52 protein-coding genes (2 of these 52 cut by a window edge) are annotated in these 57,671 nt (G+C 59.7%); 25 read left to right on the top strand and 27 right to left on the bottom strand.

Annotated features, from left to right (window positions below; all coding sequences use genetic code 11):
• The 3 genes from AC1RO5_RS06600 to AC1RO5_RS06590 form a co-directional block, all read left to right on the top strand.
• On the top strand, positions 1–1,108 hold the 3' portion of the coding sequence (locus AC1RO5_RS06600) for a GGDEF domain-containing protein (protein ID WP_493173726.1). 932 nt of this gene lie to the left of the window's left edge; only the last 1,108 of its 2,040 coding nucleotides appear in the window; its start codon lies beyond the left edge, outside the window; it ends in the stop codon at positions 1,106–1,108.
• Between the two features lie 102 nt (positions 1,109–1,210).
• The gene (locus AC1RO5_RS06595) at positions 1,211–1,990 is read left to right on the top strand and encodes an N-acetylmuramoyl-L-alanine amidase (RefSeq protein ID WP_493173723.1); all 780 of its coding nucleotides are present in this window, start codon (positions 1,211–1,213) and stop codon (positions 1,988–1,990) included.
• Positions 1,991–2,063: 73 nt separating this feature from the next.
• Complete coding sequence (locus AC1RO5_RS06590; protein ID WP_493173719.1) at positions 2,064–3,680, top strand: EAL domain-containing protein; 1,617 nt, start codon at positions 2,064–2,066, stop codon at positions 3,678–3,680.
• Between the two features lie 12 nt (positions 3,681–3,692).
• On the opposite strand, the gene AC1RO5_RS06585 is transcribed toward AC1RO5_RS06590, so the two are convergent.
• Both AC1RO5_RS06585 and algB read right to left on the bottom strand, forming a co-directional pair.
• Entirely contained in the window at positions 3,693–5,483 is a 1,791-nt protein-coding gene (locus AC1RO5_RS06585; protein WP_493173717.1) for an ATP-binding protein, read from the bottom strand.
• A 10-nt stretch (positions 5,484–5,493) separates the two neighbouring features.
• Positions 5,494–6,840, bottom strand: coding sequence for a sigma-54-dependent response regulator transcription factor AlgB (gene algB, locus AC1RO5_RS06580; RefSeq protein WP_493173715.1), 1,347 nt, complete (start codon positions 6,838–6,840; stop codon positions 5,494–5,496).
• A gap of 439 nt (positions 6,841–7,279) precedes the next feature.
• Here algB and AC1RO5_RS06575 point away from each other — a divergent pair, with 439 nt between their 5' ends.
• The 4 genes from AC1RO5_RS06575 (at position 7,280) to AC1RO5_RS06560 (ending at position 11,247) form a co-directional block, all read left to right on the top strand.
• Positions 7,280–7,567 (top strand): hypothetical protein, encoded by a 288-nt coding sequence (locus tag AC1RO5_RS06575; RefSeq protein WP_493173713.1) that lies wholly within the window; start codon positions 7,280–7,282, stop codon positions 7,565–7,567.
• 81 nt (positions 7,568–7,648) lie between these two features.
• Positions 7,649–7,813, top strand: coding sequence for a DUF1328 domain-containing protein (locus tag AC1RO5_RS06570; RefSeq protein WP_003177151.1), 165 nt, complete (start codon positions 7,649–7,651; stop codon positions 7,811–7,813).
• Between the two features lie 768 nt (positions 7,814–8,581).
• Positions 8,582–9,913, top strand: coding sequence for a glutamate/aspartate:proton symporter GltP (gltP, locus tag AC1RO5_RS06565; protein WP_493173711.1), 1,332 nt, complete (start codon positions 8,582–8,584; stop codon positions 9,911–9,913).
• Positions 9,914–10,017: 104 nt separating this feature from the next.
• A complete protein-coding gene (locus AC1RO5_RS06560) occupies positions 10,018–11,247 on the top strand; it encodes a nucleoside recognition domain-containing protein (RefSeq protein WP_007940696.1) in 1,230 nt (409 codons plus the stop codon).
• A 49-nt stretch (positions 11,248–11,296) separates the two neighbouring features.
• Here the strand turns inward: AC1RO5_RS06560 and AC1RO5_RS06555 are convergent, their stop codons facing one another.
• The 9 genes from AC1RO5_RS06555 to AC1RO5_RS06515 form a co-directional block, all read right to left on the bottom strand.
• Entirely contained in the window at positions 11,297–11,923 is a 627-nt protein-coding gene (locus AC1RO5_RS06555) for an ABC-type transport auxiliary lipoprotein family protein (protein ID WP_493173709.1), read from the bottom strand.
• On the bottom strand, positions 11,920–12,858 hold the full coding sequence (locus AC1RO5_RS06550; RefSeq protein WP_493173707.1) for an MlaD family protein: 939 nt from the start codon (positions 12,856–12,858) through the stop codon (positions 11,920–11,922). Before AC1RO5_RS06550 ends, AC1RO5_RS06555 begins: the two co-directional genes overlap by 4 nt.
• Before the next feature lies 1 nt (position 12,859).
• Positions 12,860–13,663, bottom strand: coding sequence for an ABC transporter ATP-binding protein (locus tag AC1RO5_RS06545; protein WP_007941535.1), 804 nt, complete (start codon positions 13,661–13,663; stop codon positions 12,860–12,862).
• Complete coding sequence (locus AC1RO5_RS06540) at positions 13,660–14,808, bottom strand: MlaE family ABC transporter permease (RefSeq protein ID WP_493173703.1); 1,149 nt, start codon at positions 14,806–14,808, stop codon at positions 13,660–13,662. The genes AC1RO5_RS06545 and AC1RO5_RS06540 overlap by 4 nt, the downstream gene beginning before the upstream one ends.
• A 53-nt stretch (positions 14,809–14,861) precedes the next feature.
• Entirely contained in the window at positions 14,862–15,890 is a 1,029-nt protein-coding gene (locus AC1RO5_RS06535) for a DUF5924 family protein (protein ID WP_018927290.1), read from the bottom strand.
• 230 nt (positions 15,891–16,120) lie between these two features.
• On the bottom strand, positions 16,121–17,497 hold the full coding sequence (locus AC1RO5_RS06530) for a M16 family metallopeptidase (RefSeq protein WP_493173699.1): 1,377 nt from the start codon (positions 17,495–17,497) through the stop codon (positions 16,121–16,123).
• A 56-nt stretch (positions 17,498–17,553) separates the two neighbouring features.
• Positions 17,554–19,212, bottom strand: a complete 1,659-nt coding sequence (locus tag AC1RO5_RS06525; RefSeq protein ID WP_493173695.1) for a Na/Pi cotransporter family protein — start codon at positions 19,210–19,212, stop codon at positions 17,554–17,556.
• Between the two features lie 211 nt (positions 19,213–19,423).
• A complete protein-coding gene (locus AC1RO5_RS06520; RefSeq protein WP_493173692.1) occupies positions 19,424–20,191 on the bottom strand; it encodes a TerC family protein in 768 nt (255 codons plus the stop codon).
• A gap of 85 nt (positions 20,192–20,276) precedes the next feature.
• Complete coding sequence (locus AC1RO5_RS06515) at positions 20,277–21,584, bottom strand: CitMHS family transporter (RefSeq protein ID WP_205888962.1); 1,308 nt, start codon at positions 21,582–21,584, stop codon at positions 20,277–20,279.
• Positions 21,585–21,903: 319 nt separating this feature from the next.
• Here AC1RO5_RS06515 and AC1RO5_RS06510 point away from each other — a divergent pair, with 319 nt between their 5' ends.
• The gene (locus tag AC1RO5_RS06510) at positions 21,904–22,305 is read left to right on the top strand and encodes a GFA family protein (RefSeq protein ID WP_493173689.1); all 402 of its coding nucleotides are present in this window, start codon (positions 21,904–21,906) and stop codon (positions 22,303–22,305) included.
• On the opposite strand, the gene AC1RO5_RS06505 is transcribed toward AC1RO5_RS06510, so the two are convergent.
• Positions 22,306–22,632, bottom strand: a complete 327-nt coding sequence (locus AC1RO5_RS06505) for a DOPA 4,5-dioxygenase family protein (protein ID WP_007941525.1) — start codon at positions 22,630–22,632, stop codon at positions 22,306–22,308.
• A gap of 83 nt (positions 22,633–22,715) precedes the next feature.
• Between AC1RO5_RS06505 and AC1RO5_RS06500 the strand changes: the two genes are divergently transcribed.
• Entirely contained in the window at positions 22,716–23,381 is a 666-nt protein-coding gene (locus AC1RO5_RS06500; RefSeq protein WP_493173686.1) for an NAD(P)-dependent oxidoreductase, read from the top strand.
• A 5-nt stretch (positions 23,382–23,386) separates the two neighbouring features.
• Here AC1RO5_RS06500 and AC1RO5_RS06495 read toward each other — a convergent pair whose 3' ends face one another.
• Entirely contained in the window at positions 23,387–24,337 is a 951-nt protein-coding gene (locus tag AC1RO5_RS06495; protein WP_096481545.1) for a choline sulfate utilization transcriptional regulator, read from the bottom strand.
• Between the two features lie 114 nt (positions 24,338–24,451).
• Here AC1RO5_RS06495 and betC point away from each other — a divergent pair, with 114 nt between their 5' ends.
• From betC to AC1RO5_RS06480, 3 genes are all read left to right on the top strand, one after another.
• Positions 24,452–25,966, top strand: coding sequence for a choline-sulfatase (gene betC / locus AC1RO5_RS06490; RefSeq protein WP_493173684.1), 1,515 nt, complete (start codon positions 24,452–24,454; stop codon positions 25,964–25,966).
• Positions 25,967–25,982: 16 nt separating this feature from the next.
• Entirely contained in the window at positions 25,983–26,915 is a 933-nt protein-coding gene (gene choX / locus AC1RO5_RS06485; RefSeq protein ID WP_493173682.1) for a choline ABC transporter substrate-binding protein, read from the top strand.
• Between the two features lie 202 nt (positions 26,916–27,117).
• Positions 27,118–28,686, top strand: coding sequence for a SulP family inorganic anion transporter (locus AC1RO5_RS06480; protein ID WP_493173678.1), 1,569 nt, complete (start codon positions 27,118–27,120; stop codon positions 28,684–28,686).
• Between the two features lie 126 nt (positions 28,687–28,812).
• On the opposite strand, the gene aroE is transcribed toward AC1RO5_RS06480, so the two are convergent.
• Together aroE and hemF are read right to left on the bottom strand one after the other, a co-directional pair.
• Positions 28,813–29,634 (bottom strand): shikimate dehydrogenase, encoded by an 822-nt coding sequence (aroE, locus tag AC1RO5_RS06475; RefSeq protein WP_493173676.1) that lies wholly within the window; start codon positions 29,632–29,634, stop codon positions 28,813–28,815.
• Between the two features lie 13 nt (positions 29,635–29,647).
• Complete coding sequence (hemF, locus tag AC1RO5_RS06470) at positions 29,648–30,562, bottom strand: oxygen-dependent coproporphyrinogen oxidase (RefSeq protein ID WP_493173674.1); 915 nt, start codon at positions 30,560–30,562, stop codon at positions 29,648–29,650.
• Between the two features lie 180 nt (positions 30,563–30,742).
• On the opposite strand from hemF, the gene AC1RO5_RS06465 reads away from it, so the two are divergent.
• Positions 30,743–31,720, top strand: coding sequence for an NADPH:quinone reductase (locus tag AC1RO5_RS06465; protein WP_493173672.1), 978 nt, complete (start codon positions 30,743–30,745; stop codon positions 31,718–31,720).
• A gap of 116 nt (positions 31,721–31,836) precedes the next feature.
• Here AC1RO5_RS06465 and tsaC read toward each other — a convergent pair whose 3' ends face one another.
• From tsaC to AC1RO5_RS06450, 3 genes are all read right to left on the bottom strand, one after another.
• Positions 31,837–32,394 (bottom strand): L-threonylcarbamoyladenylate synthase type 1 TsaC, encoded by a 558-nt coding sequence (gene tsaC / locus AC1RO5_RS06460; protein WP_493173670.1) that lies wholly within the window; start codon positions 32,392–32,394, stop codon positions 31,837–31,839.
• A gap of 55 nt (positions 32,395–32,449) precedes the next feature.
• Positions 32,450–33,556 (bottom strand): DNA-processing protein DprA, encoded by a 1,107-nt coding sequence (gene dprA, locus AC1RO5_RS06455; protein ID WP_493173668.1) that lies wholly within the window; start codon positions 33,554–33,556, stop codon positions 32,450–32,452.
• 81 nt (positions 33,557–33,637) lie between these two features.
• Positions 33,638–34,663, bottom strand: a complete 1,026-nt coding sequence (locus AC1RO5_RS06450) for a LysM peptidoglycan-binding domain-containing protein (RefSeq protein ID WP_493173666.1) — start codon at positions 34,661–34,663, stop codon at positions 33,638–33,640.
• A 169-nt stretch (positions 34,664–34,832) separates the two neighbouring features.
• Here AC1RO5_RS06450 and def point away from each other — a divergent pair, with 169 nt between their 5' ends.
• From def to AC1RO5_RS06425, 5 genes are all read left to right on the top strand, one after another.
• Entirely contained in the window at positions 34,833–35,339 is a 507-nt protein-coding gene (gene def / locus AC1RO5_RS06445; protein ID WP_007941507.1) for a peptide deformylase, read from the top strand.
• Between the two features lie 70 nt (positions 35,340–35,409).
• On the top strand, positions 35,410–36,369 hold the full coding sequence (fmt, locus tag AC1RO5_RS06440; protein ID WP_413695211.1) for a methionyl-tRNA formyltransferase: 960 nt from the start codon (positions 35,410–35,412) through the stop codon (positions 36,367–36,369).
• Complete coding sequence (gene rsmB, locus AC1RO5_RS06435; RefSeq protein ID WP_493173663.1) at positions 36,366–37,676, top strand: 16S rRNA (cytosine(967)-C(5))-methyltransferase RsmB; 1,311 nt, start codon at positions 36,366–36,368, stop codon at positions 37,674–37,676. The genes fmt and rsmB overlap by 4 nt, the downstream gene beginning before the upstream one ends.
• A gap of 21 nt (positions 37,677–37,697) precedes the next feature.
• Complete coding sequence (gene trkA, locus AC1RO5_RS06430) at positions 37,698–39,071, top strand: Trk system potassium transporter TrkA (protein ID WP_007941504.1); 1,374 nt, start codon at positions 37,698–37,700, stop codon at positions 39,069–39,071.
• Between the two features lie 131 nt (positions 39,072–39,202).
• The gene (locus tag AC1RO5_RS06425; protein WP_493173661.1) at positions 39,203–39,526 is read left to right on the top strand and encodes a tetratricopeptide repeat protein; all 324 of its coding nucleotides are present in this window, start codon (positions 39,203–39,205) and stop codon (positions 39,524–39,526) included.
• 94 nt (positions 39,527–39,620) lie between these two features.
• On the opposite strand, the gene AC1RO5_RS06420 is transcribed toward AC1RO5_RS06425, so the two are convergent.
• Entirely contained in the window at positions 39,621–40,508 is an 888-nt protein-coding gene (locus tag AC1RO5_RS06420) for a lysophospholipid acyltransferase (RefSeq protein ID WP_493173659.1), read from the bottom strand.
• A 40-nt stretch (positions 40,509–40,548) separates the two neighbouring features.
• Positions 40,549–41,106, bottom strand: coding sequence for a DNA-3-methyladenine glycosylase I (gene tag, locus AC1RO5_RS06415; protein ID WP_019651237.1), 558 nt, complete (start codon positions 41,104–41,106; stop codon positions 40,549–40,551).
• Between the two features lie 81 nt (positions 41,107–41,187).
• Here tag and glyQ point away from each other — a divergent pair, with 81 nt between their 5' ends.
• The 4 genes from glyQ (at position 41,188) to AC1RO5_RS06395 (ending at position 45,597) form a co-directional block, all read left to right on the top strand.
• A complete protein-coding gene (gene glyQ, locus AC1RO5_RS06410; RefSeq protein ID WP_003213601.1) occupies positions 41,188–42,141 on the top strand; it encodes a glycine--tRNA ligase subunit alpha in 954 nt (317 codons plus the stop codon).
• Positions 42,138–44,192: a glycine--tRNA ligase subunit beta gene (glyS, locus tag AC1RO5_RS06405; RefSeq protein WP_007934311.1), complete on the top strand. Its 2,055-nt coding sequence runs from the start codon at positions 42,138–42,140 to the stop codon at positions 44,190–44,192. Before glyQ ends, glyS begins: the two co-directional genes overlap by 4 nt.
• A 4-nt stretch (positions 44,193–44,196) precedes the next feature.
• On the top strand, positions 44,197–44,736 hold the full coding sequence (gene gmhB, locus AC1RO5_RS06400; RefSeq protein WP_493173848.1) for a D-glycero-beta-D-manno-heptose 1,7-bisphosphate 7-phosphatase: 540 nt from the start codon (positions 44,197–44,199) through the stop codon (positions 44,734–44,736).
• Between the two features lie 81 nt (positions 44,737–44,817).
• A complete protein-coding gene (locus AC1RO5_RS06395; RefSeq protein WP_493173656.1) occupies positions 44,818–45,597 on the top strand; it encodes a lysophospholipid acyltransferase family protein in 780 nt (259 codons plus the stop codon).
• A gap of 182 nt (positions 45,598–45,779) precedes the next feature.
• Here the strand turns inward: AC1RO5_RS06395 and AC1RO5_RS06390 are convergent, their stop codons facing one another.
• From AC1RO5_RS06390 to AC1RO5_RS06380, 3 genes are all read right to left on the bottom strand, one after another.
• Positions 45,780–48,092: a CHASE2 domain-containing protein gene (locus AC1RO5_RS06390; RefSeq protein WP_493173654.1), complete on the bottom strand. Its 2,313-nt coding sequence runs from the start codon at positions 48,090–48,092 to the stop codon at positions 45,780–45,782.
• 18 nt (positions 48,093–48,110) lie between these two features.
• Positions 48,111–49,106, bottom strand: coding sequence for a FecR family protein (locus tag AC1RO5_RS06385; RefSeq protein ID WP_493173652.1), 996 nt, complete (start codon positions 49,104–49,106; stop codon positions 48,111–48,113).
• Positions 49,107–49,438: 332 nt separating this feature from the next.
• Positions 49,439–49,690, bottom strand: a complete 252-nt coding sequence (locus AC1RO5_RS06380) for a hypothetical protein (protein WP_493173650.1) — start codon at positions 49,688–49,690, stop codon at positions 49,439–49,441.
• A gap of 187 nt (positions 49,691–49,877) precedes the next feature.
• Here AC1RO5_RS06380 and AC1RO5_RS06375 point away from each other — a divergent pair, with 187 nt between their 5' ends.
• Positions 49,878–50,597, top strand: a complete 720-nt coding sequence (locus AC1RO5_RS06375) for a response regulator transcription factor (protein WP_493173648.1) — start codon at positions 49,878–49,880, stop codon at positions 50,595–50,597.
• A 75-nt stretch (positions 50,598–50,672) separates the two neighbouring features.
• Here the strand turns inward: AC1RO5_RS06375 and gyrB are convergent, their stop codons facing one another.
• The 4 genes from gyrB to dnaA are packed head-to-tail and all read right to left on the bottom strand — an operon-like array spanning position 50,673 to position 56,885.
• A complete protein-coding gene (gene gyrB, locus AC1RO5_RS06370) occupies positions 50,673–53,090 on the bottom strand; it encodes a DNA topoisomerase (ATP-hydrolyzing) subunit B (protein WP_007934319.1) in 2,418 nt (805 codons plus the stop codon).
• 5 nt (positions 53,091–53,095) lie between these two features.
• The gene (gene recF, locus AC1RO5_RS06365) at positions 53,096–54,199 is read right to left on the bottom strand and encodes a DNA replication/repair protein RecF (RefSeq protein WP_018927321.1); all 1,104 of its coding nucleotides are present in this window, start codon (positions 54,197–54,199) and stop codon (positions 53,096–53,098) included.
• A gap of 20 nt (positions 54,200–54,219) precedes the next feature.
• Positions 54,220–55,323 carry a DNA polymerase III subunit beta gene (dnaN, locus tag AC1RO5_RS06360; protein ID WP_007903001.1) on the bottom strand — a complete coding sequence of 368 codons (1,104 nt, stop codon included), beginning with the start codon at positions 55,321–55,323 and terminating at the stop codon, positions 54,220–54,222.
• A 41-nt stretch (positions 55,324–55,364) separates the two neighbouring features.
• Entirely contained in the window at positions 55,365–56,885 is a 1,521-nt protein-coding gene (dnaA, locus tag AC1RO5_RS06355) for a chromosomal replication initiator protein DnaA (protein ID WP_007934322.1), read from the bottom strand.
• Between the two features lie 568 nt (positions 56,886–57,453).
• On the opposite strand from dnaA, the gene rpmH reads away from it, so the two are divergent.
• Both rpmH and rnpA read left to right on the top strand, forming a co-directional pair.
• Positions 57,454–57,588: a 50S ribosomal protein L34 gene (rpmH, locus tag AC1RO5_RS06350; RefSeq protein ID WP_003213577.1), complete on the top strand. Its 135-nt coding sequence runs from the start codon at positions 57,454–57,456 to the stop codon at positions 57,586–57,588.
• A 16-nt stretch (positions 57,589–57,604) separates the two neighbouring features.
• Positions 57,605–57,671, top strand: the 5' end (the start) of a protein-coding gene (gene rnpA, locus AC1RO5_RS06345; protein ID WP_026286513.1) for a ribonuclease P protein component. 335 nt of this gene lie beyond the right edge of the window; the window shows 67 of its 402 coding nt (coding positions 1–67); the start codon lies at positions 57,605–57,607; its stop codon lies beyond the right edge, outside the window.

Here is a 57,671-nt window from a genome sequence, read left to right as displayed (position 1 = left end):
CAGCGATCCGCAAACGCCAGAACACGACATTCTGTATGCCCTGCCGGACTCGCCGGAACCGTCCTACAGCTCTGTGGCCAAGCACATCGAAGACACCCTGCTGGGCCTTCTCGACGACCTGACACTGCCCGAGCGCCATCGACCGCAAGCCGAAGCGATGCGCAATCGTCTTCAAAACGGTTTGAACTGGTATGAACTGCTGCCAATCCTCGATGATCTGGCAACATTGATGCTGGCCATTACCGACAGCGGTCAGCACGAATTCGAAGCGTATCTGCAGCGACTCAACGAACGCCTTGAGTCATTTCAGAGCAACCTGCAAGCGGCCAGCGAAGGCCACGCCGACAACCGCTCTGCCGCGCGGGAGATGGATACGCAGATTCGCGAGCAAGTCGACGGCCTGCAAAGCAGCATGCATGAAGCGGCGGACCTCGATGACCTCAAGCACATGCTGGAAGACCATCTCGAAGGCCTGCTCGGCACCATGGACCAGCACCAGAGGCAACGCGACGAGCGCGAGCAGGAAGTCGCGGCCCGCCTGCAAAGCCTGGCCGAAAGGGTGGCCCACATGGAGCAGGAAGCGCTGGGCTACCGCGAGCATCTCGAAGAGCAGCGCCAGAAGGCCTTGATCGATCCGTTGACCGGCCTGCCGAATCGAGCGGCCTGGAGCGAACGGCTGGACCATGAAATCAGTCAATGGCAACAGCACGGCAACACCCTGCTGCTGGCGATGCTCGACCTCGACCATTTCAAACGCATCAACGACAACTACGGTCATCTGGCGGGCGACAAGGTGCTGAAAATCATCGCCAGTGTGCTGCGCAAGCGTCTGCGCGGGACGGACTTCATTGCCAGGTTTGGCGGTGAGGAGTTTGTGCTGTTGATGCCTGCCACGGCACCGATGGTCGGCGCGAAACTGCTGGAAACCTTGCGCGCATCGATCGAAGCTTGCCCGTTCCACTTCAAGGGCGAGCGAGTCACTATCACCATTTCCATGGGACTGACCGCCTTCAGGCCGGGCGAACATAGCGACCTGGTGCTTAAAAGAGCCGATCAGGCGTTATATCGTGCGAAAAATACCGGACGCAATCGAATAGAACTGGGCTGACGGTTAATTGTTCCATTTTGTTTAAAGGCGCGCTTTTGCGGTCGGCGCGCAAGGCAATACGTTACACTGTTGCATTATTGTCTCGTGTGTATTGCCTCCACCATGAAATTTCTTGCTCTTATTGCTTCGCTGCTTGTATTAGCCGGTTGCGCCAGCGGTCCCCGGATTGACACTAGCCACCCTTCAGTCAATCACGACAGCCGTATTCAGTTCGTGGTGATGCATTACACCTCCGCATCCCTGGAGGACTCGCTGCAATTGCTGACCCATGGCGAGGTCAGCAGCCATTACCTGATCGGCGACGACGAGCACGCCACCATCTATAAGCTGATGGATGAAAATCTTCGGGCCTGGCACGCTGGCGAAAGCCAATGGCAAGGCCGGACCTGGCTGAATTCCAGTTCCATTGGCATCGAAATCGTCAATCCGGGCTTCCAGGACACCCCGACCGGGCGCCTCTGGTATCCCTACAGCGAAGCCCAGGTTCAGTCGATGATCTTTCTGCTCAAGGACATCAGCAAGCGCCAGGGCATCAGCCCTCGCCATATCATCGGCCATAGCGACATCGCCCCCATGCGCAAGCTCGACCCCGGCCCGCTGTTCCCCTGGAAACGCCTGGCGGCCGAAGGCCTGGGAATCTGGCCGAACGAGCAGGCCGTGGCGCGTCAACAAGCGCAGTTCGCCGTGCAGCTGCCAAGCATCAGCTGGTTTCAGGCACAACTTGCCCGCCTGGGCTACGCCACGCCACAGACCGGCGAACTGGATGTAGCGACACGCAATGTGCTGGCGGCTTTTCAGCTGCATTTTCGCCCGTCCCGTTTCGACGGCACGCCGGACGCGCAAACCGCGGCGCTTCTCCAGGTGTTGAATCAGACAAAATAATGACGCCCGCCCGACGGTCAGGGCTTTTCCCCAATCAGCAGCTATAACTCATTGGTAATTCTTCGGATATTCCATGATGACGGCTGCTCGAGAGAGGCTGCGTAGCTGGTTCTATCGCCCTTGGTTTCTGGCGACGCTGGCGGCTGCCTTGAGTGCCACGCTGCTGATGACCGGCAGTCTGTTCATTGCGATGCATCAGGTCGAGGACAACGAAAGCCAGGAGATGAACGCCCAGGGGGAGCGCTTTCTGGTCCGTCTGGAGCAGCTGTTCGGGCAACTGCGCGAAAGCCTCGACGACCTGGAAGCTCAACCGCTGCGGGGCTGCGATGATGAAATGATCGCTACATTGCAGCAGGTCAGCTTCAATTACCGCTTCGTTTACGAAGCCGCTTACATGGATGCTTCAGGAATCTGCTCCAACCGCCCCCGCCAGGAAGGGCTGTCGCTGATCCGGCCACCGGACATCGAGGGCCCCACCTACAGCTATTGGTTGAACACCACCACCGAACCCGATGAGAACCGCGCCGCGCTGATGCTGGGGCGTGGCAATTTCCGGGTGGCTACGTCTCGCGGGCATTTGACCGACATGGTTGATCTGTCTCCGGGAAGCAGCCTGCTGGTGGTGCTCGACCACGACACCCGCGCGATTCCCGTGCTCGGTGCCGAGCAGGAGTGGCCCCCGACGCAACCCTGGCCCCCGAAAAATCACGATGCACTGCAAGTCACCCCTACCCGCCTGATTTACCGAATGCCGACCCACACTCCCGAATACCAACTGGTGCTGATCACCCCGCGTACCGGGATGCATGTGCCGGCCGTTTGGTGGTGGCTGCTTCCGGCCAGCCTCGCGCTAAGTGCCTGCGTAGGCATTCTGGTGTTTCTGCTGGTGCGCCAGCGTCAATCACTGGATGCCGAACTGCACGGTGCGATACAGCGAGGCGAATTGCAGGTGTTGTATCAACCGATCTTCGACCTCGACAGTCGCAACTGTGTCGGGGCCGAAGCCTTGCTGCGCTGGCGAAGGCCGGACGGCACCCTGACCAGCCCCGATCTGTTCATACCGATGGCAGAGAACACCGGACAGATCCGCCAGATGACTGACTTCGTATTGCAGCGCCTGCTGGAACAGCTTGGGCAACTGTTGCGCGCCAATCCGCAGCTGTACATCTCGGTCAACCTGGCCGCCTGCGACGTCATGGTGCCGCGTATCGGTCAGGTGATAGCGCGCCTGCTGGCCTTGCACCGGGTAGCTGCCAGACAGATTGCCTTTGAGGTGACCGAGCGCGGACTGGTCGATGTGGTGGTGGCCAGAGAAAACCTGCAAGCCTTGCGCGATGTCGGGCATCAGGTGCTGATCGATGACTTCGGTACCGGCTATTGCAGCCTCGCCTACCTGCAAACCCTGCCGGTGGACTGCCTGAAAATCGACAAGGCATTTATCGACGCGCTGGGCCATGACGCCGCCAGCAGCGGCGTGGCACCGCACATCATTCGCATGGCCCAGGCCCTGCAACTCAAGGTGATTGCAGAAGGTATCGAACATGAAGCCCAAGCGGTGTTTCTGAGCGGCGAAGGGGTGAAGTTCGGTCAGGGTTGGCTGTTCGCCCACGCATTGAGCGCTGTGCAATTCATCGAATTGATAACCCGTGGCCGCCGACAGGCAACGCGGCGTCTGGATGACGAAGCCTGAGAGGGTTCAGGCTTATACCGTCAGCGCCATGTAGAACTGCGTACCTTGCCCTGGCCGTGAATACACGCCCATCCGCCCGCCGTGCAATTGCACGATTTCCTTGCACAGCGCCAGACCGAGCCCGGCGCCGCCCTTCTTGCGGCCGACCTGAACAAAAGGCTCGAATATCCTCCCTTGCTGGCCGTAGGCAATGCCTTCGCCGTTGTCTTCGACACTGATAATCACCCGCTCCCCATGACGTCGAGCCTGCAAACGTATCAGCCCATCTCGGGAGGTATGGCGCAAGGCGTTGTCTATCAGGTTATCGAGCACCCGTTCCAGTTGCGCCTGATCGGCTTGTAGCCGCGGCAACGTTCCCTGCACTTCCACCAACAGCTCAATGCCCTTCTCCTGCGCCGGGCCGGCAAAGCGTGCCTGGGCCTGCTCCAGCAGATCCTCGATGGAGCACGGCGCCAGGGTGAGTTTTTGCAGGCCGTTCTGATAGCGGGAGAAATTCAGCAGGTCGTTGATCAACTGCATCAAGCGCTGCATTTCTTCATTCACGGTGTTCAGCAAGTCGGCCTCACGGGAGTCCTCGGCAAAATGCGCCCGCTCGCGGAACAGGCCGAATGCCATGTGCATCCCGGTGACTGGCGTGCGTAACTCATGGGAAGCACGCAAGACGAACTCGCTGCGCACCCGTTCGAAGGCACGCTGCTCGGTGACGTCATGCAACACCATCACGGCGCCGAGAATATGACCTTGGGTATGGCTGACCGGCGTCAGGCTATACGTCAGCAATCGCGACTCCCCGTCAACCTCGATGCTCAGGTCGTCCGGCACTCGTTCCAGGGTGCCACCGCGCAGCACCAGATGCAGCTGTTCATCCAGTTCGGGACGCTCAAGTGCCGTGCCCAGCCCTTGGCCGAGACGCTCGCCGTCCCAGCCTAACTGGCGCTGAGCCACCGGGTTGAGGTGCTCGAGATGACCTTGACGATCAATGATCAGCAAACCGTCGTCGATACTATCGAGCACCGCTTGCAAACGCTGCTGTCCGGCGAGCAGCTCGTCGATATTAGTGGCTTGGTGCTGTCGCAGGGCCTCGGCCATGATTCCGAAGCGTCGGGTCAACTGGTTCATTTCCACCGCGGAGGAAATCGGCAGAGTCACTTCGAAATTGCCTTGGCCGATGTTGTCAGCGGCCGCCGCCAGGGCCTCGATCGGAGCCCCGAAACGCTGGGCGATCGCATGGGCGGTAATGAACCCGATGAACAGCACCCCCACCCCGACCAACCCGAGCAGGCCGGCAACCAGCAATGCCCGCTCCCGGGCCTGGCGTTCGGTCTCGTTGATGTTATCCAGCGCACGCTTCTGTTCGGCAATCAAACCGTTGCGCAATGCGTTGAATTTTTCCGTCAGATCCGCGCTGTCACCGAGTACCTGTACCGGAACACGGGAAAGATCAAACGCCTGCAGCAAGCTCTGATAATCGGCTTTGGCTTTTTTGAAACCGTACTCGACACCCTCACTGGACGGCTCCAGAGCAATGCCTTCATCAAGCAATTGCAGGGAATGCTGACTGGATGCCTCGAACGCCACAGGATCAGGGTTCTCGCCAAGCACAATAATCAGTTGATCACCCAAGGTCTGGCGCAGTTTCAATCCCAGATCCAGCCTGACGAAGTTGTCACGGATCAGGGCCTCCTGCGTGCCGGCCATCTGCATCACGCTGACCAGCCCGAGCAACAGCCCGAGCAGCGCCACTGTGATCAAGGCTGAAATACTCAGGAACAACCGGGTGCGCAACGTCATCGCCAGTTTCATCGGGTGCGGCTCACAAGTTGTACTGTTTGCGCTTGCGGTACAGGGTCGAGGCATCGATACCCAGGGTCTTGGCCGCCTGATCCAGGGTATCGGCGGTGGCAAGGACCGCGCCGATGTGGGCTTTCTCCAGCTCATCCAGGCTCAACGCGGCGCCAATGCGTGGCGTATTGTTGGTCGGAGCTTCGGCCATGCCCAAGTGGCTGATCTCGACCCGCTCCTGTGGACAAATAATGCTCGCCCGTTCCACCACGTTGCGCAGCTCGCGGATATTGCCGGGCCAGCGGTAGCTGAGCAGCGCCTCGCGGGCCTCGTCGCTGAAACACCGGGCCGGACGCGAGTACTCCCTGACGAAACGCGCCAGGAAACGGTCAGCCAGGTTCAGAATGTCTTCCCTGCGTTCGCGAAGCGGCGGCAGGTGCAAGGTGATAACGTTCAGCCGATAGAGCAAATCTTCACGAAAACGACCGTCGCGGACCATATCTTCAAGGTTGAGGTTGGTGGCTGCGAGGATTCGCACGTCGGCGCGACGGGTCACCGGGTCGCCCACTCGCTCGTATTCCTTGTCCTGGATGAAACGCAGCAACTTTGGCTGCAAGGTCAGCGGAAAATCGCCGATCTCGTCGAGAAACAACGTTCCGCCATCAGCCTGATTGACACGCCCCAAGGTGCTTTCGCTGGCACCGGTGAACGCGCCACGGCTGTGGCCGAAGAGTTCGCTGTCCATCAATTCCGCCGTCAGGGACGGGCAGTTGATGGTGACGCAGGATTTTTTCTGGCGTTTGCTCCAGCCATGAATGGCCTGTGACAGCTCACCTTTACCGGTCCCGGACTCTCCGAGAATCAGAATGTTGGCGTCAGTACTGGCGACCTGGCGTGCGGTTTCAAGCACCACTTTCATCGCCGGGCTGTGGGAGTCCAGCCCCTCCTTGGGTTTACGCACTTCACCTTCGAGGGCTTCCAGGCGTGCCGAGAGTTGCCGCACTTCCAGCTGTTTGGCGGTGGCCAGACGTAACTGATCGGGGCTGCAAGGTTTGACCAGATAGTCGGCTGCACCGGCCTGAATCGCATCCACGGCAGTGTCCACGGCCGAGTGAGCGGTGACGATCACTACACGCATCCAGGGCGCCTGAATCCGCATCTGGGCCAGCACATCCAGGCCGTTGTCTTCACCCAGGCGCAAATCGAGGAAGCACAGATCGAAAACCTGACGCTGCAACAAGGCTTCGGCCTGAGCAGCGCTGGTCGCGGTGGCCACGCTGTAGCCTTCGTCTTCGAGGCAATAGCGAAAGGTTCGAAGGATGGCGGACTCGTCGTCCACCAGCAGAATGCGGCCTTGATGCTCAGTGGCTGATTCCATGTTCCTACGCTCCTTTAATAGGTGTTCTTGGTTAGTCCCGGAAAAATCGGGCAAGTTGCATGGTTGATTCTGGTCGATTCCAGCCACAACAGGCTATCTATCTACTCAAAGTGCAGCTAATGGACTGATTTATTTGAATTTTTATTAACAGACCATTCTTTCGGCGATTGCCTGCGTCCCTTTCTGACATCTGCGCCCTCCCCGCAATTCCAAAAATATTGAAAGTGCCTGCGAACTCATCGTGCATTACGCACGAGCGCAAACGGATCATCGTGCAGGATGCGTCCAAAACGATTTCTACAAACACGATAACTTATTGATTTTTATAGATTTTATTCTTTATTAAAGCTGGCATGCAGGCTGCAATGGTCTAGGTAATCAGGGCATTTAATGAACCAGGCCCGCCAAAGATCACTACCCGTATGGGAGGAACTTCAGGATGAATCGCCAAAGTGCCGCCCAATTGCGTCTCTCGCCACTGCATGTCCAGCAAGGCTTGTTTGCCCTGCTGGCATTGTTGATCACCTTGATTGGCGGCCAGCAGTACATGCGTTGGGAGCAGAGCCAGCAGCCAGAGGCGCCGCACCTGTCGATTGCACATGCCCCCCAAACCCACTTCAGCGCCGTCAGCAGCAACCCGACTGACAACGCCTCAATGCGAATGATCGGCGTCGACCAGGCCCGGCCTGTGGATGAGACGCCCTCTCAGGAACGTTGGGTGTTTTAAGCAAACGAACTTGGCGCGCTCAACGCGCCGGGAAAGGCACCACAAGCCACATCCTTAAATAGAAGCGTAAGGAGAATCACCATGTTGAGCTGGGCAATCACATTCCTGATCATTGCCATCATCGCTGCAGTATTGGGCTTCGGTGGTATCGCGGGCACCGCCACGGGTATCGCCAAGATTCTCTTTGTCGTATTCCTGGTGATGTTCATAGCTTCCTTCTTCTTTGGTCGTCGCGGTCGAGGTTGATGTGGGCATTGCGTTAAAGACATCGGCAGCCGCCCTGCTTCTGGGCGGCAGTGCCATGGCGATCGCGGCCGCCCACGCGACACGAGTTCGAAACACGAAAGAGGCCTGGCGCTTCTTTCCACTGCGCTACCCGAGGACGGTAGACGCATGACCAAGGGGTCGGGACGTTCTGACTGCTTCAGGGTCGGAGTGACCTACGGGTACAGGGAGTACCCGCGCAAGGGCCGGGTCAGGTGAAGCTGCGACGCAAGTTCGTCGGCCCAGAGTGGCTCGACGGACTTGCGGAGAGCTTCAACGTGCAAAACATTGATCTAGAGCATTCTGCTCCCCTGCTCTTTCTGCATATTCCCTCGCAAAACCGTTTCGCGTTATTTCTTCATGACCGTATATCGAGAAAGCTCTGACTTTTACGAGAAGAAAAATCGCACTCAGACGTAGGTCATTTCCTAAGTTTTCACTGATACGAAAAACATCAACCTGCGCTGAAATGGCCGGTTCACGGCACTTATGCCTGCCGAAATGTCGTATTCGAACCGGCTGGGACGTGGGTTTCAGTTGAAAAATCTCATGCCGATTCGGCATAGGGTAGGCGTTTACGGCATTAGACGGCGCTTCCCCGCATCGGAATAGTTGCGCCTTTTTCGCTGCCTGAGAGCTGTAAATGCTCGCTCGCCGGGACCTTATACGGGGGTCGATGCACAAACTTTTCCGCCACGAGCGTTCCAGTTCGCGCATGTCCCTGAGATAAACACAAGAAAGGGTAAAGATATGAAGAAGGCAAAGCTTAGTCTCGCCTGGCAGATCCTCATTGGTCTGGTATTGGGGATTGCAATCGGTGCGCTGCTTAACCATTTCAGTGCCGAAAAAGCCTGGTGGATCAGCAACGTCCTGCAACCGGCAGGCGATATCTTTATCCGTCTGATCAAGATGATCGTGATCCCGATCGTGATTTCCTCGCTGATCGTCGGCATCGCTGGCGTTGGGGACGCGAAAAAACTCGGGCGTATCGGTCTGAAGACCATCATTTACTTCGAGATCGTCACCACCATCGCCATTCTGGTCGGTCTGGTGCTGGCCAACGTGGTCCATCCGGGCAGCGGCATCGACATGAGCACCCTGGGTACCGTGGATATTTCCAAGTACCGGGCCACTGCCGCCGAGGTTCAGCATGAACACGCGTTCATCGAAACCATCCTCAACCTGATCCCGTCGAACATCTTTGCGGCCATGATGCGCGGCGAGATGCTGCCGATCATCTTCTTCTCCGTGTTGTTCGGTCTCGGTCTGTCGAGCCTGCAATCGGACCTGCGCGAACCGCTGGTGAAGATGTTCCAGGGCGTGTCGGAAAGCATGTTCAAAGTCACCCACATGATCATGAACTACGCCCCGATCGGCGTGTTCGCACTGATCGCGGTGACCGTGGCCAACTTCGGCTTCGCCTCCCTGCTGCCGCTGGCCAAACTGGTCGTGCTGGTTTACTTCGCCGTTGCCTTCTTCGCCTTCGTGGTGTTGGGCCTGATCGCTCGCCTGTTCGGCTTCTCGGTGATCAAGCTGATGCGCATCTTCAAGGATGAGCTGGTCCTGGCCTACTCCACCGCCAGTTCCGAAACCGTGCTGCCGCGCGTGATCGAGAAGATGGAAGCCTACGGTGCGCCGAAAGCCATTTGCAGCTTCGTGGTGCCGACCGGCTACTCGTTCAACCTCGACGGCTCGACCCTGTACCAGAGCATCGCGGCGATCTTCATTGCCCAGCTGTACGGCATCGACCTGTCGATCAGCCAGCAACTGCTGCTGGTGCTGACCCTGATGGTCACCTCCAAAGGCATCGCCGGCGTACCAGGTGTGTCCTTCGTGGTGCTGCTGGCCACCCTGGGCAGCGTCGGTATTCCGCTGGAAGGCCTGGCGTTCATCGCCGGTGTGGACCGCATCATGGACATGGCCCGTACCGCGCTGAACGTGATCGGCAACGCCCTGGCCGTGCTGGTCATCTCGCGTTGGGAAGGCATGTACGACGACGCCAAGGGCCAGCGCTACTGGAACTCCCTGCCGCACTGGCGCAGCAAGGAAAAGCTGCCGGTTGGTGAAACCTCCAGCAACTAATACCCGCTCCCACAAGAGCCCCAAACAAACCCCGGAGAAATCCGGGGTTTGTCGTTTCTGCCTACCCCGCTATCATTCGCCGCATCTTCCGGGGGATTTGACTGATGCTTAATGGCCTGTGGCTTGGCTTCTTCATCGTGGCAGCTGTATCGGCGCTGGCGCAGTGGCTGATCGGCGGTAACGCCGGGATCTTTGCGGCGATGGTGGAAAGTATTTTCGCCATGGCCAAATTATCGGTCGAGGTCATGGTCCTGTTGTTCGGTACCCTCACCCTCTGGCTGGGCTTTCTGCGGATTGCCGAGAAGGCCGGGATCGTCGAGTGGCTGGCCAAGGCGCTGGGCCCGCTGTTCCTGCGCCTGATGCCGGAAGTGCCGGCCGGCCATCCCGCCATCGGCCTGATCACCCTGAACTTCGCCGCCAACGGCCTGGGCCTGGACAACGCCGCCACACCAATCGGCCTCAAAGCCATGAAGGCGCTGCAAGAGCTCAACCCCAGTGCGACGATCGCCAGCAACGCGCAGATCCTCTTCCTGGTGCTTAACGCCTCCTCCCTGACTCTGCTGCCAGTGACGATCTTCATGTACCGCGCCCAGCAAGGCGCGCCCGATCCGACACTGGTGTTCCTGCCGATCCTGCTCGCCACCAGTTGCTCGACCATCGTCGGCTTCCTGACCGTAGCGTTCATGCAACGCCTGCGCATCTGGGACCCGGTGGTGCTGGCGTATCTGATCCCCGGTGCCCTCGCCCTCGGCGGCTTCATGGCACTGCTGGCGACGCTCTCGGCGACCGCGCTGGCGAGCCTGTCATCGGTCCTCGGCAACGTGACGCTGTTCGGCTTGATCATGTTGTTTCTGATCATCGGCGCATTACGCAAGGTGAAGGTCTACGAGGCATTCGTCGAAGGCGCGAAAGAAGGCTTCGACGTCGCCAAGAACCTGCTGCCGTATCTGGTGGCGATGCTCTGCGCCGTGGGGGTCCTGCGAGCGTCCGGAGCGCTGGACTTCGGTCTGGACGGGATTCGTCACCTGGTGGAATGGGCCGGTTGGGACACGCGCTTCGTCGATGCCTTGCCGACCGCATTGGTCAAACCCTTTTCCGGCAGTGCCGCCCGGGCAATGCTGATCGAAACCATGAAGACCGAGGGGGTGGACAGCTTCCCGGCGCTGGTAGCGGCGACGATCCAGGGCAGTACCGAAACGACCTTCTATGTCTTGGCGGTGTACTTCGGCGCGGTGGGCATCCAGCGCGCGCGGCATGCGGTGGGTTGCGCGCTGCTGGCGGAGCTTGGCGGGGTGCTGGGGGCCATCGGGGTTTGTTACTGGTTCTTCGGCTGAACCAAGAACCCTGTGGGAGCGGGCAAGCCCGCTCCTTTCAGCGGTGGCTTCAGGGCCTCAGCGGCGGCGCGACTTTCTGACCTTGCTCCACCGTCCACGCCACCACTTGCGCCGTCAACTGGTCGCTGGCCTGGCCAAAACCCGCGACAACCGCCGGTACCTTCACATCGCTCAACGGCTGGCGCACTTCAAAGCGCCGACTGGCGAGGATGCGCTGGTCATACCCACGCACCAGCAACGCATCCAGCCGCACGACCACACTCGCCGTCGTGCCCTGGTATTCGGTCTGGAACGCCTGCAAGTTGCCGCCCAGCTCCAGGTCCGCCTGCAGATTGCTGTCATCGGTGCTGAGCAACGGCACCCGACCGTCACGCTGGAAACCATCGAGCAGACGATTGCGCAACAGCACCGGCGCCGGGTCGCTCCAGCGGGAAGCCTTGTAGCTGCTGATCAGGTCACCCTGGGGGATCACGGCGATTTTCGGGTTGTTCAAGGCTTCGCTGGTCTGAGGCTTGGCCAGTCGCAACGACCAGTGCAGCATCGCACTGTGATTGGCCGGTGCGCTGTTCTGGGCCGAGGGCAACCGGTAGACATCGGATGGCTCGGACTTGGGCAGAATCGAGCAGGCACTGGTCAGCGCAAAACCGACAGCCAAGGCTAACGGGATCAGCTTCATGGCGTGAACTCCTTGTTCTTGTCACTGCCCAGCAGGTAACCGCTGGGGTTGGCCTCAAGCCTCTGGGAAATGGTGCGCAGCGAGCTCAAGGTATCGCGCAACTCACGCACCGCCGGTGCCAGGCCATTGAGGCCCTGCAAGCCGTTGTTGAGGGAATCCTGATTAGTGGTGAGCAATGAGTTGATGGTCGCGCTGCTCTGTTCCAGGGACTTCATGGCTTGCTCGGCACTGCCGAACATCTGCTTGCCCTGATCGTTGAGCAGGCCGTTGGCGTTGCGCATCAACGCAGCGGTTTGTTCAAGTGTGGCGGAAGCCTGTTTACCGACCGACGCCAGTTGCTGCATGGCCTGACCGATGTCGCCGCGCTGGTCGGCGATGGTGCCGGTGGTTTGCTCCAGATTCTCAAGGGTCTTGCTGATGCGCTCGACGTTTTCCGAAGAAAACATCTGATTGGCGTTCTGCATCAACACGTTCACACCGGTCATCAGGTCGTTACTGTCGTTCAGCAATCGGGCAATGGGCGAGGGCGCTGCCACGATGGTCGGCAAATTGCCGTCCTTGCCCTTGAGCGTCGGACTTTGCGGCGTGCCGCCGCTGAGCTGAATGATCGAGGTGCCGGTGATCCCGGTCAGCGCCAGTTTGGCCTGGGTGTCTTCCTTGATCGGGGTATCGCCGCCCAGGCGGATCCGCGCCAACACCCGGCGTGGATCGTTCGGGTCCAGGCGCAGCGTCACTACGTCGCCGACCTTGATCCCGCTGTACTGCACGGCGCTGCCCTTGGACAAACCGCTGACCACCTCATTGAAGACGATTTCGTAATCCTTGAATTCGGTGTCGACGCTGGACTTGGCCAGCCACAGACCGAAGAGCAGGGCGCCTGCCACCACTATGACGGTGAACAGGCCGATCAATACGTGATGGGCTCGGGTTTCCATGTCAGACCTCGTTGAGCTGGTTAGCGGCCGTCAGCGCCGCGCGGCCGCGAGGGCCATGGAAGTATTCGTGAATCCACGCGTCGTCGGTTTCCGAAACCTTGTCGATGGCGTCCGCCACCAATACTTTCTTTTGCGCCAGCACCGCCACCCGGTCGGTGATGGTGTAGAGCGTGTCGAGGTCGTGGGTGACCAGAAACACACTCAAACCCAACGCATCGCGCAGGGTCAGGATTAACTGATCGAACGCCGCCGCGCCAATCGGGTCGAGACCAGCGGTGGGCTCGTCGAGAAATAGAATGTCCGGGTCCAGCGCCAGCGCCCGGGCCAGGGCGGCGCGCTTGATCATGCCGCCGGACAATGAAGCTGGGTACTTGTCGGCCGCTGACAATGGCAATCCGGCCAATGCCAGTTTCACCGCCGCCAGGTGCTCGGCGTCGGTACGGCTCAGGCCGGCGTGTTCTATAAGGGGCAGGGCGACGTTCTCGGTCACCGTCAGCGAAGAGAACAGGGCGCCTTTCTGGAACAACACACCGAAGCGCCGTTCGACCAGCGAGCGCTCGTGCTCCGACAGGCTCGGCAGGTTCTTGCCGAAGACCTTCACCAGCCCTTCGCTGGGTTGGCGCAAGCCGACAATGCTGCGCAACAGCACCGATTTGCCGCTGCCGGAACCGCCGACCACCGCCAGAATTTCGCCCTTGTACAAATCCAGGTCGAGGTTCTCGTGCACGCTCTGGCGGCCGAAGCGATTGCACAGCCCACGGACTTCGATCACCGCCTCGGTAGGCGCTCGGGGTAGACGACTCACCAGCCCATCTCCATGAAAAACAACGCGGCCACGGCATCGAGGACAATCACCACGAAAATCGACTGCACCACACTCGACGTGGTGTGCGCGCCGACAGACTCGGCGCTGCCGCTGACCTTGAAGCCTTCAAGGCAGCCGATGGCGGCGATCAGGAACGCAAAAATCGGCGCTTTGACGATTCCCACCAGGAAGTGCTGAACGCCAATGTCCGATTGCAGCAGCGACAGGAACATCGCCGGCGAGATATCCAGCGACAGCGCACAGACCACGCCACCGCCGACAATCCCCGACAACATCGCCAGGAAGGTCAGCATCGGCAGCGCCACCAGCAACGCCAATACCCGCGGCACCACCAGCAACTCCATCGGGTCGAGACCGAGGGTGCGGATCGCGTCGATTTCTTCGTTGGCCTTCATCGAGCCGATCTGTGCGGTGAACGCGCTGGCGGTGCGGCCGGCCATCAGGATCGCAGTCAGCAACACGCCGAATTCCCGCAGAAAAGAGAACGCCACCAGGTCCACGGTAAAAATGCTCGCTCCGAAGCTCGCCAGCACGGTCGCGCCGAGAAACGCTACCACAGCGCCCACCATAAAGGTCAGCAGGGCGACGATGGGGGCGGCGTCGAGGCCGGTCTGCTCAATGTGCGCGACCATCGGCGTGAGGCGCCAGCGCTTGGGACAAAACAGCCCGCGCGCGATGGTTTGCAGGATCAGGCCGACAAAACCCAGCACCTGCAGGGTGTCCTGCCAGATTGCATCGACCGCGCGGCCGATACGGGTCAGCAGTTGAATGCCGACGCTGATTTCCGGCTCTTTGATCGGCACGCAGAAATCAGTCAGCGAACAATACACCGTCTGCAGCAAGGCGCGATCGGCGGAGGAAAGGGTGCAATCAGGGTGTTCGGCGGACTTGCCCAGACGCTCGGAACCCAGCAACTCCACCAACAGCGATGCACCCGCCGTATCCAGGGCACCGAGGCCGTTGAGGTCGATGGGGGTGTTATTGTCGTATTGGCCACGGAGCTTTTCGCTCAGGTGGTTGAGATCGGCGTAATGGGCGAGCGTCCAGTCCCCCGTGACCCGCAGCAGGGCTGGGGTGTGCGAGGTATCCAGTCGGGCACTGCCGGGCGTTGTGCTGCTGGTCATAAGCTCCTGCTTGTTCGGCAATTGCGCAGACCAGATTAATAGCACGAACCGCGTTACTTATCTTTGATGGGTGTGCTGTCCATGACCTTGAAGCGCAGCACGCCGATCAACTGGCCGTCTTCGGTGAGCACCCGAACCTGCCATTTACCCGCGGGATTGCCGGGGAAATTCTGCTTGTGGGTCCAGGCGCGGTAGCCTTCCTTGCGCCCGCCGTGGATATCCAGAGGGATGCGGTCGACCTCTTTGCCGTTGAACATCCAGACGTGATAAATCCGCTCGTCCAGCCCCCGTGGGGCATTGATCGCGGTGTAGGCGTACAGACCGTCGCCACGAATCTGCTCGGCGCTGACTTCTTCCAGGCTCTTGCCAGGGGTGCGGTCCTGCATTTGGGTGCTGATCGCCACATCGGTCATCCACAGGGTGGCCGGCGGAACCCAGGAACGCAGCACCCAGCCGACAGCGCCGATACCGACGGTGATACTGAGGATCGCCAACGCATTGCGCACGGTCCGAATCGGGAAGATCGATGCCAGGCTCGGGAACGACAGCACCATGGCGATGCCTAGCGCCAGTTTGAAGCTCTGGGAGGTGGTCAGGTGCAGGATGACGGGCAGGGCGGTCAGCAGGGCCGCGAACAGGGTCAGGGTGTGCAGCGCCAGGAACGCCCAGCGGCGCGGCGCCAGCCATTTGTAGTAGAGCGGGTCGATGATCGAAATCAGCGCCGCCATGCCCAACAACCCCGTGAAGAACAGCTGGCCGCTGTTCCAGGTGGTGGTGATGAAAAAGAACGGCAGGACGAAGAACAGGCTTTCCTGATGGATCATCTGCGTCGCGTAACGCAGCAGGGGCTGGGGTATTTCGCGCTTGAAGACCTTGGCGAACAACTCGGTGAGGCTGTTTTCCAGCATCAGCCAGACCCAGCTGACCAGCATGATGGTGGTGATCCAGGTCGCCAGGCTTTGTTGGCGATCCACCAATATGAAGCTGCCGACCCCGGAAATGAAACCGCCAAGCGCGATGACCCCGGGATAGCGCTTCATCAATTCCAGGATGCGCTGTATGTACAGGGTCAGAGTCGGCATTCGGCGGTTCGCAATAGTCGTGGGAAAAAACCCCGACAGGGTACCGTCCGAGGGACTATGTGGCGAGGGGGCTTGTCGGAACGCCGCATCGCCCCGTTCGGCTGCGCAGCAGTCGCAAAATTGGCCGGTGTGTGTGCCGGATAAATCGAGGTACCCTTTTTAGGGCCGCTTCGCAGCCCAACGGGGGCAAGCCCCCTCGCCACACAAAACCCGTTGCCACAGGGAAATAACTACTTTCTGCGGTGAACACGCCAACCCAATACCCCAAGCACCATCAATCCAAATCCCCCGGCAATCGCCCACATCAACTGGTCATAACTCACCAACGGCTTCTCGATCCGCAAATACCCCGGTTGTAGCAGCAACTCACGCATCGCCTGGTTCGCCTCGGCCAGCGTCACTTCTTGCAGTGCCTTGGCCGGGTTGGTGAAATGGCCGTCCTCGTAGTCCCCAAGGGCGCTCCAGTAGTAATCCGCCAGAGCGCTGTTGCCTTGCACGGCCCAGCTCTGGCGGGCGATGGCGGCCTGCTTGAGGCGGGCGAAGGTGGTGGCGTCGAGACCGTTCTTGAGCAGATCGGCCTTGAGCTCATCCAGCACCTGTTCAGCTGCCGGCACATCGCCGCGTTCAAGGTCGGCGTTCAGGCTCATGAAGCCCACTCCGCCAAACACCTCACGCTCGGCCGAGGGCCCATAGGACAACCCATGGACCAGGCGCAGTTGGCGATAGAGCGCCCAGTCCAGGTAGTCCTTGAGCAGATCGAACGTTTCGTCGGGCTGGTCTTCCTGCACCGGTTCCGGCACCAGCCAGTGCAACTTGGCGCCGCCACCGACAAAACCGTGGCTCAGAGTGCGCTCGTGGGCCGCGCTGGCCTGGATTGTCGGCAAGGGCAGGTGATCGGCAGGCTCGACGGCTACGAGCGCGCCATAGGCCCGCTCCAGATAGGCCGGCAGCAGGCGGTCGAGCTCGCCGACCACGATCAGGGTCATGTTATTGGGCGCGTACCAGTCTTTGCGCACCTTCTCCAGTTGCTCGCGGGTCAGGTGATCGACCTGCGCACGCTCAGGGCATTTGAGGCCCAGCTCCACTGCTAACTGATTGCTGGCGGTGTGGCCCAGGTCCTGGCGATCCATCCAGCGTTGCAGGTGCGAATAATGGCCACCGTCTTCGCGCTCGACCACCTGCTTGGCGACCTTGATAGCGTTGTCGTCGATACGGGTCTGGGTCAGCAGCGCCAACAACAGATCGAGGGCCTTACGCTGGTTTTTCGCCGGCACTTCGATGACGAACGTGGTGTCGGCGTTGCTGGTGTAAGCGTTCCACTCACCACCCAGGGCCTGCATGCGCTCTTCCAGACCGCCTTCGCCGGTGGCGTCGATGCCGCTGAACAGCAAGTGTTCGAGCAGATGCGGCAACTCCTTGTCGGCGCAGCTGAAATCATCCAGACCCACGCCGACCACCAGCCGAATCGCCACATGCCCGCGCTCGGTGCCCGGTTTGAGGACCAATTGCAGGCCGTTGGGCAGCGTGTAGCCCTCGACCTGAAAGCGATCCAGGGCAAATGAAGGCAGGGCGCCAAGCAACAGACAAGCGAACAGCAGACAACGCATAACGAGTTTCCGTACGACCAGCGTAAGTACAACAGACTTCAGGCAACTGTGGACGTTCAGGGTGAATGAGTGATGTCAGCCAAATCGTCGACCACCAGAGCACCGGTGTCCGAAGTGCCCAACACCGTATAGGCACTGCTGCAAAACAGCGAATTGAGGCGCCTCATGTCAGCGATCAGCTCCAGATGCAGCGAACTGGTCTCGATGCTTTGCACAATCTTACGGTGCAAACGACTGACATGAGCATGGGCCAGGCGGCGTTCCTGTGCGCGAAAGCGACGTTTCTCACGCAGTAACTGGCGAGCACTTTCCGGGTCGGAACTGAGGAATACCGACAACCCCAAACGCAAGTTGGCAATCAGCTGGCTGTGCAGCCCCGCCAACTCCTCCAGACCGACCTCGGAAAACGACCGGCGTTGCGAGGTTTTCTGCTGCTGAACCTTGCGCAGCATGCGCTCGATCACGTCGCTGGCCAGTTTCAGGTTGATCGCCAGCTCGATGGTTTCCGCCCAACGCTTGCTATCCTGTTCGCTGAGGTCTTCCCGGGGCATTTGCGCCAGATAGAGTTTGATGGCGCTGTAGAGCGCTTCGACATCATCGGTCAGGCGCCGGATTTCCTGGGTGACGGCTGTCTGTTTGCCGCGCAGCACGGCGAGCATGGCTTCGAGCATGCTGTCGACCAGATCGCCGATGCGCAGGGTTTCCCGGGCGGCATTGGCCAGCGCCAGGCTGGGGGTCACCAATGCTGTCGGGTCAAGATGCCGCGGTTTGGCCGTGCCGTTGATGTCCGGCCGCTCTGGCAGCAACCACGCACAGAGCCTGGCCATCAGCCCGACGCTGGGCAGCAGGATCAGACAACGCGTGGTGTTGTAGAGCAGGTGGAAGCCGATGACCATTTCCTGAGCGCTGAAGTCGAAGCTGTCGATCCAGTGCACCAATGGGTCAAGCACCGGAATAATCAGCAGCAGCCCAATCAGTTTGTACAACAGGCTGCCCAGCGCCACCTGACGGCCAGCGGCGTTCTGCATGCTGGTACTGAGGAAAGCGAGAATGCCGCTGCCGATGTTGGCGCCAATCACCAGGCCGATGGCCACTGGCAGACTGATCACATTGGCACCGGCGAGGGTCGCAGTCAGCAGGACGGCGGCCAGGCTGGAGTAGGAAATCATTGCGAATAGTGCGCCGACCAAAGCATCGAGCAAAATATCGCCGGTCAGAGAGGCAAAAATGACCTTCACCCCCTGAGCATGCGTGATCGGCGCGGCGGCCTCGACGATCAGTTGCAGCGCCAGAATGATCAACCCCAGACCGATGCTGACCCGGCCCATCTGCCCGACCCGGGTCTGCTTGCGCGACAGGAAGAAAATCACCCCGAGGAAGATCAGCAGCGGCGACAACCACGACAGGTCAAGGGTCAGTACCCGCGCCATCAGCGCGGTACCGACGTCGGCGCCGAGCATGGTCGCCAGGGCCGGGGTCAGCGCCATCAGGCCCTGACCGACAAACGAGGTGACGAGCATGGCGGTGGCGTTGCTGCTCTGGACCATGGCGGTCACCATGATCCCGGCGATAAACGCCAGCCAGCGCCTGGACATGTTCTGCCCGATCACGTGGCGCAAGTTGGAGCCATAAACCCGCAGGATGCCGGTTCGGACGATGTGCGTGCCCCAGATCAGCAAGGCCACGGCCGATAACAAATTGAGCAGGGTGAGCATACAGGCCCCCTGTGGTGGTAGCGCCCCAGTGGGGCAAGTTGACGGTGCCGCGTTCTTCTACGTTCTGTACTTAAGCTGTAGTTGGCTAACGGTCTGGACGCCAGCATCGCATAGCTAAAGAAGCGATTGAAATAAAACTGTCATAGAAACAGTTTGATGCCGACATGACAAAGGGGCCCGAAGGCCCCTTTGTCACAGCAGGGTGTTCGGGTTATTGGCCCGGAACATCCTTGCGCAGTTTCACTGGCTCTTGCTGCTGTTTCTTTTTCATCATCGCGGTGCGCATCTTGATGTTGATTGCTTCCACTGCCAGCGAGAACGCCATGGCGAAGTAGACGTAGCCTTTTGGCAAATGCACGTCGAAGGATTCGGCAATCAGCACGGTACCGACCAGCAGCAGGAACGACAGCGCCAGCATCTTCAGCGACGGGTGCTTGTCGATGAATTCGCTGATGGTGCCCGAGGCCCACATCATCACCAGCACGGCAACGATGATTGCCGCGACCATGACCGGCACGTGGGAAACCATGCCCACCGCCGTGATCACTGAGTCCAGCGAGAACACGATGTCGATGATCGCGATCTGGATGATGGTGTACAGGAAATTGCCGCCCTTGCCCGAAGGCTCGTCGCCACCCTCGTCTTCGCCTTCCAGCGCGTGGTACATCTCTTGCGAGCTCTTCCACAACAGGAACAGACCACCGAAGAACAGGATCAGGTCACGCCCGGAAATACCCTGGCCGAACACTTCGAACAAATCGGAGGTGAGGCGCATGACCCAAGTGATCGACAGCAGCAACAGAATCCGCGTGACCATGGCCAGCGCCAGGCCGAAAATCCGGGTGCGCGCCTGCATGTGCTTGGGCATGCGGCTGACCAGGATCGAGATCATGATGATGTTGTCGATACCCAGGACGATCTCCAGGGCGGTCAGGGTGAAGAAGGCAACCCAGATTTCAGGGTTGGTCAGCCATTCCATGTGTATTCCTTTGAGGATGTGTTAAACCACGAAGGGCCCAGGCTTCAAACAGCAAAGCCTGGACCCGTCATGGTGAGTCTTGGGCTTATAGCGTGCTGAACAGCGGAAAGATCCCCATCAGCAAGGCCGCCACCAGTATGCACAGGCAAACCAGCACTGCCCACTTCAGGGTGAACCGCTGATGGTCACCGAATTCGATACCGGCCAGGGCCACCAACAGGTAGGTCGATGGTACCAGCGGGCTCAGCAAGTGGACGGGTTGACCGACGATCGAGGCACGTGCCATTTCTACCGCGGTTATACCGTAATGACTGGCGGCTTCGGCAAGTACTGGTAACACGCCGTAATAAAATGCGTCGTTCGACATGAAGAACGTGAACGGCATGCTCACCAGCGCGGTGATCACAGCCAGGTACGGGCCGAGGAAATCCGGGATGACCGCCAGCAGGCTCTTGGACATGGCGTCGACCATGCCGGTGCCCGTCAGGATACCGGTGAAGATACCCGCGGCAAAGATCAACCCGACCACCGCCAACACGCTACCGGCGTGGGCCGCAACACGGTCCTTCTGCTGTTGCAGGCAAGGATAGTTGACGATCATCGCGATACTGAACGCCACCATGAACAGCACCGGCAGCGGCAGCAAGCCAGCGATCAAGGTGCCCATCAGTGCCAGGGTCAGCGCGCCGTTGAACCAGATCAACTTTGGACGACGGGCATCCGGGAACTGCGAAACGCTGATTTCGCTGTGGTCGATTTCATCACCGACCAGATGCAATTCACCCAGACGCGCACGCTCGCGCTTACCGTAGAAGTAGGCAATCGCCAGAATCGCCACCACGCCGGCCAGCATCGCCGGAATCATCGGTACGAAGATCGCGGATGGGTCCACGTGCAGCGCACTGGCCGCACGAGCGGTCGGACCGCCCCAAGGGGTCATGTTCATCACGCCACCGGCGAGGATGATCAGACCAGCCATGATCCGCGGGCTCATGCCGATGCGGCTGTAGAGCGGCAGCATGGCGGCCACGCAGATCATGTAAGTGGTGGCGCCATCACCGTCCATGGACACGATCAGCGCCAGCACGGCAGTACCGACCGACACTTTCAACGGGTCGCCCTTGACCAGTTTGAGGATCTTGCGCACGGCAGGGTCAAACAGGCCGGAGTCGATCATCAGGGCGAAGTAGAGGATGGCGAACATTAGCATCACGCCGGTCGGCGCGAGCTTGGTGATGCCTTCGAGCATCATCGGGCCGATCTTCGGCGAGAAACCGCCGAACAGGGCGAAAATGATCGGGATGATGATCAGGGCGATCAGCGCGGACAGGCGCTTGGTCATGATCAGGAACATGAACGTGATGACCATGGCAAAGCCAAGGAAAGTCAGCATAGGAATACTCCAGGCGTAGCGCGGCTAGGGAATGGGCGAACCGATGGGGTCAGCGCAGAACGGGAAGCACGAAACGTACGGGCGGAGTTGCAGCGAAGAGGCGGATAGGAGCAGACATCAGAATCACCATTGTTGTTGTTAAATGGACCGGGCGAGCGATAAAAAACTCGCGTTGGCCAGCCGGTCTGTTGCCGGCAGTGGGGCGATCCTAATCGGGGAAGCTTTCAGCCAGCTTTCGCGGATGAAAGCATTGACCGAATGTACGACCGGTCGTCGGCCGGGTTTAGAGTCCGTAAACACGGGCTCAGGAGGAAAAGGCATGGGCGAACTTCACACCGGCGGCTGCCACTGCGGACAAATGCGCTATCAATTCAGCGGGCCGTTGCAGGATATCGCCCACTGCCATTGCTCGATTTGCCGGCGGGTCAGCGGCGGGATCGTGACCACCTGGATCACCGTGCCTGCCTCGGCATTTGCCTGGGTCGCGGGTACGCCGTCCCGGTATGACTCTTCATCCACTTGCACGCGGTATTTCTGCCCCAACTGCGGGGCGCAACTGGCGCTGGTGACAACGCTCAGTCCCGAAAGCATCGACGTGACCATCGCCACCCTCGACCATCCCGAGCAGGCGCCGGCCCAGCGGCATATCTGGACCGACAGTCGGTTGCCCTGGCTGCATCTGGACGAACACTTGCCCGGCGAGGCCGAAGAACAACTCTGATCAGAAAACAGACAGGTCCAGCGGACGGATCGCACCCATCCAGATCGCATGTTCGGTGTGGTCGAGCAGATCGTTGCCGGTGTCCGGGTGCAGGAACACCACCAACCCCTTGCGATTGAGCGCCAGCCACGGCAACACCTCGCCAAGGTATTGCGGCTCGAAAGCCAATTGGCAACTCCAGTCCGGGTGTGGGCCGACCAAACGCTCGTGCACGCGGCCCATCTTCAGTGGAAACAATTGCGCGGCCTGCTCACACAAGGCCCGGGCCTGCGGGAGGGTGTTGGCGTCGAAATAGACATGGGCGTGGTAGCCCTTGATCTGTTGCATCTGAAACCCCTTTGAACCTGGTCGAACCCACACCGTTCCCCACAGGTCTTACGTTATATAGGCAGGACGTTCGGAGCACAGCCATGAAAAATGCCGAAACCCCGGTAGTGAAGGTAGTGCTTTATGGTGCCATGAGTAGCCTGGGCAGTGCGCTGATGGCGCAAATGCTGCGGCGCCAACATGAAGTGATCGCGATTCTCGATGACCTTACGGCGCTCGCACCACGCCCCGGATTGCGCACCAAGGCCGGCGACCTGTTCGATGCCAAGCGGGTCAAGCAGAGCGTGGCCGGTTGTTCGGCGGTGATCTGTCTGCTGGATGCACCGGGGTTGCCGATGAACAGCGAACACATCGAACAATCCATCGTGCCCGGCCCGGTCGAGCAGTTGCTGGCGGTGGATGCACTGATCGACGGCATGCAGGCCGCAGGCATCTCCCGGCTGTTTCTGGTGGGTGATTTCGAGGTGCTGGACGATCCGGAGATAGACGACCCGTTGCAACGCCACGCCGCCGAAGAAATCCGCGAGGCTCTGCAAAGCAGCCCATTGCACTGGACCTTGGTGAATACCCCTCGTGGCGTGCCGGGGCTGTCCATCGGGCATTTCAGTCACATCAGCACGAGCCTGGAACCCGGCCTGGCTGAACCGCTGGAACGGTTGCACCGCGTTGCTGTCGGGATTGCCGATGAGTTATGGCTGAATTTGCATGTTGGTCAGCATGTGAATTTTGTCGCGACTTCGGAACCGTAAAGCCCTCATACCGCAATCGATGGCAAAGGAAGGCCATTGAGCGATTGCGCACTGCTGGCCTGTTCCGCCATCAACCAGTCCACAAACGTTTGAATCAACGCCCCACGCCGTTTGCGCTGGGGCAGGACCACGTAATATCCCAGCCTGGAAATCACCGTCTCGGCAATCGGCCTACACAACAAACCTTGCGCCAGCAAGTTATCCACAAGGTGCCGCCAACCGATCGCAACGCCCTGGCCGCCAATCGCCGCTTGAATCAGCAAGGTGTAATTATCAAAGCGCAGTTGCCCCGGGGCTGGCGCCGACGTGATCCCCAGCTCGCGAAACACGCCGCTCCAGTCGAACCAGTTGCTGCTGTGTTCGCCCCGCAGGTGCAGCAGTGGAAACTCCAGCAATGACTGAGCCGGCAAGGGCAGGGGGCGATCCTTCAAGAGCAGCGGGCTGCACACTGGAAACACCTCTTCGCTGAACAGCCAGTGGCTCTCACCCTGTTTGAACCGACCATCGCCGAACAGCACCGCCACATCGATATCAGTGCGCAGCATGTTATGGCTGCGCTCACTGGTGACCAGGCTGACGTCCACTTGAGGATTGGCGGTATGGAAGCGGTGCAGACGCGGCATCAGCCAGTACGCGGCGAAGGCGAAGTCGGTGGCCACCTGCAACACTTCGTGTTGCTGCTGTGCACTGATCGCGCTCAATCCAGCGTCGATATTCTGTAAACCTAGCTGAACTTGCTCAAACAGAATGGCGCCAGCCTCGGTCAATTCGATACCGCGATAAATGCGGTCGAACAACCGCGTAGCGAGCTGTTCTTCCAAGCGTTTGATCTGCTGGCTGATGGCCGGCTGCGTAGTGCCGAGCTCCACTGCAGCGGCAGTGAAACTGCGCTGGCGGGCCGCGGCTTCAAAGGCACGCAGCAGGTCCAGAGACAAATCACCGAGGGCGTCATACATAAGCTGTGCTTATCCTAGTCATTGCCTGGCATGGGCTTTACCACAAATTTTAGGGGTTGCATGCTCGATCACAGCACTCTCGCATAAATATCCACTATGGAATGCCGCGATCACATGAAGCGCAAAAATATTCTTTTCATCATGGCCGATCAAATGGCCGCGCCAATGTTGCCGTTCTACGGCCCTTCGCCCATCAAGCTGCCGAATCTGAGCCGCCTCGCCGCCCAAGGCGTGGTGTTCGACGCCGCGTACTGCAACAGTCCGCTCTGCGCACCGTCACGATTCACCCTGGTCAGCGGTCAGTTGCCGAGCAAGATCGGTGCCTACGACAACGCGGCCGATTTCCCCGCCGACGTTCCGACCTATGCCCACTACCTGCGGCGCCTCGGTTACCGCACCGCGCTGTCGGGCAAGATGCACTTCTGCGGCCCGGATCAGTTGCACGGCTATGAAGAACGCCTGACCAGCGACATTTACCCGGCCGATTACGGTTGGGCGGTGAACTGGGACGAGCCGGACGTGCGTCCGACCTGGTACCACAACATGTCGTCGGTGCTGCAAGCCGGGCCCTGCGTGCGCACCAATCAGCTGGATTTCGACGAAGAGGTGGTGTTCAAGGCCCAGCAATACCTGTTCGATCACATCCGCGAGGATGGCGATCAGCCGTTCTGCCTGACCGTGTCGATGACTCATCCACACGACCCGTACACGATTCCCAAGGCTTTCTGGGATCTGTACGACAACGCCGACATCCCTTTGCCGGAAACACCCGCACAGGATGGACTCGATCCTCACTCCCAGCGCCTGCTCAAAGTCTATGACCTGTGGGGCAAGCCGCTGCCTGTGGATAAAATTCGTGATGCGCGCCGTGCCTATTTCGGTGCGTGCAGCTATATCGACAGCAACGTCGGCAAACTCCTGCAAACACTCGAGGAAACCGGGCTGATCGACGACACCATCATCGTGTTCTCCGGTGACCACGGCGACATGCTCGGCGAGCGTGGCCTCTGGTACAAAATGCACTGGTACGAAATGGCCGCCCGCGTACCGCTGCTGATCAGTGCGCCGGGGCAATTCGGCGCCGGCCGCGTCAGTGCTGCGGTATCCACCGCCGACCTGCTGCCGACCTTTGTGGAACTGGCCGGCGGCTCATTGGAGCCAGACCTGCCGCTGGACGGCCGCTCACTGGTTTCGCACCTGCAAGGGCAGGGCGGTCACGACGAGGTGTTCGGCGAATACATGGCCGAAGGCACTATCAGTCCGTTGATGATGATTCGTCGCGGCGCCTACAAATTCATCTACAGCGAAGACGACCCTTGCCTGCTCTTCGACGTGCACAACGATCCGCGTGAACAGGAAGAACTCAGCCATTCGCCGCAACATCGTCAGCTGTTCGAGGATTTTCTCGCCGAAGCACGGGCCAAATGGAATATCCCGGCGATCCACCAACAGGTGCTCGCCAGTCAGCGACGCCGGCGTTTCGTCGCCGACGCCCTGACCATCGGCAAGCTCAAGAGCTGGGATCACCAGCCACTGGTGGACGCCAGCCAGCAGTACATGCGCAACCACATCGACCTCGATGATCTGGAGCGTAAAGCCCGTTATCCACAACCCTGCCAAAACCAATAATGTTAAGGGGACGTCCATGCAAAAGTTATCCACAGTACTGACAATCGGGCTTCTGGCTCTGGGCAGCGCCTCGGCCTACGCCGAGCAAAACTGCGAAACGGTGAAAATGGCCGACCCTGGCTGGAGCGACATCGCCGCCACCAACGCCATCACCGGGTTTCTGCTGGACGGCATGGGCTACAAGGCCAAGGTCGACACGCTGGCGGTGTCGATCACCTTTGGCGGTCTGAAGGATGGCCAGGTGGACGTCTTCCTCGGTAACTGGATGCCGGCGCAGCAAGGCTTCTACGACAAGTTCGTGGCCAACGGCGACGTCACGCAACTGGCGAAGAACCTCGACGGCACCGAGTTCACTCTGGCAGTCCCGGATTACGTCTGGGACGCGGGTGTGCATAACTTTGATGACTTGAACAAATTCGCCGAGCTACACCCAAAAGAAGTCGACAAGAAGATCTATGGCATCGGCTCCGGCGCCCCGGCGAACATTTCGCTGCAAGAGATCATCAAGAAGAACGACTTCGACATGGGTCAGTGGAAACTGATCGAATCCAGCGAGCAGGCGATGCTGGCCGAAGTATCCCGCGCAGTGAAGAAACAGAAGTTCGTGACCTTCCTCGGCTGGACGCCACACCCGATGAACGTGCAGCTGAAAATGCATTATCTGAAGGGCGGCGAGAAGTACTTCGGTGACACCGGCAGCGTTTATACACTGACCCGCAAAGGTTATGCACAGGCCTGCCCGAACGTCGGCAAACTGCTCGCCAACCTGAGTTTTACCCAGGAAATGGAGAACAGCATCATGGCCGAAGTGGTGAACAAGAAAGTCAGCAATGCCGACGCGGCCAAGGCGTGGATCAAGGCCAACCCGCTGGTGCTGGATAAGTGGCTGGAGGGCGTGAAGACCGTGGACGGCAAGGATGCTCTGCCGGCGGTCAAAGCCAAGTTGTAAGGTCCCCCTGTGGCGAGGGGGCTTGCTCCCGCTGGAGGGCGTAGCACTCCCATTTCAGCAAACTCGGTTTATCAGCCTCACCGAGTTGTCCGGATTTGCGACTGCTGCGCAGCCGAGCGGGAGCAAGCTCCCTCGCCACAATGATCTGCCCACTACGAGCCAATGCTTTACCCTGACGATTTACCCCGTACCGAGAGGACCCATGGCCTTCCCCAGCCGCCATTCACTCTTTCCCTTCCTGACCTGGTTGCCCCGGCAAACCCGCGCCAGCGTCGGTCGTGACCTGATCGTCGGCCTGAGCGGCGCGATTCTCGCGTTGCCACAATCGATTGCCTACGCCCTGATCGCCGGCCTCCCACCGGAATACGGCCTGTACGCCGCCATCATCCCGGTGCTGATTGCCTGTCTCTGGGGTTCGTCGTGGCATTTGATCTGCGGCCCTACGGCGGCCATTTCCATCGTCCTGTACGCCAGCGTCAGTCCTCTGGCCGTTCCCGTGTCAGAGGACTACATCACGCTGATCCTGCTTCTGACGCTCCTGGCCGGCATTTTCCAGTGGTTGCTGGGGTTGCTGCGTTTCGGTGCCTTGGTGAACTTCGTCTCGCACTCGGTGGTGCTGGGCTTCACCCTTGGCGCAGCGGTGGTGATTGCCATAGGGCAGCTGCCGAACCTGCTGGGGCTGGATGTGCCCAACCAGGCCACGGCGCTGAACAGTTTGATGATGCTGCTCAATCACCTCGGCGAAGTGGACAAACCCTCGCTGGCACTAGGCCTGGCAACGGTCGCGGTTGGCATCGTGCTGAAACTGCTGGTACCGCGCTGGCCGACGCTGTTGATCGCTTTAGCCCTGAGCGGCTTACTGGTGTGGTTATGGCCAGCGATGTTCGGTCATGTGAAATTGGTCAGCGCGTTTGTCGGGCGGCTACCGCCTTTCAGCCCGCTGCCGCTGGATCTGGACCTGATATTGCGCCTGCTGCCCAGCGCGGTGGCGGTCGGCATGCTTGGGCTGGTGACGAGCCTGTCGATTGCCCGCTCCTTATCGGCCCGCTCGCAGCAGTTGCTCGACGCCAATCAAGAAGTTCGCGCCCAGGGTTTCTCGAACATGGTCGGGGCGTTTTTTTCCGGTTCGCTGTCAGCCGGTTCCTTCACCCGCTCGGCCCTGAGCTATGACGCCGGCGCCTGCTCGCCACTGGCGGGCGTTTTTTCGGCGTTGTGGGTGGCGTTGTTCGCGATCTTCGGTGCGACGTTGATCGCGCACATCCCGATCCCGGCCATGGCCGGCAGCATTTTGCTGATCGCCTGGGGACTGGTGGACCATCGCGGCATTCGCGCCTTGTTGCGAGTCAGCCGTGCCGAGTTTCTGGTGATGGCGCTGACCTGTGTCGCCACCCTGTTGCTGGAGTTGCAAACGGCGATCTACGCCGGGGTGCTGGCGTCGCTGTTCTTCTACCTCAAACGCACCTCTCAGCCACGGGTACAGCACTGGCGCGATGGCGACGAAGACATTCTGAGGGTTGGTGGCTCGATCTTTTTCGGCGCCAGCCATTACCTGCAAGTGCGCCTGCAACGGATGCAAGGCGCACGGGTGGTGATCGAAGCGCAGCAGATCAACTTCATCGACTATTCAGGGGTGGAAATGCTGCACCAGGAAGCACGCCGGCTGCTGCGTCAGGATCGCAGCCTGACCCTGCGGCAGGCACGGCCGCAGGTGGTGGAAGAATTAAGGAAGCTGGAAGGCGCGGAGAAATGCCCGATCCGGTTTGAGGACTAAACGCCACTGTTATGACAAACAGATAACCTGTGGCGAGGGAGCTTGCTCCCGTTCGGGTGCGAAGCGCCCGCAGATTTTGGGGCTGCTTCGCAACCCAGCGGGAGCAAGCTCCCTCGCCACAAAAAACTACAGCGCCAGTTGCCGGCGAAGTTCGGCCAGCACCGGCGCCGTATCCGGGCGCACACCGCGCCACAGATAGAAAGCTTCCGCCGCCTGCTCGGCCAACATACCCAAGCCATCCATCGACACGCCAGCCCCATGTTCACTGGCCCAGCGGCAGAACGAAGTCGGGTCCTTGCCGTACATCATGTCGTAGCAAACCGTCTTGCCCGATTCGATCAAACTACCGGCAATCGGCGGTACATCGCCTGACAGACTGGCGGACGTGGCGTTGATGATCAGGTCCACCGGCTCGCGCAGCCAATCGAAACCGCTGGCCGACACTGGCCCCAGATCGGCAAACAATTGCGCCAGCAATTCGGCTTTTTCCACGGTGCGGTTGGCAATGATCACCGACGCCGGTTGCTCCGCCAGCAGCGGCTCCAGCGCGCCGCGCACCGCGCCACCGGCTCCCAGCAGCAGGATGCGTTTGCCCGCGAGACTGAATCCGGCGTTGACCGTCAGGTCCCGTACCAGCCCGGCGCCATCGGTGTTGTCGCCCAGCAGACTGCCATCGGCCAGTTTGCTCAGGGTATTCACCGCGCCGGCCCGCTGCGCCCGCTGGGTCAAGCTGTTCGCCAGGCGATAGGCGTCTTCCTTGAACGGCACTGTCACATTCGCCCCACAGCCTTCACGGAAAAATTCCAGCGCACAGCCGGAAAAATCGTCGAGGGGCGCCAGCAAGGTGCTGTAGTCCAGTTTCTGCCCGGTCTGCTCGGCGAACAGACGGTGGATCAGCGGCGACTTGCTGTGGCCGATCGGGTTACCGAATACGACATAACGGTCCATCAGAATTCCTCGTTCAGGCCTTGGCCAACCAATCGCGGTCTTGCAGGAAGTATTCGGTCAGGCGCGCTTCTTCACTGCCCGGCTCGGCCTTCCAGTCGTAGGCCCAGCGTACTTGCGGTGGCAGCGACATCAGAATCGACTCGGTACGCCCGCCCGATTGCAGGCCGAACAGCGTGCCGCGGTCATAGACCAGGTTGAATTCAACGTAACGGCCACGGCGAAACTCCTGGAACTCACGCTGTTTGGCGGTGAATGCATCATTTTTGCGGCGTTGCACGATCGGCAGGTACGCGTCGATAAACGCATCGCCGATGGCGCGCATGAAAGCGAAGCTGGTATCGAAGTCCCACTCGTTCAAGTCATCGAAAAACAGACCGCCGATGCCCCGTGGCTCGTGTCGATGCTTGATGTGGAAGTAACTGTCGCACCAGGCCTTATAGCGTGGGTAGACGTCCGGGCCGAACGGCGCGCAGGCCTGTTCGGCGACGCGGTGCCAGTGCACGCAGTCTTCTTCATTGCCGTAATAAGGGGTCAGGTCAAAGCCGCCACCGAACCACCAGACCGGCTCTTCACCTTCTTTTTCAGCGATGAAAAAGCGCACATTGGCGTGGGACGTTGGCACATGCGGGTTATGCGGGTGAATCACCAAAGACACGCCCAGGGCTTCGAAGCCTCGGCCGGCCAGTTCCGGCCGATGAGCACTGGCGGACGGTGGGAGACCGCTGCCAAACACGTGGGAAAAGTTGACGCCGCCCTTTTCGATGACTGCGCCGTTCTCGATCACCCGGGTGCGACCGCCACCGCCGGCAGGCCGGGTCCAGGCGTCTTCAACGAAACGCGCGCTACCGTCTTCGGCTTCCAGGGCAGCGCAAATGCGGTCTTGCAGGTCGAGCAGGTAGGCTTTTACGGCCTCGGTGCGGGTAGTCATGGCATCACCTTGAATCGGGCAAAGCTACGCGGCGCTCCATCAGAGCGGGGGGCCGGCGCAAATGGGTCCGTAGCATAACATCGCAGACGAGCCTGCCGCAGTTGACGAAGATCAAGCTTGGGAGTTCGATAGGGCGCTTGGCGCTACAACTCTAGAAGCCAAGACCTAAGGAGAGAGCAGATGGCAAAGCGTATCCAGTTCCGCGCCCATGGCGGCCCCGAAGTGCTCGAATACGTGGATTACCAACCCGCCGAGCCCGGCCCGCAACAGGTCCGCGTGACCAACAAGGCCATCGGCCTGAACTTCATCGACACCTATTACCGCAGTGGCCTTTATGCGCCGCCAGCCCTGCCATCGGGCCTGGGCGCTGAAGGCGCGGGCGTGGTCGACGCAGTCGGTAGCGAAGTCACCCGCTTCAAGGTGGGCGATCGCGTGGCTTACGGCAGTGGCCCGTTGGGCGCCTACAGCGACGTTCACGTATTACCGGAAGCCAATCTGGTGAAGCTGCCGGACGCCATCAGCTTCGAACAAGCCGCCGGAGTGATGCTCAAAGGCCTGACCGTGCAGTACTTGCTGCGTCAGACATATGAACTCAAGGGCGGTGAAACCATTCTGTTTCACGCCGCGGCCGGCGGCGTCGGATCTCTGGCCTGCCAATGGGCCAAGGCCTTGGGCGTGAAGCTGATCGGCACGGTCAGTTCAGCGGAAAAAGCCGCCCTGGCGAAAGCCAATGGTGCCTGGGCGACCATCGATTACAGCCATGAGAACGTCGCACAACGCGTGCTGGAATTGACTGACGGTAAAAAAGTTCCGGTGGTGTACGACGGTGTAGGCAAAGATACCTGGCTGACATCGCTCGACAGCGTTGCGCCGCGGGGGTTGGTGGTGAGCTTTGGTAATGCTTCAGGCGCAGTCGATGGGGTGAATCTGGGGATTCTCGCGGCCAAGGGATCGCTGTACGTGACCCGGCCGACGCTGGCGACCTACGCCAACAATGCTGAAAACCTGCAACGCATGGCTGATGAACTGTTCGAGATGATCATCAGCGGCAAGCTGAAGGTGGACATCAGCCAGCGGTATCCACTGGCTGAAGCAGCGAAGGCGCAGACCGAGTTGTCGGCGCGGCATACGACTGGTTCGACGATTCTGTTGCCTTGAGGGCCTCTTCGCGGGCAAGCCTCGCTCCTACAGGATTTGTGTCGTTCACACGATCACGGAACGACATTGATCCCCTGTAGGAGCGAGGCTTGCCCGCGAAGAACGATGACGCGGTCTCAATCCGGGCGCACCACATGCCCCGTCGCCAGATCGCGAATCACACTCGGATTCTTGCGCCCGCCCAGATTGCCACCGAGTACATAATCAACCTGCCCCCGGAAATACTGCTCCACGCGAATCCGCGTCCGTGCCGCCGGTCGCCCTTGAGGGTTAGCCGAGGTCGACACCAGCGGGCCGACCACCGCACACAAGTCCCGCACCAGAGGGTGATCGCTGACCCGCAACGCCACCGTTTCATGCACGCCGGTAATCCACTGGGGCAACAGATTCTGATGCGGCACCAGCCAGGTGTTGGGGCCCGGCCAGGTGCTGGCCATGCGGTCCATCCACAACTCCGGGAAGTCTTCGAACAGGAAGTCGAACTGACGAATATTGTCGGCCACCAGAATCAGGCCCTTATCCACAGACCGGCCCTTGATCAACAGCAGCCGATCCACCGCCTCTTCGTTCCACGGGTCGCAACCCAGTCCCCAGACGGCTTCCGTTGGGTAGGCAATGACCGCCCCGGCGCGAATTTCTCGTGCGGCTTGTTGCACACGCCAACTGTTAACCATGAAAAAACTCTCCGGAATAAGGCTCTGCGCAGTTTACCGATCTTCCTTATAAAACCTAGTTTACCCGCGCAAACCATCGGCCGCTCTCACAGACCGCCCTGCCGTCCATCTCCAGCTCTGTCAGCGCTGCCAGCACTTTCGACAAGGCCCAGCCGCTGGTGACCGACAAGGCTTCGCTGGTATGGGGCGCCGCGTGGAGCAACATGAGCAGTGGATGCGTCACCGTCGTTTGCGGCGTTTCTGTGGATAACGGCAGCCGTTGCCAGCCGCGCAAGGCCTCAAGGATGTGTTCGATGGTTTCCACCAGCACCGCACCGTCGCGGATCAGTTGATGGCAACCCTTTGCGCCGGGGTGATGGATCGACCCTGGAATCGCATACACCTCACGCCCCTGTTCCGCCGCCAGCCTCGCGGTGATCAATGAACCGCTGGCGATACTCGCCTCGACCACCAGCACGCCGAGGGACAAACCGCTGATGATTCGATTGCGCCGTGGGAAATTACTGGGGAAAGGGCCGGCGTTCAGCGGGAACTCCGAAAGGACCGCGCTTCCCGAGGCGATCATGGCGTCCGCCAGTCGTCGATTACGCTGTGGATAAAAATTTTCCAGCCCCGTGCCAAGCACCCCGACCGTTTGCCCGCCAACGTCCAGAGCCGCCTGATGCGCGGCGGCATCAATGCCCAGGGCCAGACCGCTGGTGATGACAAAACCGGCGCCGGCCAGACTGCGGGAAAACGCGGTGGCGGTGTCCATGCCCGGTCGTGACGCGCGACGGCTGCCGACCATCGCCAACTGCGGTTTTTCCAGAATGCCCGGATCGCCCGCGACGAATAACAGCGGCGGCGCATCACTGATTTGCGCCAGCAGCGCGGGGTAGTCAGGTTGGTCCCACATCAGTAAATGCTGGCCCGAACGCTCTAGCCAGGCCAATGCGTGGCTGGCGCCATCACGAATTTCACCGGAACGCCGGGCCTCCGCGCAAGCGAGGGGCAGGCCCAACGCGCGCCAGGCGCTGGCCGGTGCGCTGATGGCTTTGGAGGCAGAACCGAAAGCCTCAAGCAACTTCTTGAAACGTGCCGGACCGAGCTCGGGCAAAAGGTGCAGGCGTAAACGGGCTTCCAGTTCCGCAGGGGAAACGGACGTACAGGCAGACAGCGACATGGATCATCCTTGATCGTTATAAGGTCCCGTCGAATCGGGAATAAGCTGTGGATAACTCTGTTGGTAACTTGTGGAACGTGTTTAAGGATTTCGCACCTTGTCCATCACCGCCAGGGAGCGCGATGCGTTAAGCACCAACCCGTAGCTGAGCTTGTCGTAGGTGCGGAATACCATCAGCAGACCGGCCCGTTCGTCGGGGATTTTCAAGGGTTGACCGGTGATCCGGTCACGCACGGTTTCACCGGTTTTCATCACCACCAGCACATTGCCTTCGGCCAGGCCATCGCGCTGCCCTTTGTTCAGCGTGACGACATCCAGCGCGCCAATCTGGGTGACCCCACGCGGCACATCGATGATCAAGCCATTGATGTCGGTGGTTGGCGCACTGGGCATGAAGGTCGAATTGATCGAGCGTTCTTCGCCGCTGAACAACCGGTCGCCGAGTCGCACCTCCTGAGTGGTGCGTTGCAAGGCCAGGGTGGCGACGTCGCCTTCAGTGGCAATGATCTCGCCACCGCCGATGTCGTCGGCGTTGATCCCCAGGAACTCCTTGCTCTGCGGATCGGTGTAGACCTTGCCCTGACGAAAGATGCCGTAGACCGGCTGTTCCGGGTCGAAATGGCCGCGCGCGAATATTCGATCACCGGTGCCGCTGAGCACCCGTTCGGCATCGCCGGCAACGATATAGGGCGCCTTGTCGAAATCCTCGACCTTGTCGACGATGCGATTGCTCAACAGAAAACTGTTGATCGATTTCAGCGGAATGCTCGGAATAGCGTCGGCCACCGGCGAACTGCGGACTCGTGGCGACAGCTTGATGGTGCCCCGGGAAGCGCCGCGATTGAGGGTCAGGCGTGGCTGACCATTGACGTAGACCAGCGACAGCGTATCGCCGGGATAGATGAGATTGGGGTTTTCGATCTGAGGATTGGCCTGCCAAAGCTGCGGCCACTGCCACGGCTCACGCAGGTATTTGGCGGAAATGTCCCAGAGTGTGTCCCCTGCCACGACGGTGTATTGCTGTGGAAAACCTTCCCTGAGTTGCACTTGCCCGTGCGCAAAACCGGCCGAGGCCAGAAGGAGCAAGGCGAGTAGTGATTTCCTCATGCGGTGAATCCCTTTATTATGTACGTTCGCGTGAAACGCCAGAGCCCTCGTGGCTCGCCTCCGGCTCATTATTGAAAAGCCGGAAGCTACGTTCACAACGGTAGCCTGCATCTTCGGACTCGCCAGGCCATCGACCCGACTTTACCTCACACGTGCAGCAATTAAGCTTATGGCCATTTTAGACATCCTCGAATTCCCCGATTCGCGCCTGCGCACTATCGCCAAACCAGTGGCCGTAGTGGACGACGAAGTGCGTCAGTTGGTCGATGACATGTTTGAAACAATGTATGAAGCGCCAGGCATCGGCCTCGCCGCTACCCAGGTCAACGTGCACAAACGTATCGTCGTGATGGACCTCTCCGAAGACCGCAGCGAACCGCGGGTGTTCATCAACCCCGAGTTCGAAACCCTGACCGACGAGATGGGCCAGTATCAGGAAGGCTGCCTCTCGGTGCCGGGCTTCTACGAAAACGTCGATCGCCCGCAAAAGGTCAAGATCAAGGCCCTGGACCGCGACGGCCAGCCTTACGAACTGATCGCCGAAGGCCTGCTCGCCGTGTGCATCCAGCATGAATGCGACCACCTCAACGGCAAGTTGTTCGTCGATTACCTGTCCACGCTCAAACGCGACCGGATCAAGAAGAAACTGGAAAAGCTCCACCGCCAGAACGCTTGATGCCCTTCTTTCAAAGGCTTGCCGCGGCAAGCCTTTTTCTTTTCAAGATGCTTTGCAATTGAGAGCTTCCATGACTGAGCCACTGCGCATTGTCTTTGCCGGCACCCCGGAATTCGCCGCCGAACACCTCAAGGCCCTGCTGGGCAGTCCTTACGAGATCGTTGCGGTCTACACCCAACCGGACCGTCCGGCAGGCCGTGGGCAGAAGCTGATGCCGAGCCCGGTCAAGCAATTGGCTCTGGAGCACAACATCCAGGTGTTGCAACCGCCAACCCTGCGCAACGAAGACGCTCAGGCGGAACTGGCCGCGCTGAAACCGGATTTGATGGTGGTGGTCGCCTATGGCCTGATCCTGCCGCAAGTGGTGCTGGATATTCCGCGCCTGGGTTGCATCAACAGCCACGCCTCCTTGCTGCCACGCTGGCGCGGTGCGGCGCCGATCCAGCGTGCCGTTGAAGCCGGCGACAGCGAAAGTGGCGTGACCGTGATGCGCATGGAAGCCGGCCTCGATACCGGGCCGATGCTGCTCAAGGTCACCACGCCGATCAGCGCCGAAGACACCGGCGGCAGCCTCCACGATCGCCTCGCAGAGATGGGCCCACCGGCCGTGATTCAAGCGATTGCCGGCTTGGCTGCGGGCACTCTGCAAGGCGAAGTGCAGGACGACAGCCTCGCCACCTATGCACACAAATTGAACAAGGATGAAGCGCGCATCGACTGGAACCGCCCGGCAGTTGAGCTGGAGCGTCTGGTTCGCGCCTTCAATCCATGGCCGATCTGCCACAGCACGCTGAACGGCGAAGCGCTGAAAGTGTTGGCCGCAAGCCTGGCCGAAGGGCAGGGCGCGCCGGGAGAAATCCTCAGCGCCAGCAAGGATGGCTTGATCGTCGCCTGCGGTGAACAGGCGCTGTGCCTGACCCGTCTGCAATTGCCCGGTGGCAAAGCACTGAACTTCAGCGACTTGTTCAACAGCCGTCGTGAGAAATTCGCCGTCGGCACCGTCCTCGGTCAAACGGCAGACGCTCAATGAACCCACGTCTGGCCGCCGCCAAGGCACTAGCTGCAGTTCTTAACGGAAAAGCCTCACTCAACAGTTCTCTGCCGACACAAATGGACAAGGTCGAAGACCGCGATCGCGGCTTCACCCAGGACCTGGCGTTCGGCACAGCTCGCTGGCAGCCGCGTTTGTCGGCGTTGGCGGCCAAATTACTGCAAAAGCCATTCAAGGCCGCTGATGCCGATGTCGAGGCGCTGTTGCTGGTCGGTCTCTATCAACTGCTCTATACCCGCGTCCCGGCTCACGCCGCCATCGGCGAAACCGTCGGTTGCGCCGACAAACTGAAAAAGCCGTGGGCCAAAGCCTTGCTCAACGCCGTGCTGCGCCGCGCCCAACGGGAAAGCGAAGCCTTGCTGGCCGAGCTGGAACGCGACCCGGTGGTGCGCACCGCCCACCCGCGCTGGCTGCAAAAATCCCTCAAAGCCTTCTGGCCCGAGCAGTGGGAAGCCATTTGCGCGGCAAACAACGCGCACCCGCCGATGATTCTGCGGGTCAACCGTCGCCATCACACTCGCGACGCTTACCTCGGTTTGCTGACTGAGGCGGGTATCGCTGCCACACCGTGCGTTTACAGTCGCGACGGCATCATTCTCGACGCCGCCGCCGACGTGCGCAGCCTGCCGGGGTTCGCTGAAGGCTGGATCAGCGTGCAGGACGAAGCCGCGCAATTGGCCGCCGACTTGCTGGACCTGGCACCGGGCCAACGAGTGCTGGACGCCTGCTGCGCACCGGGCGGCAAGACCTGCCACATCCTGGAAGCCGAGCCCAAACTGGCCGACGTGGTGGCCGTGGATCTGGAAGCCAAGCGTCTGGTGCGGGTGCGGGAAAACCTCGCACGCCTGGGCCTGAGCGCCGAACTGATCGCCGCCGACGGTCGCGACACCGCCACCTGGTGGGACGGCAAACCGTTCCAGCGCATTCTGCTGGACGCGCCATGCTCGGCCACCGGGGTGATCCGCCGTCACCCGGACATCAAACTGACCCGCCAACCGGACGACATCGCTGCACTGGCGGTGCTTCAGGGCGAACTGCTCGATGCCATGTGGATAACTCTGGAAGTGGGCGGCATTCTGCTTTACGCCACCTGTTCCACGCTGCCGACCGAAAACACCGAAGTCATCGAAGCGTTCCTCGCCCGCACGCCGGGCGCCCGTGAACTGGACCTCGCCACGGCGGCCGGTATCAAACAGCCCCACGGTCGCCAGTTGCTGGCCCAGGAAGGTGGCCACGACGGGTTCTACTACGCCAAGCTGATCAAGATTGCCGCCGCACGCGGTTAACCGGGTTAAGGGAGTGACTGGATGAAGATCATCATCCTCGGCGCAGGGCAGGTCGGCGGTTCGCTGGCAGAACACTTGGCCAGCGAGGCCAACGACATCACCGTGGTCGACACCGATGGCGAACGCCTGCGCGACCTCGGTGATCGACTGGACATCCGCACCGTTCAGGGCCGCGGTTCGCTGCCGACCGTGCTGCGGCAGGCCGGTGCCGACGACGCCGACATGCTGGTGGCCGTGACCAACAGTGACGAAACCAACATGGTCGCCTGTCAGGTCGCCCACACCCTGTTCCACACGCCGACCAAGATCGCCCGGGTCCGCGAAGCCGCGTACCTGACCCGTACCGAACTGTTCGACAACGAAGCGATTCCGGTCGACGTGCTGATCAGTCCGGAGCAAGTGGTCACCAATTACATCAAGCGCCTGATCCAGCATCCGGGCGCATTGCAGGTGATCGACTTCGCCGAAGGCAAAGCGCAGCTGGTGGCGGTCAAGGCGTACTACGGCGGGCCGCTGGTGGGCCAGCAACTGCGCCAGTTGCGCGAACACATGCCGAATGTCGAAACCCGCGTCGCGGCGATTTTCCGTCGTGACCGGCCGATCCTGCCCCAGGGCGATACGGTGATCGAGGCTGACGACGAAGTGTTTTTCATCGCCGCCAAAGCGAACATTCGCGCAGTGATGAGCGAAATGCGCCGCCTCGATGAAAGCTATAAACGCATCGTCATCGCCGGTGGCGGGCAGATCGGTGAGCGGCTGGCCGAGGCTATCGAAAGCCGTTACCAGGTGAAGATCATCGAGATGAACCCGGCCCGCTGCCGCTACCTCTCGGATAACCTCGATAGCACCGTGGTATTGCAGGGCAGTGCTTCAGACCGGGATCTGCTGCTGGAAGAGAACATCGCCGACGCCGATATTTTCCTCGCCCTGACCAACGATGACGAAGCCAATATCATGTCTTCGCTGCTGGCCAAGCGCCTGGGCGCGAAGAAGGTGATGACGATCATCAACAACCCGGCCTACGTCGACCTGATCCAGGGCGGCGACATCGACATCGCCATCAGCCCGCAACTGGCGACCATCGGCACCTTGCTGGCTCACGTGCGCCGCGGCGATATCGTCAGCGTGCACTCATTGCGCCGGGGGGCGGCGGAAGCCATCGAGGCGATTGCCCACGGCGATGCGAAGTCGAGCAAGGTGATCGGCAAGGCCATCGAAAACATCGGCCTGCCGCCGGGCACCACCATCGGCGCAATCATCCGCGACGAAGAAGTGATCATCGCCCACGACGACACCGTGATCGAAACCGGCGACCATGTGATTCTGTTCCTTGTGGATAAGAAGCATATTCGGGATGTGGAGAAGCTGTTTCATGTGGGGCTCAGCTTCTTCTGATGATCGTTCCCACGCTCTGCGTGGGAATGCCTCAACGGACGCTCCGCGTTCGGCTTTGAAAGGGACGCAGAGCGTCCCGGGCTGCATTCCCACGCGGAGCGTGGGAACGATCACTGACTGAGGAAGCACCGATGATCGAATCCCTGGAAAAAATGCTCGCCAAGGGTGTGGATAACTCATTGCTGCGCTTCGGCCTGGGCAAGGGTTATCTGGATCTTGGGGAAAACACCAAGGCCGCAGAGCATTTCCAGCGCTGCGTCGAATTCGATCCGAAGTATTCGGCAGCCTGGAAGCTCTTGGGCAAGGCCCATCTGGCGCTGGCGGATTACGCGGAGGCGCGGCAGGCCTGGGAACAGGGCCTGGAAGCTGCCCGCGCCCATGGCGACAAGCAGGCGGAGAAGGAAATGACGGTGTTTCTGAAAAAGCTTGAGCGTCAGGCGCACGCAGGCCAATAAAGATCAAAAGATCGCAGCCTTCGGCAGCTCCTACGGGGTGTACGCCGAGCCTTTGTAGGAGCTGGCGAAGCCTGCGATCTTTTTATCCACAGCATCAATACCAGCGAGCTTCGCCCGGCGGACGCTTCTTGAAGCGCTTCATGCTCCACATGTACTGGCTCGGATAAGCCCGCACATAACGCTCGACCACCTGACTCATGGCCGCGCAGGAGGTTTCGGTATCGGCGCTGTACATGGCCTCTGGCGCGGCTTCGAGAATCACTTTGTAACCCGAACCGTCCGGCAGCCGCAGGGCATGCAGGAACACGCCGACCGCTTTGCCACCGGCGAGCATGTTCGGCACGAATTTGCTGGTCAGGGCCTGAGTGGCGAAGAACGGCACGAAGATCCCGGCGGATTCGGCCGGTTCCGGGTCAGCCGGAATGCCTACCGCACCACCCTTGCGCACTTCCTTGATCACGCTGAGGATGCCTTCCTTGGTGGAAGCCGCCACCCGGTTACCCAATTGCACCCGCTGCTTGCGCAGCAACTCATCCACCGCCTTCAGTTTTGGCGGGCGGTAGAAAATGATCGGTTTGCACTGGCTGCAATAGAAGTGGTTCAACACTTCCCAGTTGCCCAGGTGGCTGGTGATGCCAACCACGCCTTTACCGGACGCCAACGCCTCTTTCAAAACTTCGAGGCCTTCGACTTCGCGCACCAGTTCAATGGAACGCTGGGCCGGCCAGATCCACGCGCAGGCGCTTTCAGTCAGAGACTTGCCGATGTCTTTCAGGCTTTGACCCACCAGACGCTCACGCTCGGCCGGGTCCATCTGCGGAAAGCACTTGGCGAGGTTGATCCGCACCACGTCGCGGGAACGGTTGGGGGTTTTCCACATGATCCAGCCAATCGCCGAACCCACCGCCTGCACTGCCCGCCATGGCAGTAGGGCAAACAGTCGCAGAGCGCCTACCAGCAAGGCGCCTTTAAACTTATCCACAGGTCACTCCTGATCTTGTGCTGTGCGCGAGGCGGCTATTCTAACCGCCGTTCGCCAAGGTGGCGTAGCGATCGCAATCACGGGTGTGGTCCATGACCATGCCTGAAGCCTGCATCAGCGCGTAACAAATGGTCGGGCCGACGAACGTGAATCCGGCTTTTTTCAGGCCTTTACTCATCTCGATGGCGGCCGGTGTCACCGCCGGGACTTCACTGCGATCCTTGAAATGATTGATCACCGGCGTGCCGCCGACGAACGACCAGAGAAACGCCACCGGGTCTTCCAGCTCCAGCCAGGCCTGGGCATTGCGCCGGGCTGCGTTGAGTTTGAGACGATTGCGGATGATCCCCGGATCGAGCATCAGTTCATCGATTTCCGCGTCGCTCATCTGCGCCACGCGCTGTACGTCGAAGCCGAACAGCACCTCGCGATAACGCTCTCGCTTGCGCAATACAGTGATCCAGGAAAGCCCGGCCTGGAACCCTTCGAGCAAAAGCAACTCGAACAATCCCTGCGCATCGCGTAGCGGCGTGCCCCACTCCTGATCGTGATAAGCCATGTACAGCGGATCTTCGGTACACCAAAAGCAGCGTGGCATAAGGCTCCAGGGGGCGTGCGCAGGACCGAATCGGGTATACTCCCGCTCTTTAAATCGCAGCCCAAGAAACAGGTGAATTTCGTGAGCCAGCCTACGCCAGCCGTGCGTACCTTCCAAGACTTGATCCTCGCCCTCCAGCAATACTGGGCCGAGCAAGGTTGTGTGGTACTTCAGCCCTACGATATGGAAGTAGGCGCCGGCACTTTCCACACTGCCACGTTCCTGCGCGCCATCGGCCCGGAAACCTGGAACGCCGCTTATGTGCAGCCCAGTCGTCGCCCGACTGACGGCCGCTACGGTGAAAACCCGAACCGTCTGCAGCACTACTATCAGTTCCAGGTAGTGCTGAAGCCGAACCCGGACAACTTCCAGGAACTGTACCTGGGTTCCCTCAAGCACGTGGGTCTGGACCCGCTGGTGCATGACATCCGTTTCGTCGAAGACAACTGGGAGTCGCCAACGCTGGGCGCCTGGGGTCTGGGCTGGGAAGTCTGGCTCAACGGCATGGAAGTGACGCAGTTCACTTACTTCCAGCAAGCGGGCGGCATCGAGTGCTACCCGGTGACCGGCGAGATCACTTACGGTCTGGAGCGTCTGGCCATGTACCTGCAAGGCGTGGACTCGGTCTACGACCTGGTCTGGGCTGACGGTCCGTTCGGCAAGGTGACCTACGGCGATGTGTTCCACCAGAACGAAGTGGAGCAGTCGACCTACAACTTCGAACACGCCAACGTCGAGAAGCTGTTCGAACTGTTCGACTTCTATGAAAGCGAAGCCAAGCGCCTGATCGAACTCGACCAGCCGCTGCCGTTGCCGAGCTATGAAATGGTGTTGAAGGCTTCCCACACCTTCAACCTGCTGGATGCGCGCCGGGCGATCTCGGTGACCGCGCGCCAGCAATACATTCTGCGTGTACGCACCCTGGCGCGTTCCGTCGCGCAAGCCTATCTGCTGGCTCGCGCCAAGCTCGGCTTCCCGATGGCGACCCCGGACCTGCGTGATGAAGTACTGGCCAAGCTGGAGGCTGCACAATGAGTGCTCAAGATTTTCTGGTTGAACTGGGCACCGAAGAACTGCCACCCAAAGCCCTGAACACCCTGGCCGAGGCATTCCTGGCCGGTATCGACAAAGGCCTGCAAGCCGCTGGCCTGAACTACGAGAGCAAAACCGTCTACGCCGCGCCGCGTCGTCTGGCCGTGCTGATTACCGCGCTGGCGACCCAGCAGCCGGATCGCAGCATCAACCTCGACGGCCCGCCACGCCAGGCAGCGTTCGATGCCGAAGGCAACCCGACTCAAGCAGCCCTGGGCTTCGCCAAGAAGTGCGGTGTAGAGCTGAGTGAAATCGATCAGAGCGGCCCGAAGCTGCGCTACAGCCAAAGCATCGCCGGCAAGCCGACCGCGAGCTTGATGCCGACCATCGTCGAAGATTCCCTGAACGACCTGCCTATCCCCAAGCGCATGCGCTGGGGTGCTCGCAAGGAAGAATTCGTTCGTCCGACCCAATGGTTGGTGATGCTGCTCGGTGACCACGTCATCGACTGCACCATCCTCGCCCAGAAGGCCGGCCGCGATTCCCGTGGTCACCGCTTCCACCACCCTGAAAGCGTGCGCATCACCTCGCCGGCCAACTACCTGAACGATCTGCGTGCTGCTTATGTACTGGCCGACGCCAACGAGCGTCGCGAGCTGATCAGCAAACGCACCGAAGAACTGGCGACGATGCAGGAAGGTACGGCGATCGTTCCGCAAGCCTTGCTCGACGAAGTGACCGCGCTGGTTGAATGGCCGGTGCCGCTGGTGTGCTCGTTCGAAGAACGTTTCCTCGACGTGCCGCAAGAAGCGCTGATCACCACCATGCAGGACAACCAGAAGTACTTCTGCCTGCTGGATGCCGACGGCAAGTTGCTGCCACGTTTCATTACCGTGGCCAACATCGAAAGCAAGGATCCACAGCAGATCATCGCCGGTAACGAGAAAGTGGTTCGCCCACGCCTGACCGACGCCGAGTTCTTCTTCAAGCAAGACAAGAAGCAAAAACTCGAAGAATTCAATCTGCGTCTGCAGAACGTGGTGTTCCAGGAAAAACTCGGCAGCGTCTACGACAAGGCCGAGCGCGTGTCGAAACTGGCGGCCTACATTGCCGCTCGCATCGGCGGTAACGCTTCCTGGGCGGCGCGTGCCGGCCTGCTGTCCAAGTGCGACCTGGCGACCGAAATGGTCGGTGAGTTCCCGGAGATGCAAGGTGTCGCCGGTTACTACTACGCCCTCAATGACGGCGAGCCGGAAGATGTCGCCCTGGCGCTGAACGAGCAGTACATGCCGCGCGGTGCCGGCGCTGAACTGCCGACCACCCTGACCGGTGCGGCCGTGGCCATTGCCGACAAGCTCGACACCCTGGTAGGCATTTTCGGTATCGGCATGCTGCCGACCGGTAGCAAAGACCCGTATGCCCTGCGCCGTGCCGCGCTGGGTGTGTTGCGCATCCTCATCGACAAGAAGCTCGACCTCGACCTGAACGACGCCGTGGCCTTCGCCGTGAATGCGTTCGGCGCCAAGGTCAAGGCTGCCGGCCTTAATGACGCCGTGCTGGAGTTCATCTTCGACCGTCTGCGTGCCCGTTACGAAGACGAAGGCGTGGATGTCGCAACCTACCTGTCGGTACGTGCCCTGAAGCCGGGTTCGGCCCTGGACTTCGACCAGCGCGTACAAGCGGTAGAAGCGTTCCGCAAATTGCCGGAAGCCGCTGCTCTGGCCGCCGTGAACAAGCGCGTGTCGAACCTGCTGAGCAAGGTCGAAGGCTCCGTGCCGACGGTCGTTGAAGCCAAGTACTTCGACAACGCCAACGAGTTCTCGCTGTATTCGGCGATCCAGCAGGCGGACCAGGCTGTGCAGCCAATGGCCGCTGCCCGTCAGTACAGCGAATCGCTGGCGCGTCTGGCCGCATTGCGCGAACCGGTGGATGCGTTCTTCGAAGCGGTGATGGTCAACGCCGAAGACGCCAAGGTGCGAGCCAACCGCTATGCGCTGCTGGCGCGTCTGCGGGGGTTGTTCCTCGGCGTCGCCGATATTTCGTTGCTGGGCTGAGGAGCTGCTGTTGAAACTGCTGATTCTCGATCGGGACGGGGTGATCAATTACGACTCCGACGCGTACATCAAGTCGGTGGAGGAGTGGATTCCACTCCCCGGTTCGATCGAAGCGATCGCGCAGTTGAGCAAGGCCGGCTGGACGGTGGCGGTCGCCACCAACCAGTCGGGCATCGCTCGCGGCTATTACGACATCGCCACCCTGGAGGCCATGCATGCTCGCTTGCGCGAGTTGGTGGCGGAGCAGGGCGGCGAAGTCGGGCTGATCGTCTATTGCCCGCACGGGCCAGACGATGGCTGCGATTGCCGCAAGCCAAAACCCGGGATGTTGAAAACCATCGCCGCACATTACAACGTTTCGCTGACGGATCTATGGTTCGTCGGCGATACTCTCGGTGACCTGGAGGCCGCCAAAGCCGTCGACTGTCAGCCAGTTTTGGTAAAGACCGGGAAAGGCGAAAAGACTCAGGGCAAGACCCTACCGGCAGGCACCTTGATTTTTGACGATCTGGCGGCGATTGCCGCAGAACTTATCCACAACTAAGGCTCTTCTGACATCCTGGCCAAGGACTGATCGGGAGTGCGCTTGAATAGGCGGGCAGTGCCCGCAACGGTAAATGTCGCCATGTCGATACTGCAGGCCATCAGAACTTTCCTCTTTTACCTGCTGCTGGGCACCAGTTCGTTGCTCTGGTGCACCCTGAGCTTTTTTATCGCGCCGTTTCTGCCGTTCAAGGCGCGTTATCGCTTTATCAACGTGTACTGGTGCCGCTGCGCCTTGTGGCTGAGCAAAGTCTTTCTGGGTATTAGCTACGAAGTGAAAGGCGCCGAGAACGTGCCTGAACAGCCCTGCGTGATTCAGTCGAACCACCAGAGCACCTGGGAGACGTTCTTTCTCTCGGCCTACTTCGAACCGTTGAGCCAGGTGCTTAAGCGCGAACTGCTCTATGTGCCGTTCTTTGGCTGGGCCATGGCCATGCTGCGGCCGATCGCCATCGACCGTGACAACCCGAAAGCCGCGCTCAAGCATGTGGCGAAAAAGGGCGATGAACTGCTCAAGGACAATGTCTGGGTGCTGATTTTCCCGGAAGGGACTCGCGTTCCCTACGGCACCATCGGCAAGTTCTCCCGTGGCGGCACTGCATTGGCCGTCAATGCGTCATTGCCCGTGCTGCCGATTGCACACAATGCCGGCAAGTTCTGGCCAAAAACCGGTTGGGCCAAAAAGCAGGGCGTGATTACCGTGATCATCGGCGCTCCGATGTACGCCGAGGGTAGCGGGCCACGGGCCATCGCCGACTTGAATGACCGGGTGCAGGCCTGGAACGAGCAGATGCAACGCGAAATGGGTTCGCTGCCAGCAGCCCCGGCGGCACCAAGTGCAACCGATCAAGTGACTGTCTGAGATTCTGTGGATAACCTGTGTACCGTTTTGTTGAAAATCGCTGTATTTCGTTTTTAAGCTTTTGATTTACATACATATTTCTTAAGCAAATAAAACTTCGGAAAACGTGCATAAGTTTTTTTCGGACGTAAAAAAACCGGCTGATATAGCCGGTTTTTTTATGCCTGTGAAAAGTGTTCGGCTCACTCGCCCAATAGGGGCAGCTGGACACTGAACGTCGTGCCTTGTCCCACCACGCTATGACAGGAAATCCGCCCGCCGTGACGATCCACCACCGCCTTGACCATGGACAACCCCAGCCCCAGGCCGTCACTGCCGTGAGCCGATGCAAAGCGTCGATACTGACTGAACAGCTCAGGAAGTTCTTCGACAGCAATCCCTCGGCCCTGGTCGGCGATCTCGCACGTCAACCAACCTTCGACACAACTCACCCGCACGGTGATCCGCGAACCCGCCGGACTGTACTTGATGGCGTTTTCCAGCAGGTTGAACAGTGCCCGTGTCAGTAACGACTGATCGGCCAGGACCAGGGCTTCAGCATCTTCGTCGAGGTCATGCAGCAACTGAATATTCTTCAGATGAGCGATGCTCGAGGCCTGGTCGAAGGTATCGAGCAGCAACATCGCGAACATGCTCGGCTGAAACTGATAGGACTCGGATTCAGCCTTTGCCAACTGCACAAAGGCCTCGGTCAGGTTCAGCGCCTTGCGCACTTGCAACTCGATCTGACTGAACACTTGAGTGTCGCCAGACACCTGATGCCGCTGAACGTCGAGCAAAGCCAGAATCGCCGAGTGGGGGGCCCTCAGGTCATGAGACAGGAAACGCAGCAACACGGCCCGCTGCTCCTCGGCGTCCCGTTCGACGCTCAAGTCAGTGAGGCTCAGTAACCAGCCAATCACCGAGTCGCCTTCGGCCGGCAATAGCGGCGCCAGGTCCAGACGCAGGCTACGCGCCTGGGTGTCACGAAACTCCAGCGGCTCCAGGGTCGACAACGCAGGTAGCGTTCCACCGGACGGCACCGGGTAACCCAACTCGCTCAGTTGCTCGAGCATGTCCTCGCCCACCAGGCTGCTGGAAAATATCTCTCGAGCCTTGCGGTTGGCCAGCAGAATGCGCCCGTTCGGATCGCTGATCAGCGTCGCCACCGGCAGGTACTCAAGGCCATCAGCAATGAACCGCCGGGTGTCGCCGGTCCGGCTCATGGCCTGCTCCAGCGCGACGATTTGCCCTTGCAGCACATCACCAGCCGGGGCCTGGGTACGGCGGCGTTCGGGAAAGACTTTCGGCTCGCTGTCCAGGCGCGCCAGTTCCCAGCCGAAATAGGCGAGTACCGCATTCAGCCTTCGCCAATTCCAGATCAGGTAACCCAACAGCATACCCAGCAGACTCGCGGCCGGTGACCACCACCAGCCAAGTCGTAACAGCAAGCCCGAACCCAGTATTGCGACCGCCATTGCCCCCAGGGTCAGCCATAGCGCGCGACGCGGACGCACCAACATCAGGCCCAGCAACTCACCGACTATCACCACCGATAACAACGCCGCCAAGCGTTCATCGAGAGCCACAATGTTGCGCTGTTGCAGCAGCCCGTTGAGGATATTTGCCTGAATTTCGATGCCCGGGGTGGTGCCCATGCTCGCCGATTGCGGTGTCACGTAACGGTCCCCCAAACCTGGAGCCGTGGAGCCGATCAGGATCAAGCGATCGCGCAGCAACTCGGGCGGGACTTCACCACGCAATACGCTGACGTAGGGCACGCTGGGAAAACCCGCATCGGAACGGATGAAAGGAATCCGTATTTCGTGGGCTCGCTGCCAGCCTTGCGTCGACGGCAGGGCCGGGGTCCCGGGCATTGGTACATTTTCCTTGTCGGCAAAGGTCTGTTCGTACAACAGCCAGGCCAGTTGCGCGCGTGTCTGTTGTGCCGGTCCTTCGCTTAAATACACACTGCGCACGATCCCGTCGGCATCCGCTTGGGCATTGATGTGCCCGATGCCTTTGGCGCAATGGCTCAGTGGCGCCACCGGTTCAATCTCCCCCAAAGGCTGTCCGTAACGCGCCACGCCTTCGCGCAGCAGCGGCACGAAGACATTTCCGGCACGGCAGGCCGCCTGGGCCAGAAGCTGATCGTTGCCGGGATGGCTATCGGGCTCGCTGAAAATGACGTCGAACAGAATGCCTTTGACGTTCGCGGCTCTGAGCCTATCAAGCAGTTGCGCGTGCATCGCTCGCGACCAAGGCCATCGGCCAAGCTGCTGCAAGCTGTAGTCATCGATCGTGACGATGAGTATTCGTGGGTCCACCGGCAGCGGGCTCAGCCGGCGCAGGTTGTCGTACAGCAGATTGCTCAAGGTCAGGCCCTGGCTCATGGACAGCACCGCCGTCAGCGGCAACAGGATCAGACTGACCCACAGCCACTCGCGGACCATTCGCCGAAACAGCCGCTGAGCCTGGGTCGGCTCGCGACCGTCCTTCCTTGGGCGGCCCTTCATCGGTCGTCGGCCAGGGCGCTATTGGACACGCGTGGTCCTGGGGTAATAGAAAATGTCATACACCCCGGTCTCTCCCTCTAACCCCTGAGCGTCATACGCCGACAGGCGAACATGGTAGAACAACGCTTTCAGCCCGCTGAATTTGACCTCGGGCGTGCTGGAGAACTGCTCTTGCTTGATGTCCAGGAAGGCGGCGTCGGTGGCCACTTGCGCCCGATAACGCGTGGCCCCTTCGATGGGCTTCATGATCAATTGCCAGACAGGCACATTACCCGTCTGACCGGCTTGCCCCAACAAACGCGGCGCGGGTAACAAGTCGATTGGTGTCAACGTGCCTTGTTTCTGAATACGCAACCCCTGACGGGCCATGACCTGGACTTCGTCATCCTCTGGGCCCTGAGTCCGTTTGGCAGTGGAGCGGGCAGAGCGGGGGGTCGACGGTTCGTCATCACGATTGACCGCCACTTGCCCGTTCAGCACCTCCAATAGTGCCTGGCCACCGTCATCGTTGCGCACCCGGAAGTGCGTGCCCCGTACGCCCAGTACACCGACCGGCGTGACGATCTGAAAACGATCATGGTCGCTGGCACGCTTGATCACATAGGACTCGACCTGACCCTGCTCAAGGATAACCTGAGGGATCGAATGTTCTTCATTGAGGTGCAGCGTGATGTGGGAGCTGGAGGGCAGCACTATCCGCGAGCCATCTCCCAGGGACAGGCTGACAAACGCCGAAGGCGAGGTCTTGACGCCTTCCTGCTCGTCGATCGGCATGCCTTCTTGCAGTGGCGTCTGTTTACCTTTGGCGTCCAGTTTCCAGGCTTCGCCGGTCAGGTGCTCGACAGTCGCGGGCAGCGGTTGGCCGCGGCATTGTTGGTTGTCATCGATATAAGGCAGACGTTTTGCAGAGATGGCAGCCGCCGATGCACTCTGGGTGAGCAATCCCATCAAGCCGGCAACCAGTAAAAGACAAACGCCAGAACGGCGTGGGAGCAATAAGGTCATGGGGTTCATGGATTGGCTTTTATGCTCTTATACAAATCTTGCCGGGAAACGCACGCGCTTGACGCACGATACCTGACCGGATGCTCTGGCAGATAGCCATGGGAGCAAAGGAAATGAGATGACACATCCCTGTGTCGAAACCGAGCAGGCACTCCGTGTGTTTTCCCCTGAACTGCAGACCCGCCGAAAACCGGCGATCGACGGTCCTGCCGTTTAGCATTGACGCTCCCTGCGTCGGAGCACATCCCAATGCCCTGTGCCGCTCAGCGAAAACGAATTTACCGGCATAAGCGACCTTGCGCGTTCATTCTCAATATTTGTTCAGAATTGACTGAAGGCGCCTAAAACACCCAACGTTGTTGCGCCGAGCGAATGTCGAGCTGGGCGGCTTCCACCTGTGCGGAGTGCACCGGGGCAAAGCCTGGCGAGTCGCCCATCACTGTGTTTGTCTCTGTTGGACCAAAGTAACGCGGCACAGCCTCCTGATCGATGACTGCAATCGACTGGACCGTGGTGCACCCCAGCCCCAGGCCAGCTGCCAACATCAACGCCGCCAGCCTTGTGAACTCATTAGAGAGAATATTTAGACGCATCTTCCCACAGTCCCTTGAACATTCTGTCGATGATTCAACGCCTACCGGCGAAGTGATATCAGCAGCGTATCCATACTTGGGAAATCCGCAGCAATTCGCCACAATTGTTCAGATTCAATCAATCAGCCTAAACTCCTGCAGGAATTTTCTTAACCGTTGCACTTACGAGATGAAGGAAGCACTCGGCATGCGTGTCGCAATACTGGATGACGAACCCGCCGAACTCCGCCGGGTGGAACAGACACTGCGACAGATCCCCGTAACGGGGGAGCAGGCGTGGACGTTGCACAGTTTCGAGCGGGGAGAGGACCTGTTACGGCAACTTCGCCGGGAAACTTTCGATCTGCTGATCCTCGACTGGCAATTGCCCGATATCAGCGGCCTGTCGTTGTTGCGCTGGACCCGGGAACACATGGACTCACCACCGGCCGCGATCATGCTCACCAGTCGCGATACCGAAAGCGATATCGTCCAGGCCTTGAACGCCGGAGCCGACGATTACGTGAGCAAACCGTTTCGTCCCAACGAGCTGATGGCTCGGGTCAGCGCGGTGCTTCGCCGGCATGGACTGCAACGCGCGGCAGCCACCGAAATACTCACATTCAATGACCTCGAATTCGACGACGTCGAACTCACCGTCACCCGTGCCTCCACCCCCATCAGCCTGACCGAACGGGAATACCGTCTCGCCCGCTGCCTGTTTGCCAATCTGGGCCGACCTTTATCCCGTGAATACTTGTATCAGCGCTTTTGGACCCATGAAGAAATCGTGTCCTCCCGCCCGCTGGACACTCATATTTATCGCCTGCGCAACAAGCTGGGCCTGACGGCTGATCGCGGTTGGCAACTGCTGACGATTTACGGGTATGGGTATCGGCTTGAGAGCGTAGCGACTGCCAGAGAGTGAAGAGCGGTACATTTCTACGATCAATAAAAAAGGCCAACGCAATGCGTTGGCCTTTTTTATTTGGGCGGTACCGGATCAGAAATCCAGGTTGGACACCGCCAGGGCGTTGCTTTCGATGAAGTCACGGCGAGGTTCGACCGCATCACCCATCAGGGTGTTGAAGATCTGGTCAGCGCCAATGGCGTCTTCGATGGTTACTTTAAGCATGCGGCGCGAGCCCGGATCCATGGTGGTTTCCCACAGCTGATCTGGGTTCATCTCACCCAGACCTTTGTATCGCTGGATGGTATGACGCTTGGTACTTTCGGCCATCAACCATTCAAGGGCTTCCTTGAACTCGGTGACGGCTTTCTTGCGTTCGCCACGCTGGATATAAGCGCCATCGTCCAGCAAGGTGCTCAGTTGAGCGCCCAGGGAAACGACGGTCTTGTAATCGTTGCTGCCGAAGAAGTCGCGGTTGAAGGTGACGTAGTTCGACAGGCCGTGGGAGATCAGTTCGACCTCTGGCAGCCAGACGTTACGTTCACGGTCTTCACGCAAGCTGGCCTTGTAGACCAGGCCGGACTTCTCGACGGTGCGCAGGCGAACTTCGTACTGAGCCAGCCAATCCTGCATCGCTGCGTGATCGGACAGTTGCTCCATGCTCACCGCTGGCAGGTAGATGAAGTGCTCGGTCAGTTCCTGTGGGTACAGGCGCGACAGGCGCTTGAGAGTCTTCATCACCAGACGGAAGTCATTCACCAGACGCTCGAGGGCTTCACCGGAGATACCCGGGGCTTCCTCGTTCAGGTGCAGGCTCGCATCTTCCAGGGCCGACTGCGTCATGTACTCTTCCATGGCGTCGTCGTCTTTGATGTATTGCTCTTGCTTGCCTTTCTTGACCTTGTACAGCGGTGGCTGGGCGATGTAGATGTAGCCACGCTCGATCAGCTCCGGCAACTGACGGAAGAAGAAGGTCAGCAGCAGGGTGCGAATGTGCGAACCGTCGACGTCAGCATCGGTCATGATGATGATGTTGTGATAACGCAGCTTGTCGATGTTGTACTCGTCGCGACCGATGCCGCAGCCCAGCGCAGTGATCAAGGTGCCCACTTCTTGCGAAGAGATCATCTTGTCGAAGCGCGCCTTCTCGACGTTCAGGATCTTGCCCTTCAATGGCAGGATGGCCTGGGTCTTGCGGTTACGTCCCTGCTTGGCGGAGCCGCCAGCAGAGTCACCTTCCACGAGGTACAGTTCGGAAAGGGCAGGGTCTTTTTCCTGGCAGTCCGCCAGTTTGCCCGGCAGGCCGGCGATGTCCAGCGCGCCTTTGCGGCGGGTCATCTCACGAGCCTTACGCGCCGCTTCACGGGCACGCGCCGCGTCGATCATCTTGCCGACGACCAGTTTGGCTTCGTTCGGGTTTTCCAGCAGGAAGTCGGAGAAGTACTTGCCCATTTCCTGTTCGACAGCGGTCTTCACTTCGGAAGACACCAGCTTGTCTTTGGTCTGGGAGCTGAACTTCGGATCCGGCACTTTCACCGAAATGATCGCCGTCAGGCCTTCGCGGGCATCGTCACCGGTGGTGGCGACTTTATGCTTCTTCGCCAGGCCTTCCGCTTCGATGTAGGTGTTCAGGTTACGCGTCAGTGCCGAACGGAAACCCACCAGGTGAGTACCGCCATCGCGCTGTGGAATGTTGTTGGTGAAGCACAACAGGTTCTCGTTGAAGCTGTCGTTCCACTGCAGGGCGATTTCCACGCCGATGCCGTCTTCACGCTGGATGTTGAAGTGGAACACCTGGTTGACCGCAGTCTTGTTGGTGTTCAGGTATTCAACGAACGCACGCAGACCACCTTCGTACTTGAACAACTCTTCCTTGCCGCTGCGCTCGTCCTTGAGGACGATGCCGACACCGGAGTTGAGGAAGGACAGTTCGCGAATCCGCTTGGCCAGGATGTCCCAGCTGAAGTGGATGTTCTTGAAGGTGTCAGCCGAAGGCTTGAAGTGAATCTGGGTACCGGTGGACTCGCTGTCGCCAACGATTTTCATCGGTTCTTGCGGAACACCGTGGACGTAAGTCTGTTCCCAGATCTTGCCGCTGCGGCGAACGGTCAGGACCAGTTCTTCGGACAAGGCGTTAACCACCGATACACCTACACCGTGCAGACCGCCGGATACTTTGTAGGAGTTGTCGTCGAACTTACCGCCGGCGTGCAGTACGGTCATGATGACCTCGGCCGCCGAGACGCCTTCTTCTTTGTGCACGTCTACCGGGATGCCACGACCGTTGTCGCGAACGGTGATGGATTCATCCGGGTGGATAATGATGCTGATGTCGTCGCAGTGGCCGGCCAAAGCTTCGTCGATCGAGTTATCGACCACCTCGAACACCATGTGGTGCAGACCGCTGCCATCGTCGGTGTCACCAATGTACATACCGGGACGTTTGCGTACGGCATCCAGGCCTTTCAGCACTTTAATGCTCGTTGAGTCGTACGTATTTTCTTCGCTCAATGCCTTCACTCCCGATGGTCGTGGGTCTGGGTGATACGGCCCTGTTCCACGTGGAACAAAGCGACTGGCGTTTCCGTCTGCCAGCCTTCCCTCAATAATTCGTGATCTACACAGGTGATAAAAACCTGGCAGCGTAAGTCTTCCAGCAAGCGACAAAGCGCGCGACGGTGGTGCTCGTCCAGTTCGGACGGCAAGTCATCCACCAGATAAATACACTGGCCGCGTCGGGCCTGGCTGACCAAGTGCCCTTGGGCGATCCGCAATGCACAGACCACCAACTTCTGCTGACCACGGGACAAGATGTCCGCGGCGTTATGTGCGCCTAATCGGAGACGCAAATCAGCGCGTTGTGGTCCGGCCTGGGTATGACCCATTTGCTGATCCCGCTGAAGGGACCCGGCGAGCACTGCACTCAACTCACGGTCTTTGTCCCAGCCTCGGTAATAGCTGAGCGTCAAGCCCTCAAGCTCAACCAGTTCGCTCAAGGTCTGTTCAAAGACTGGTTTCAAGGCTTTGATGTAAGCGCGGCGGTATTCATCTATTTCATCGCTGGCCTGGCACAGTTCCCTGTCCCAAACCGCTTGCGAAACGGCGTCAAGTGTACCATGCCGCAGCCAAGAGTTTCTCTGGCGCAAGGCCTTCTGCAAGCGCTGCCACGTGGACATGAATCGCGGTTCCACGTGGAACACACCCCAGTCGAGAAACTGCCGGCGAATCTTCGGCGCGCCTTCCAGCAGGCGGAAGCTGTCCGGGTTGATCAACTGCAGCGGTAGGATCTCCGCCAGTTGTGCCGCACTACGGGCGTTTTGCCCGTCGATGCGGATCTGGAACTCTCCCTGACGATCGCGAGATATCCCCAACGCGCTGTGCCCGCCCTCGGCCAACTCGACCTGGCCAAATACCGTGCACGCCAATTGCTCGTACTGAATGACCGGCAACAAGCGGGTGCTACGAAACGAACGGGCAAGCCCCAGCAGATGAATGGCTTCCAGAACACTGGTTTTGCCGCTGCCGTTGGCGCCGTAAAGAATGTTGATTCGGGGGGAGGGGGAGAAGGTCACCGGGTGCAAATTGCGCACCGCGGTGACCGAGACGCGACTTAAGGACATCTAGCTTCTGCTGAGCATGATTACAGACGCATCGGCATGACAACGTAAGCCGAGTCGTCGTTGTCGGACTCTTGCACCAGCGCACTGCTGTTGGAGTCGGACAGGATCAGGCGAACCTGCTCGGTGGTCATCACGCCCAATACGTCGAGCAGATAGCTCACGTTGAAGCCGATTTCCAGAGAGCCGCCGTTGTACTCAACGCCCACTTCTTCTTCCGCTTCCTCCTGCTCCGGGTTGTTCGCCTGGATCTTCAGTTGACCGTTGGCCAGTTGCAGACGGATGCCGCGGTACTTCTCGTTGGACAGAATCGCGGTACGGCTGAACGCTTCACGCAAGGCTTGGCGATCGCCGAGTACCAGCTTGTCGCCGCCTTTAGGCAGAACGCGCTCGTAGTCAGGGAATTTACCGTCGACCAGTTTCGAGGTGAAGGTGAACTCGCCGGTGGTGGCACGGATGTGGTGCTGGCCCAGCACGATGCTGACGTTGCCGTCCGGTTCGGTCAGCAGACGCGCCAGTTCCAGAATACCTTTGCGTGGCACGATGACCTGATGACGATCCGGCTGACCGATATCGGCCTGCATCGAGCACATGGCCAGACGGTGACCGTCGGTCGCCACGGCGCGGATGATCCCGGCCGAGACTTCCAGCAGCATGCCGTTGAGGTAGTAACGCACGTCCTGCTGCGCCATGGCGAAGCTGGTGCGTTCGATCAGACGACGCAGTTTGCTTTGCTCCAGGCTGCAGGTCAGCGAACCCGGGCCTTCTTCCACCGTCGGGAAGTCATTGGCCGGCAGGGTCGACAGGGTGAAGCGGCTACGGCCGGCCTTCACCACGAGCTTCTGCTCGTCGACCTTGATGTCGATCAGCGCATCGTTCGGCAAGCTCTTGCAGATGTCCATCAGCTTGCGCGCAGGCACAGTGATGGAACCCGGGTCTGCAGGCTCTTCGAGTTGCACACGACCGACCAGCTCGACTTCAAGGTCAGTACCGGTCAGCGACAGTTGCTGGCCTTCGACAACCAGCAGCACGTTGGAAAGCACCGGCAAGGTCTGTCGGCGCTCGACGACGCCTGCGACCAGTTGCAGGGGTTTCAACAGGGCTTCGCGTTGAATGGTGAAATGCATGGTCTAGTCCCTTGCCTTAATAAGCTGCGCTGGTGTGTTCATCAAGTGGTCAGTGTACGCAGCAGGTTCTTATAGTCCTCGCGGATGTCCGCGTCGGATTCCTTAAGCTCGTTGATCTTGCGGCAGGCGTGCAAAACAGTCGTGTGGTCGCGGCCACCAAACACATCGCCGATTTCCGGCAGGCTGTGGTTGGTCAATTCCTTGGACAACGCCATGGCGACCTGACGCGGACGTGCTACCGAGCGTGAACGACGCTTGGACAGCAGGTCGGAGATCTTGATCTTGTAATACTCGGCGACGGTGCGCTGAATGTTATCCACAGAGACCAGTTTGTCTTGCAGCGCCAACAAGTCCTTCAGGGATTCGCGAATCAGCTCGATGGTGATGTCGCGGCCCATGAAGTGCGAGTGGGCGATCACGCGTTTAAGCGCGCCTTCCAGCTCACGAACGTTGGAGCGAATACGCTGGGCAATGAAGAATGCCGCGTCGTGTGGCAGATCGACTTTGGCCTGGTCGGCCTTTTTCATCAGGATCGCTACGCGGGTTTCCAGCTCAGGCGGCTCGACGGCAACCGTCAGGCCCCAGCCAAAGCGGGATTTGAGGCGTTCTTCAAGGCCTTCGATTTCTTTCGGATAGCGGTCACTGGTGAGAATGACCTGCTGGCCACCTTCGAGCAGGGCGTTGAAGGTGTGGAAAAACTCTTCCTGCGAACGTTCCTTGCGAGCGAAGAACTGAATGTCATCGATCAGCAACGCATCCACCGAACGGTAGAAGCGCTTGAACTCGTTGATCGCGTTCAGCTGCAGCGCCTTGACCATGTCGGCCACGAAACGCTCCGAATGCAGGTACACGACCTTGGCATTCGGGTTCTTCTTTAATAGGTGGTTACCCACAGCGTGCATCAAGTGGGTTTTACCCAAACCGACGCCGCCATAAAGGAAGAGCGGGTTGTAACCGTGCTTGGGGTTGTCCGCCACCTGCCAGGCCGCAGCCCGGGCCAGTTGGTTGGACTTACCTTCGACAAAGTTCTCGAAGGTGAAAGTGCGGTTCAGGTAGCTGGTGTGCTTGAGCGCACCTTCGACCTGCACAGTGCGCTGCTCGGAACGAACCGGGGCCTGTTGCGAACTGGCGCCGGCCATTGGGTCGAAGCTGTCGCGGGACGGCTCTTCACTGACCTCGGCAACTTTTTGCGTCGAACGCTTGGTCGGTGCCGCCGCCGGAGCAGGGGCTGGAGCGCTGACCGGTGCGGCCGCCGCCTGAGCCTGGGACGCCGCAGCGGCCAACGGCGCATTGGGTGCCGCACGCGGTGCCGAACTGCGTTTGCTGCCTATTAATAAGGAAAGCGCCGGCGCCATGCCATTGCCGTGCTCATCCAGCAGTTCAAGGACGCGGCCCAGGTACTTTTCGTTGACCCAGTCGAGAACAAAACGATTCGGTGCGTAGACACGCAACTCGTCGCCTTCGGCTTCGACCTGTAGCGGGCGGATCCAAGTGTTGAATTGTTGGGCAGGCAGCTCATCGCGCAAAAGCTCCACGCACTGCTGCCAAAGTTCCACTGACACGGATATCCCCTAAGTTGAAAGCCGGTGAGGCAAAAACAAGCGGTCATTGTAGCGGCCAGACGCCCACTTATCCACATGCAGGTTGCGCACAGGGCATGAATTATCAACGCGTTAACCCTCGAAAAGAAGACCAACGGTATGTGCATAAGCTCTGTGGATAACCGCCCATGAGGGCACTGGACAAGTGGGGGCGAAACTCGGTGGATAACCTGGCTGTGGATAACTGACCTTTCCACGCACAGCTTATCCGATAGCGCAGCACAGGCTGACCACCGTTTTCCACCGTAGTTGTCATTCTCTGTACATCACGGTTTTTAAGGGCTTAAGGTAGTTATCCACAGATGATCGCGTGCCTAGCTTTTACAAGCTTTACAGAAAAGCTTTAAATAATTCCCTTCTTTATTTCTATATCTAGCGAACGACCTGCGGACGAGCAAAACCTCTGGAGATCTATTTATAAGGAAACGTTGGTTGGAAATTGACCTAGAGGCTTGCTTTCTCTAGAATCCCCGGTCTCTTAAAACGGGGGCCATTCCGGCCCGTTGTGGACGAACCAGGTAACACGACAATGAAACGTACTTTCCAACCAAGCACTATCAAACGCGCTCGTACCCACGGTTTCCGTGCTCGCATGGCTACCAAGAACGGTCGTGCCGTCCTGTCGCGTCGTCGCGCCAAAGGTCGTGCGCGTCTGGCAGTTTGATAATCCGGCACTGGAGGTGAGTCAGGACTTCAGTCGGGATAAGCGTCTGCTTACTCCCCGGCATTTCAAGGCAGTCTTTGACT

This window comes from Pseudomonas sp. GW822-FHT02G04 (assembly GCF_058802085.1).
The sequence above is the reverse complement of the archived record's forward strand: the minus strand, read 5'-3'. Positions and strand labels throughout refer to the sequence as shown.

Coding starts and splice junctions, on each gene's coding strand:
- AC1RO5_RS06495 (WP_096481545.1), bottom strand. CDS start 24,337: ATGTATGACGCCCTCGGTGATTTGTCTCTGGACCTGCTGCGTGCCTTT.
- AC1RO5_RS06530 (WP_493173699.1), bottom strand. CDS start 17,497: ATGCGTTGTCTGCTGTTCGCTTGTCTGTTGCTTGGCGCCCTGCCTTCA.
- AC1RO5_RS06425 (WP_493173661.1), top strand. CDS start 39,203: ATGATCGAATCCCTGGAAAAAATGCTCGCCAAGGGTGTGGATAACTCA.
- AC1RO5_RS06390 (WP_493173654.1), bottom strand. CDS start 48,092: ATGAAGGGCCGCCCAAGGAAGGACGGTCGCGAGCCGACCCAGGCTCAG.
- AC1RO5_RS06570 (WP_003177151.1), top strand. CDS start 7,649: ATGTTGAGCTGGGCAATCACATTCCTGATCATTGCCATCATCGCTGCA.
- AC1RO5_RS06395 (WP_493173656.1), top strand. CDS start 44,818: ATGTCGATACTGCAGGCCATCAGAACTTTCCTCTTTTACCTGCTGCTG.
- trkA (WP_007941504.1), top strand. CDS start 37,698: ATGAAGATCATCATCCTCGGCGCAGGGCAGGTCGGCGGTTCGCTGGCA.
- AC1RO5_RS06540 (WP_493173703.1), bottom strand. CDS start 14,808: ATGACCAGCAGCACAACGCCCGGCAGTGCCCGACTGGATACCTCGCAC.
- rpmH (WP_003213577.1), top strand. CDS start 57,454: ATGAAACGTACTTTCCAACCAAGCACTATCAAACGCGCTCGTACCCAC.
- aroE (WP_493173676.1), bottom strand. CDS start 29,634: ATGGACCGTTATGTCGTATTCGGTAACCCGATCGGCCACAGCAAGTCG.
- AC1RO5_RS06465 (WP_493173672.1), top strand. CDS start 30,743: ATGGCAAAGCGTATCCAGTTCCGCGCCCATGGCGGCCCCGAAGTGCTC.
- tag (WP_019651237.1), bottom strand. CDS start 41,106: ATGCCACGCTGCTTTTGGTGTACCGAAGATCCGCTGTACATGGCTTAT.
- AC1RO5_RS06535 (WP_018927290.1), bottom strand. CDS start 15,890: ATGCCGACTCTGACCCTGTACATACAGCGCATCCTGGAATTGATGAAG.
- fmt (WP_413695211.1), top strand. CDS start 35,410: ATGACTGAGCCACTGCGCATTGTCTTTGCCGGCACCCCGGAATTCGCC.
- tsaC (WP_493173670.1), bottom strand. CDS start 32,394: ATGGTTAACAGTTGGCGTGTGCAACAAGCCGCACGAGAAATTCGCGCC.
- def (WP_007941507.1), top strand. CDS start 34,833: ATGGCCATTTTAGACATCCTCGAATTCCCCGATTCGCGCCTGCGCACT.
- AC1RO5_RS06450 (WP_493173666.1), bottom strand. CDS start 34,663: ATGAGGAAATCACTACTCGCCTTGCTCCTTCTGGCCTCGGCCGGTTTT.
- betC (WP_493173684.1), top strand. CDS start 24,452: ATGAAGCGCAAAAATATTCTTTTCATCATGGCCGATCAAATGGCCGCG.
- hemF (WP_493173674.1), bottom strand. CDS start 30,562: ATGACTACCCGCACCGAGGCCGTAAAAGCCTACCTGCTCGACCTGCAA.
- dprA (WP_493173668.1), bottom strand. CDS start 33,556: ATGTCGCTGTCTGCCTGTACGTCCGTTTCCCCTGCGGAACTGGAAGCC.
- choX (WP_493173682.1), top strand. CDS start 25,983: ATGCAAAAGTTATCCACAGTACTGACAATCGGGCTTCTGGCTCTGGGC.
- dnaN (WP_007903001.1), bottom strand. CDS start 55,323: ATGCATTTCACCATTCAACGCGAAGCCCTGTTGAAACCCCTGCAACTG.
- AC1RO5_RS06525 (WP_493173695.1), bottom strand. CDS start 19,212: ATGCTCACCCTGCTCAATTTGTTATCGGCCGTGGCCTTGCTGATCTGG.
- AC1RO5_RS06520 (WP_493173692.1), bottom strand. CDS start 20,191: ATGGAATGGCTGACCAACCCTGAAATCTGGGTTGCCTTCTTCACCCTG.
- algB (WP_493173715.1), bottom strand. CDS start 6,840: ATGGAATCAGCCACTGAGCATCAAGGCCGCATTCTGCTGGTGGACGAC.
- AC1RO5_RS06595 (WP_493173723.1), top strand. CDS start 1,211: ATGAAATTTCTTGCTCTTATTGCTTCGCTGCTTGTATTAGCCGGTTGC.
- AC1RO5_RS06550 (WP_493173707.1), bottom strand. CDS start 12,858: ATGGAAACCCGAGCCCATCACGTATTGATCGGCCTGTTCACCGTCATA.
- AC1RO5_RS06380 (WP_493173650.1), bottom strand. CDS start 49,690: ATGCGTCTAAATATTCTCTCTAATGAGTTCACAAGGCTGGCGGCGTTG.
- rsmB (WP_493173663.1), top strand. CDS start 36,366: ATGAACCCACGTCTGGCCGCCGCCAAGGCACTAGCTGCAGTTCTTAAC.
- AC1RO5_RS06505 (WP_007941525.1), bottom strand. CDS start 22,632: ATGCAACAGATCAAGGGCTACCACGCCCATGTCTATTTCGACGCCAAC.
- AC1RO5_RS06515 (WP_205888962.1), bottom strand. CDS start 21,584: ATGCTGACTTTCCTTGGCTTTGCCATGGTCATCACGTTCATGTTCCTG.
- AC1RO5_RS06555 (WP_493173709.1), bottom strand. CDS start 11,923: ATGAAGCTGATCCCGTTAGCCTTGGCTGTCGGTTTTGCGCTGACCAGT.
- AC1RO5_RS06560 (WP_007940696.1), top strand. CDS start 10,018: ATGCTTAATGGCCTGTGGCTTGGCTTCTTCATCGTGGCAGCTGTATCG.
- AC1RO5_RS06585 (WP_493173717.1), bottom strand. CDS start 5,483: ATGAAACTGGCGATGACGTTGCGCACCCGGTTGTTCCTGAGTATTTCA.
- gltP (WP_493173711.1), top strand. CDS start 8,582: ATGAAGAAGGCAAAGCTTAGTCTCGCCTGGCAGATCCTCATTGGTCTG.
- AC1RO5_RS06590 (WP_493173719.1), top strand. CDS start 2,064: ATGATGACGGCTGCTCGAGAGAGGCTGCGTAGCTGGTTCTATCGCCCT.
- AC1RO5_RS06575 (WP_493173713.1), top strand. CDS start 7,280: ATGAATCGCCAAAGTGCCGCCCAATTGCGTCTCTCGCCACTGCATGTC.
- AC1RO5_RS06385 (WP_493173652.1), bottom strand. CDS start 49,106: ATGAACCCCATGACCTTATTGCTCCCACGCCGTTCTGGCGTTTGTCTT.
- glyS (WP_007934311.1), top strand. CDS start 42,138: ATGAGTGCTCAAGATTTTCTGGTTGAACTGGGCACCGAAGAACTGCCA.
- AC1RO5_RS06375 (WP_493173648.1), top strand. CDS start 49,878: ATGCGTGTCGCAATACTGGATGACGAACCCGCCGAACTCCGCCGGGTG.
- AC1RO5_RS06510 (WP_493173689.1), top strand. CDS start 21,904: ATGGGCGAACTTCACACCGGCGGCTGCCACTGCGGACAAATGCGCTAT.
- AC1RO5_RS06480 (WP_493173678.1), top strand. CDS start 27,118: ATGGCCTTCCCCAGCCGCCATTCACTCTTTCCCTTCCTGACCTGGTTG.
- recF (WP_018927321.1), bottom strand. CDS start 54,199: ATGTCCTTAAGTCGCGTCTCGGTCACCGCGGTGCGCAATTTGCACCCG.
- AC1RO5_RS06500 (WP_493173686.1), top strand. CDS start 22,716: ATGAAAAATGCCGAAACCCCGGTAGTGAAGGTAGTGCTTTATGGTGCC.